Genomic DNA, 55,735 nt, shown 5'->3' with positions numbered 1-55,735 from the left:
CTGCACACCGCGCTCCGGCGGCGTACCCCCGAGATCCTCAGCCAGGTGGCACCGGCCTGGAGCCGGCGCGCCGGGCTGCGCGGCGCGCTGGTCCACGTGCTGGGCATCGCCGCGCTCAGCCCGGAGATCGGTGCCGCGGTCCGCCAGCAGCTCTACCGCTGGGCGCAGGGCAGCAGCAACCCGGCCGTGCTGATCGCGGTGGCCGAGGTCTGCGGTGGCGAGTTCGCCGACTTCTACGTCGAGCAGGCGATGGTCCGGCTGGGCCACCTGGCCCGGCACGACGTCGCCGAGGTCGACGAGGCGGTGCTCACCGCGCTGGCGGCGCTGTGGCGGCGACCGGCGCTGCGCCAGCCGGTGCTGCTGCGGTTGGCGTACTGGCTGGCCGACGACCAGCCCCGGCGGGCCGCGCTCGCCGCCGTCGCGCTGAATCTACTCGGCCGGCCGGAGCAGCCTCGGGCCGGCGACGGCCCGGCGCACGGCCCAGTCGACCCGGCCGACGCCCCGGCTCACCGCCCGGCCGACCAGCTCGCCGGGCCGCAGACGCTGGTCCGGCAGCCCGACCGGGTGCTCGCCGAGCTCGTCGCGGCCACCCCGGTGGTCCAGGACGCGATCGGGGTGGCGCTGGGCCGCGCGCTGGACGTCCGGCAGCTGCCGGGCAGCGTCGACACCCTGCTGCACCGGTGGTTCGACGACGCGGCGGCCGACCCCGGGCTGGTCGACGCGCTCACCCACGTCCTCGGCCGCACCGTCACCGCCGGTCCCGCCGCCGCCCGGCGGGTGGCCCGGCTGCGCGCGCTGCTGACCGCCTGGCCGGCCACCGACGACCCGGCACGTCAGGCGGAACTCCGCCGGCACCTCGTCGACCAGCTGCGCCGCGCGGACCCGATCGCGGCCCGCCCACGGTCCGCGCCGCTGCTGTCGTCTCTGCTTCCCAGTGCCGCCGAGGAGTTGTGATGCCCGGTTTCTTCGACGTGTTCCGTAGCAACCCCGTGCCGGTGCTGCCCGGTCCGGACCAGGACGTGTTCACCGACCGGCTGCCGGCAGCGCTGCCCGGCACCGAGTTCGTCGCCACGTTCGCCACGGCGTGGCAGCCGCTGCGCCAGCATGACCGGGCCGCCGCCACGGTCCGCTGGTGCATGCTGGACGCGGCCCGCCGGATCGCCGCCCCGCGCAAGGTCACCGAGCGGACCATGCTGGAGGCCGAGCTGAACACCCGGCTGCCGCAGATGGATCTGACCGCCTCGCACCTGCGGCTGCTGGGCTGCACGGTCAGCTTGGTAGTGGACGCCCAGGCCGAGCAGGACACGAAGACGGTCGACAAGCTGACCCGGGAGCTGCGGATGCAGCGGCTGCGGCAGCAGTTGGAGCAGGAGCAGATGGGCTACCTGCGGGACAAGGTGCTCACCGACCCGGCGACCGCCCGGTCCTACTGGTTCATGCACCACCCGGACGCGTTGACGTCACTGCTCGACGACACCTTCGAGCAGGTCGCCGCGAAGCTGACCGGTGGCGGCGACGACCGGCAGACCGCAGTGGTCGCCGAGACGGTGCAGGACTTCGTCGGTGGTCTCACCGCCGACGAACGACGGTACCTGCTGGACCGGCTCGGCGACGTGTTCGTCTCCTTCGACCGGGGTGACCTCGCCGGCCGGGTCCTCGACGCATGACCGCCGACCCCGTACTCAGGTCAGGTCGGCGTCGTGCACCAGAACGGCGATCTGCACCCGGTTGTTCAGCTCCAGCCGGGACAGCAGCCGCGACACGTACGCCTTGACGGTGGCGACGCCCATGAACAGCTCGGCGGCGATCTCCGCGTTCGACCATCCCTGGCCGACCGCGACGGCCACGTCGCGTTCCCGTGGGCTCAGCCCATCGAGGACCCGGCGGGCGCGGTCCCGGCGGCTGACCTGGTCGGCGCCCGGTCCCGGCCGCACGTCGGCCGGGGCCGGCGGCTGGCCCGCCACGTGGGTGATCAACCGTCGGATGACCGCCGGGGAGAGGATCGGCTCACCGGCATGCACCCGACGGACCGCGGTGACGATCTCCATCGGCGGGGTGTCCTTGAGCAGGAAACCGCTGGCCCCCGCCCGCAGCGCGCGCAGCACGTACTCGTCGGCGTCGAACGTGGTCAGCACGACCACGTGCGGCGGGTCGGGCCGGGCGCGCAGCGCCTCGGTGGCGGTCAGTCCGTCGACCCGCGGCATCCGGATGTCCATCAGCACCACGTGCGGCGTGCACGCGGCGACCGCCGCCGGCACCTCACCGCCGTCGCCGGCCTCGCCGACCACCAGCAGGTCGGCCGCACCGCCGAGGATCATCGACAGGCCGGCCCGGACCAGCGGGTCGTCGTCCACGATCAGGACCCGCACCTGGGCCCGATCGGACCCGCCGGCCGGGTCGGTGACGCCGGGCTCTGCGGTCATGTCGGCCACGGCAGCCAGGCAGCGAGCCGGTAGTCGCCGGACTCGGTCGGGCCGTGGCTCAACCGTCCACCGGCCAGGCTGGCGCGTTCGGCCAGTCCGACCAGGCCGGTCCCCGCTCCCGGGATCGCCGCCGCAGGGGCCACCGGGCGGCGGTTGACGACCTCGACGGTCAGCCCGTCACCCGGCCGGCCGGTGACCGCGACGCTCGCCGCCGCGCCCGGCGCATGCTTGCGGGCGTTCGTCAGACCCTCCTGCACGATCCGGTACGCGGCCCGGCCGAGCCCGGCCGGCAGGGCCTGCGCGTGGTCGATCCGACTGACCAGGCTCACCCGGGCACCGGCCTGGCGGGATTCGTCGACCAGGGCCGGCAGGTCGGCCAGGGTCGGCTGGGGTGGTTCGGCCGGTCGGTCGCCCGGCCCCGGGTCGGTGTCGACGACGCCGGTGGTCGGCGGCTCGGCCCGCAGCACGCCGATCACCTCACGCAGCTCCTGCAACGCCTGATGTGCGGTCACCCGGATCACTCCGGCGGCCCGGGCGATCTCCTCGCGGGGAGCGTCCGGGCGGAACTCCAGCGCCCCGGCGTGCAGGCTGAGCAACGACATCCGGTGGGCCAGCACGTCGTGCATCTCCCGGGCGATCCGGGTGCGTTCCAGCTGCCGGGCCTGGCCGACCCGCAGTTGCTGCTCCGCCTCCGCCCGGTGGGCCCGGTCCCGCAGCGACACGATCAGCTGCCGGCGGGCGCGGACGAACATCCCCCAGGCCAGCACCGTGCCGAGGATGATCCCGGTGAACAGCACCGCGCCCGGCAGATTCAGGTCCGGGTCCGGGTAGAGCAGGTAGTACCCGGGCGCGACAGCGACGTGCCCGGCGTTCACCGCCGCCGCGACCGGGAACGGGCGGTGCACCGCGACGCTGAACAGCAGGATCACGATGGCGATCCCGGCGCTCACCGACAGCACCCCGGCGGGCAGCGCGACCAGGGCGACGGCGACCGGCCATCGGCGACGCAGCCAGACCAGCGCGCAGCAGACCAGCCCGAGCAGCAGATCCAGCCGGAGCAGCCAGGGCTGGCTCGTACCGGTCGCCGTCAGGTTGGGCTGCGGCTGGCGCAGATCCCAGGCCGCGAAGAGCAGATAGCTGACCGCCAGCCCGAACGCGACACCATCGACGATCCAGTCCCGGGTGCTGCGCCGACCGGTCCCCGGCGACTCGGCGACCAGCGCGCCGGGCAGCAGCCAGGGATTGTCGGGAGCCGGCACCGCACTCATCCGGCCAGCGTACGGAAGGGGTGGCGGTCGCGGACAGCTACCAAAGTCGGTACTGACGATCGACCAAGGATCATCCGACGATCGACCGGAGTCCGGCCGGCACCGACCGACGGCCGCTGCGCCGCCGGTCGCCGGGGCACGACGCTGAAGCGGTGATCGAGGTACGCAATCTCACCAAACGGTACGGACGGCAGCTCGCCGTCGACGACGTGTCGTTCAGCTGCGCCGCCGGCACCGTCACCGGTTTCCTCGGGCCCAACGGGGCCGGCAAGTCGACCACGCTGCGGATGATCTGTGGCCTGGCCACCGCCTCGGCCGGCACCGCGACCGTCGACGGGCTGCCGTACCGGCGGCTACGTGACCCGGGGCGGGTGGTCGGCGTACTGCTGGACGCGGCCGCGATGCACCCGGGCCGCACCGGCCGGGAGACGCTGACCGTCGCGGCGCTCGCCATGGGGGCGCCCCGGGACCGGGTCGGCGAACTGCTCGACCTGGTCGGGCTGAACCGGGCGGCGGCCGGCCGGCGGGTGCGGGCCTACTCGCTCGGCATGCGCCAGCGGCTGGGGTTGGCGCACGCGCTGCTCGGCGAGCCGCAGGTGCTGATCCTCGACGAGCCGGCGAACGGGCTGGACCCGGAGGGCATCTTCTGGATGCGCGGGCTGCTGCGTGACTTCGCCGACCGGGGCGGCACGGTGCTGCTCTCGTCGCATCTGCTGCGCGAGGTGGAGGCGGTGGCGGACCGGCTGGTGGTGATCGGGGGTGGCCGGGTCGTCGCCGCCGGCGAAAAGGACGAACTGCTGGCCGGCGACGGCGGCACCCTGGTGCGGGCCCGGGACCAGCAGGCACTGCGGGCGGCGCTGGACCGGGCCGGCCATCAGGTCGGCACGGTCGACGGCCGGCTGTTGGTGTCGGCCCCGCCCGAGGCGGTCGGCGAGGTCGCGGCGGCCGCGGGCGCGGTCCTGCTGGAGCTGCGGCCGGCCGACACCGGCGGCCTGGAGCAGATGTTCCTCGCCCTGACGGCGGGCGAGTCGGTACGGGAGGCGGTCAAGTGAACATCCGATGGTGGCGGCTGATCCTCGTCGAGCTGCGCAAGATGCTGGACACCCGGGCCGGCGCCTGGCTGCTGGGGGCGATCGGGTTGTCGACGGCGGCGATCGTCGCCGTGCTGGTGCTGTTCGCCGACCCGGCCGAGCAGACCTTCGGGACGTTCTTCGTGCTGGCGTCGCTGCCGGTCGCGTTCCTGCTGCCGGTGCTGGGGGTGATGCTGGTGACCACCGAGTGGTCGCAGCGGACCGCGCTGACCACCTTCGCGCTGGAACCGGTGCGACGTCGGGTGCTGGCGGCGAAGCTGGTCGCGGCGCTGGTCGCGGCGGTCGCCTCGGTGCCGGCCAGCCTGGCGGCGGCCGCGGCCGGCACGGCCGTCGCGGCGGCCACCGGCGGGACCGGCGGCTGGCGGATCGAAGCGACGCTGATCGGCTACGCGGCGCTCTTCCAGGTGATCAACGTGGTGATGGGGTTGGCCTTCGGCATGCTGCTGCTGAACACGCCGGTCGCGATCGTGCTGCTCCTGCTGTTGCCGACGGCCTGGACGGTCCTCGGCGGCGTCGTCGAGCGGCTGCGACCGGTGGCGCAGTGGCTGGACCTGTCGTTGACCACCGAGCCACTGCTCTCCCCCGACGTCACCGCCGGGCAGTGGGCGCGGCTGGCCACGTCGGTGGCGGTCTGGGTGCTGCTGCCGCTGGTCGCCGGGATGCTGCGGATCGAACGCCGTGACATCGCCTGATCCGATCGGCGGTGGCCGGGTGGTCGTCGGTCCGGGCGCGATCGAGCGGTACGGGGTGCCGGCACTGTTGGTCGCGGCCGGTGCCGGGCTCGGCGCGGCGCTGAAGCCGTTCGCCGGCTGGGCGTTGGGTCTGGCCTGGGTGCCGCTGGCCGGCCCGCTGCGGCTGATCGACGCGCTGCCGTGGCTACCGGCCCTGATCGGCGGTACGGCGGTCGGCCTGCTCGCCGGGCTGGTGCTGGCCGGGATGGCCGCTGACGAGCAACTGTTCGTCACGGTCGACCGCGACGAGTTGACCGTACGGCAGGGGCAGCGCCGGGTGGCCATCGCGCGTACCGCCGTCGGCGCGGTCTTCCTGGACGGCGCCCGCCTGGTGGTGCTTGGTCACCGCGGCGAGGAGCTCTGCTCCCGGTCCGGCGATCTGCCGGCTGAGCGGCTCGGCACGGCGCTGCGTCGGCACGGCTACCCGTGGCGACCCGAGGGCGACCCGTACCGGGCGGCGTACCGGCTGTGGGTGCCGGGCCTGCCCGACCTGCCGGACGGCGCGGATCCGCTGTTGTCGGCCCGGCAGCGGGCGGTCGAGCGCGGTGACCGGGCCGAGGCCGAACTGCTCCGCGCCGAACTGGGCAGACTCGACGTCGTGGTCCGCGACGAGCGGGTGCCGCAGGCCGGGCGGCGGCAGTTCTGGCGCCGGGCCGGGCCGTGAGGACGGTTACCCCGGCGACGTCACTGGGTACCAGGTTGCCCATCCGCCGACCGGATCCCGCCGCCAGCAGGTGCGGCGGGGCCAGTACGGCGTCGACGAGTTGAGGAGGCAGTGATGCGTGGCGGTTCGATATCCGGCGTGATCGTGCTCATCTGGCTGGTGATCGGGGTGGTCGCGGCGGTGCAACGCGGCTACTTCGAACGCGACGACACCAACTGTGCCCACGCCGGCACCACGATCGTGACGGTGATCGCCGGACCGTTGAACTACATCGGCGTCAACCCGAAGATCGACTGCGACCTCCCCGAGCCGTCCGAGTGACCGGGGCCGTCCGGGCTGTCCGAGTGACCGGCCCGGAGCCCTGTCAGTCGTCGGCGAGGCGCGGCGGGAAACCGCCGGTGGCGATCGGCCCCCAGCGGTCCACGACCATCCGGATCAACGACTTGTCCTGCCGGCGCATCGCCGCGCGGTACTCGTCCCAGTCCGGGTGCTCGCCGGCGACGCAGCGGTAGTAGTCGACCAGACCGTCCAGCGCGTCCGGCATGTCGATCACCGCCGCCACCCCGTCCAACTGCACCCACGGACCGTTCCACTCGTCGGAGACGACGCAGGCGGACACCGTCGGGTCACGGCGGATGTTGACCGCTTTCGCCCGGTCCGGGTAGGTGGCGACCAGCAGCCGACCGTCGGCGTCGACCCCGCAGGTGACCGGCGACGCCTGCGGGCGGCCGTCGGCGCGGGTGGTGATCAGGACCGCCCGGTGCCGGGTCCGCAGGAAGTCGGTCAGGCCGGCCCGGTCGACGCGGGTGTTCGTCGCGATGGCACGTGCCACGGTACGGCTCCTCGGGTTCGCCGCAGTCGGCTGCGGACGCGGGTGTGCGGGGCTGCCAGGATGATCATATGAGCCGTACCCAGATGCCGCCGCCGGAGCCGGTCACCGTCACCGCGCCGCGCCCGGTCCGCCGGCCGGTCCTGGTGCAGGGCTGGCACGATCTGACGTTCCTGCACTGGCCGGTGGACCCGGCGGTGGTCGCTCCGCTGCTGCCGCCGGGCACCCGGCCGGACACCTTCGACGGCACCAGCTACGTCGGGCTGATCGGGTTCCGGATGGTCGGCGTCGGTCTGGGTCCCGGTCCGGGCATCCCGTACCTGGGCACCTTCTGCGAAACGAACGTGCGGCTCTACTCGGTCGACGACGCCGGTCGGCGCGGGGTGGTGTTCCGGTCCCTGGACGCGGCCCGGCTGCTGCCGGTGCTGGTGGCGATGGCCAGCCTGCGGCTGCCGTACCTGTGGTCGCGGATGCGGCTGGACCGCGACGGTGACACGGTGACGTACCACAGCCGGCGGCGCTGGCCGGGGCCGCGTGGCGCGCACAACCGGATGGTGGTCCGGGTCGGCGCGCCGATCGCCGAGCCGACCCCGTTGGAGCATTTCCTCACCGCCCGGTGGGGGCTGCACGAACGGGTCTACGGCGCGACCCGCTATCTGCCCAACGAACATCCGCGCTGGCCTTTGCACCGGGCCGAGCTGGTCGACCTGGCCGACGACCTGGTCGCCGCCGGCGGGCTACCGGCACCGGACGGCCCACCGGTGAGTGTCCTCTACTCCCCGGGTGTGCCGGTCCGGTTCGGGCGGCCGGTCACCGTCACAGGTCACGCAACGCGCGGTGCAGCACGTCCCGGGTCCGGTCCGGCGGGTCGGCCTCGATGAACAGCCGCCCGACGGCGGCCGCGTACCGGTCGACCTCTTCCCGTTTGTCCAGGTAGAGCGCACTGGTCAGATGCTCCAGGTAGACCACGTCGGGCAGTTCCTGCTCCGGGAAGCGCAGGATGCTGAAGGCCCCACCTGCGGCGGCGTGCCCGCCGCTGCGGAACCGGACCACCTGCAGCCGTACGCCCGGCTGCTCGCTCGCCTCGGCGAGCGCCTCGATCTGCCCGCGCAGCACCCGCGTCCCGCCGATCGGCCGGCACAGCACCGCCTCGTCGATCACCGCCCAGACGCGGGGTGCGCCGGCCCGGTCCAGCACCCGCTTGCGGGCCATCCGCAGCTCGACCCGCCGGTCCACCTCGCGGACACCGGACTCACTGAACCCGATGTCGATGACCGCGCGGGCGTACTCCTCGGTCTGCAGCAGCCCCGGCACGAACTGGATCTCGTAGGTGCGGATCAGGCTGGCCGCCGACTCCAGGTCCAGATAGTACTGGAACCAGGTGGGCAGCAGGTCGCCGTACGGATGCCACCAGCCCGGCTGGTTGGTCTCCCGGGCGAGGGTGATCAGCTCGCTGCGTTCCACGTGGTCGGCGACGCCGTAGAGGGTGAGCAGGTCGTCCACGTCGCGTTCCTTGAACCCGACCCGGCCCAGCTCCATCCGGCTGATCTTCGACTCGGAGGCCCGGATGGTCCAGCCGGCGTCCTCCCGGCTGATCCCCTTGGCCTCGCGTAGTCGGCGCAGCCGAGCACCGAGCTGCATCCGGCGGACCGTCGGTCCGCCGGCGGCGTACTCCTGGTGCCCGACGACGCTCATCGGCTCACGGCTTACGGCCGACGCCGCAGTACTGGTCGATGACGGGCACGTGCGCCTGCTCCGGCTCCGGCCGCCACCGGGTCACCGACACCACCCCCGGCTCCACCAGAGTGAGCCCGTCGAAGAACCGTCCGATCCGGTCCGGGCTGCGCAGATGGTACTGCGGGTTCGCGGACTGGTTCCAGATCCGGGCGGCCTCGACCACCCCGGGGCTGGTGTCGCCACCGTCGTAGAGCGCGAGGTGGCTGCCGGACGGCAGGACATCGAGCAGGCTGCGCACGATGTCGCGGGCCTCGTCGTCGGCGGCGATGTGCCCGAGGATGCCCATCAGCATCAGACCGATCGGCTGGCTGAAATCGAGGGTACGGCCGGCTTCGCGCACGATCGACGCGGGGTCGCGCAGGTCGGCGTCGACGTAGTCGGTTGCGCCTTCCGGCGTGCTGGTCAGCAACGCCCGGGCGTGCACCAGGACCAGCGGGTCGTTGTCGACGTAGACGATCCGGGTCTCCGGAGCCACCGCCTGGGCCACCTCGTGGGTGTTGTCGGCGGTCGGCAGGCCGGTGCCGATGTCCAGGAACTGCCGGATCCCGACCTGCCCGGTCAGGTAGCGCACCGACCGGACCAGGAAGCCTCGGGAGAGCCGGGCATTTTCCACGATCTGCGGGAACGCCGCCTTGATCTGGTCACCGACCGCACGGTCGACGGCGTAGTTGTCCTTGCCGCCCAGCCAATGATTCCAGATCCGGGCCGTCTGCGGCACCGAGGTGTCCAACTTGGGCACCGGGCGCGAGCCACCAGCGGATTCATCGACCATCTGTAGTATCCCTCACGGATCGGGCGTATTCGACGGCTTGCCAGCATAACCACGGCAGATCAACATGACCATGCTCGCATGTGGAAGTTGCGGTCACCGTGCGATGATCAGCTCGCGGAGCTGGGCCACCGGCTGCGGCCGGCCGTACCGGTAGCCCTGTGCCCGCGGGCAGCCGATCGCCGCGACCGCGCCGTGCTGCACCTCGGTCTCCACCCCCTCGGCGACCACCACCAGCCCGAACGCGTCGGCCAGCCGGGTGACCATCTCAACCGTGGCGTAGGCCTTCGGGTCGGGCGAGTCGAGCCGGTCCACGAACGAACGGTCGATCTTCAGGTCGGTGGCCGGCAACCGGTGCAGGTAACTCAGCGACGAGTAGCCGGTGCCGAAGTCGTCGATCGAGATCCGTACGTCGAGTTCACGCAGCTGGGCGAGTCGGGACAGCACCTCGTCGGTGCTGTCGATCAGCGCCGTCTCGGTCAGCTCCAGGGTCAGCCGGGGGGCGGCCAGCCCGGCCGCCGACACCGCGCCGTCCACCATGGCGATCAGATCTGCACGGCGCAGCTGGGCCGGCGCCAGGTTGACCGCCACCGTGGTGCCGGGCGCCAGCTGCTGCCAGGCGGCCGCGTCGTGGCAGGCGGTGGCCAGCACCCAGCAGTCCAGCGGCAGCACCAGGCCGGTCTCCTCGGCCAGCGGCAGAAACCGGGCCGGACTGAGCAGCCCGAGCCGGGGGTGCCGCCACCGCACCAGCGCTTCCGCGCCTCGGATCCGGCCGGTGCCGACGTCGACGATCGGCTGGTACGCCAGCTCGAACTGGCCGCCGTCGTCGACCGCCCGGCGCAGGTCGGCGATCAGTTCGGCCCGGTCCACCGCCGCCTCCCGCAGCCGCGGCGTGCAGAACCGGTACGCGGACTTGCCGGCCGCCTTCGCCGCGTACATCGCGATGTCGGCGTCGCGCAGCAGATCGGCATCGCCGCAGTGGTGCGGACCGTACTCGGCGATGCCGATGCTCGCCGAGGTGACCGTGCCGTCGGCGAGCACCGCCAGCAGCCGGTCGGCCAGCCGGGCCGGGTCGTGGGCCGGGTCGAGCAGGACGGCGAACTCGTCGCCGCCGAGTCGGGCGATCAGCCCCGCATCCCCGACGGCGGACCGCATCCGGGCCGCCACCTCGCTGAGCATCGCGTCCCCGGTGGCGTGACCGAACCGGTCGTTGACCTGTTTGAACCCGTCGAGATCGAGCAGCAGGACGGCGACGCGGCTCGGCTCGGTCAACGCCGCAATCGACTGACGCAGCCGGCGGGTGAACAGCAGCCGGTTCGGTAGCCCGGTCAACTGGTCGGTGTAGGCGAGCCGGCGCAGCCGGGCGGCCAGCCGGCGGTTCTCGTTCGCGGCCAGGGCCTGCCGGACGGCCAGCGCGGCGAGCAGCGCGACACCGCTGGCGTAGATCACCGACGACGGTTCGCCGGCGGTGAGGACCGCTCCGATCGCCGCGCCGACAGTCAGGTACGGCAGCGCGACCCGCCACCACGGCAGCGGCGGCGGCTCGGCGGTCTCGTCGACCTGATCGAGGTCGGCCGGGGGCGGGTGCCGGCTGGCCATCGCTACCAGCAGGTAGCTGAGCGGCCAGCAGACGTCCACCGGGTGACCGGGCTGGTAGGTGCCCTGGGCGATCATCGAAACGTAGACGGCGTCGGCCCCGGCCCGCACCGCGAGGCTGGCCCCGAGCAGGGTCAGCGCCGGCCACAGTGGTCGGGCCGGTCCGGCGACCGAGATCAGTACGGCAAGCTGGATCAGGTCCAGCATCGGGTAGAGCATGCCGAGCGCAGTCGCCGTACCGTCCAGTTCGGCGCTGGCCATCTCTCGGTACACCACCACCCAGGCGACCGGGAGCAGCGCCAGCCCGACGATCACCCCGTCCAGCAGCACCCGGGCCCGGCCGACCGCGCTACGCGGTGCGGAGACCGCGCTGAGCAGCGCGGCGGTTCCGGTGACGAGGCCGGCGAAGAAGATCAGGCCGATCAGTGGGGTGTGTGGCAGTGCGTCGGCGGTGAGCCGGCCGACGGTCCAGACGACCCGGCCGACGGCGGCGAGGGCCATGGTCGTCGCCAGCAGCACCCAGAATCGGCGCAGCTGCGGCGGATGGCGGCGGGCAGCGATCCCGCAGGCGGTGGCGGCGCAACTGGCGACGGTGATCGCGCCGAGGTCGCTGACCAGTGCGGCGGCCGGGCCGGTCGCCAGCAGCCACCCCGCCTCGACGGTGGTTGTCAGGACCCCGGCGACGACGGCCCATCGACGCGCCCCGCCAGGTCTGTCTGCTGCCACCGGCGGAATCTATCGTCCGTGACGGATACCGCAAGGCAGGCTGTCGGCGAGTTTACAAGGGACCTGACCGGGTGGACCTTCCATCACGGCCGGTCAGCCGCTGGCGGACACCCGTCGGTGCGGTGCCCGCCAACGGCTCTGCGACGTCCTGGTCGCTCAGCCGGCCGGCTGCTCGGCGATCCCGAAGCGCACGCCGCCGTCGTCGTCCACTGCGGCGTCGAGCGACTTGTCCTGCAGCAGGTTGGCTGCTTCGGCGTCGAGGAAGACGCGGGCGCCGGACGAATCCACCACCTGGTCGCCCGCGATCGGCTGCTCGGCGACGGTCAGGGTGAGCGACCCGGCGGTCGGGTCGGCCGAGATCCGCAGGCCGGCGCTCTCCGGTGCCTGCTGCTGAGTGGTGATCTCGCGAATCACGAAGACCGCGTTGTCGGTCATGGTCAGCATGACAACTCCTTGATCGGATTTTGGAACTACCGGAAACAGGTGATGGCTGACGCGGCGAGGCGGCTCAGCGGCAATGTCGGGTTTGGGGCTGACGGCGCGGCGGACAGTGCGCGGCGGGCGGTCAGGGCGGGCGGCGGAAGCTCCAGGGACTGGGTCGGTCAGCGGCCGTCTACCGCCCACCGTGCCGGAGATCCACCAATCAGTCAAATCCCCACGTTACCCGACTGTCGCCGATGTCACTCCCGATCGGGTCGTCGGCGCCGGCCAGCCGGGCGACGGTGACCGGACAGCCACCGTCCAGGCGGTATCCCACTCCGTGGACGGTCCGTACCACGGGAAGGTCGTCGCCGAGCTTGGCCCGCAGCCGGCGGATGTGTACGTCGACGCAGCGCGGCCCGGACCGCCGGTGCCCCCCCCCAATCCGGTCGGCACCTGCTCGCCGGCCAGCTGCTCCAGCAGGTCCATGAGGTGGGCTCGGAAGGCGGCATCCATTCGGCTACAATGACAACCGTTTTCATTTCAATCGAGGGGGCGTGCATGCCGTCACCGTCAGCTCCGGCCGGCCGTACCACCCACCGGTCCGCCACCACCAGACCGGCGGTCACCGTACTGTCCGGTTTCTGGCCCGCCGCCACGATGGCCGTCGCCCGGACCCTGCTCGCCGCCGACCCGTCCCTGCTCGTCGTCCGCTACGACGTCGGCCCGGCGCACGACGGCGCTCCGCACCGGGTGCTCCGCGACGGCACCGGCCCGGTCGAGGACGTGCGCCTCGACCTTGTCGACGGCTGTGTCTGCTGCACGCTGCGGGCGGACGCGCCGGCCACGTTGGCCCGGCTCACCGCCGCCCGACCCGACCGGGACATCGTGCTGGTCCTGCCCGAAGTGGTGGAACCGGAGACACTCGCCACCGCCTGCGCGCACGGTCGGGTGGCCGGGCGGCCGGTCGGCGACCTGGTCCGGTTCGACTCCTACGTCACGGTCGTCGCCGCCGACCACCTGCTCGACGGCCTGGCCAGCACCGACGACCTGAGCCGGCTGGGCATCGCCGCCGCCCCCGGCGACCGCCGTCGGCTCGCCGACGTGATCGCCCGGCAGATCGAGTACGCCGACACGGTCGTGCTGTGGGGTGGGTCGACCGACCAGGCCTTCGAGACGCACCGGCTCGGTGTGCTGCTGTCCCGGATGGCCCCGTGGGCGGTGCACCTGCGGGCCGGCGACCAGCCGACGATCGACGCCACCCGGCTCGCCGGCCAGCTACGGCACACCGACCGGCACCGGCCGGAGACGCCGGCGGTCCTGGACCGCGGCGTCGAGGGTCACCTGATCGGGGTGCACGAACCGGTCGCCGACTGCGGCGTCGTCTCCGCGGTGTTCCGGGCCCGCCGCCCGCTGCACCCCGCCCGGCTGTACGCCGCGTTGGCCGACGTCACCGCGGGTCCGCTGCGGTCCCGCGGGCATCTCTGGCTGGCCAACCGGCCGGAGACGGTGGTCGGCTGGGAGGCCGCCGGCGGCGGCCTCACCCTGCACACCCTCGGCCGGTGGCTGGTCGACCTGCCGGACGAACAGTGGGAGCAGGCCAGCCCGCAGCGCCGGCTGGCCGCCGCGCTGGACTGGGACCCGTACTACGGCGACCGGCACAGCAACCTGGTCTTCGTAGGCGTCGACTTCGATCCGGTCGACCTGTACCGGCGGCTGGCAGGCTGCCTGCTCACCGACGCCGAGCTCGCTGACGGCGAGGCCGGCTGGCGGAACCTGCCGGACCCGTTCACCGGTGGCGAGGTCGGCCCTGGCTGACGCGGCCGGGCATGCGTCGAAGGGCCGGACCCCGGGGTACGGGGTCCGGCCCTCGCGCTGAGCTTGGGGTGTTTCGGGTCAGCTGTTCCAGTGCTGGGCGACCAGTTCGGCGGCCTGGGTCTCCCACTGGGCGTAGTGGTCCGGGTACGCCGACACCTGGACGGTCTGGGCGGCCTGGGTCAGCGGCATGTCCTGCCAGCCGTCGACGGCCTTGAGCCCGTTCAGGAACGCGGTGGTGGAGTACTCGACGTCGGTGATCTGCTCGACGGTGCCCCAGCCCGACGACGGGCGCTGCTGGAACAGGCCCTGCGAGTCGTGGTCGTTGCGGTCACCGAGGTGGCCGAGGTTCTCCAGCTTGGACTCCTGCAGGGCGGTGGCGATCGCGACCACGGCGGCCCGCTCGTCCATGCCGGCCTTCTTGGTGGCGGCGATGATGCCCTTGACGTTGTCGGTCTGCTCGCCGGACAGGGTGATGCGGGACTGCTCGCCCTGCACGCCGTGCGGGGTGAGCGTGCCGGCGTCGACGCCGCTGCTGGCGGCGGCGGACACCGGTGCGGCCAGGGCGGTGGGGGCGTGGTCGGCGGCCAGGGCGGGGGCGGCGATCGCGCCGCCGGCCAGGGTCAGCCCGGCGATGCCGAGGGCGGTGTTACGCAGGCTGGTACGCAGGGTACGGGTGATGATCGTGGTCATGGGGGGTCCACCTTCCGTTTGCCGAGGGGGCGCACCCGTCACGGGCGGGCGGGTGGGCGGTAAACGGTCATCCGGGTGGTACGGGGGTCAGACGCGGTGGCGCGGGTGCGCTGCTGCGCGCCGTGACCATGTACAACCACGCCGGCCCGCCGACGATTCCCGACCGGGCCCACCGACCCGACCCACTGACCGGGCCGACCAAGTCCACCGACCCGGGCTGCCCGGCCGGGCCCGGAGCCTGACTGCCGTCCGGCGGCTGCGGGCCGGAGTGCGTGGCGCGACCATGCACAACGACGGTGCCCGCCGGATCATTCCGCGCCCACCGGATCACTCCGCGCCGGCCTGAGCCTCAGCCGGGCTGTGAGCCTCAGGAACCGCACACGCTCAGCGCGCAGCGTCACCTTTGGCACCCAAGGGCAGCCTGAACCCACTGGCGACGTGGCGGGAGACCCGGGCCGCACCAGAGCCGTCGTACAGCCCGCTGAGGGGTCGGTCGATCTGGGCGAGGCTTATGCCACAGGTGCATCTTGATGCACCTGTGGCATCAAGCTCACCGCACACATCCATCGGGTCACGTGGCATGCTGCTGACCATGTGTGTGCGGAGCGGCCGATGACCGTGGTGTCCGTCATCAACTACAAAGGTGGCGTCGGGAAGACCACCGTCACCGCCAACATCGGGGCTGAACTCGCGTACCGCGGGCACCGGGTGCTACTCATCGACCTCGACCCACAGGCCAGCCTGACCTTCTCCTTCGTCGAGCCGACCATGTGGGAGCGGGAACTGGCCGACGAGCGGACCATCCTGCAGTGGTTCGGTGACGTGCTGGACCGTGGCGGTGCCGCACCACTGGACCGTTATGTGCTCACCCCGCCCACCGTCAACGAAGTGATCGGTCAGCACAGCGAAGGTCGGCTCGACCTGGTGCCGTCCCATCTGATGCTCACCGACGCCGACCTCGACTTCGCCGCCAGCCTGGGCGGATCGCGGTTCCAGCACGGCAGCCCGCGTTTCCTGTCCCTGCACCGCGCGCTCGCCGAGGCGCTCGCCGCACCCGCGTTCACCGACTACCAGGTCGTCCTGGTCGACTGCCCACCGAACTTCACCATGGTCACCCGCACCGGGGTGGTCGCCAGCGACCACATCCTGATCCCGGCCCGGCCGGACTACCTGTCTACGCTCGGCATCGACTACCTGCGGAAGAAGGTCTCCGAGCTGGTGACCGACTACAACCGGGTCGCGGCGGGCCGGACCGACCAGATCAGCCCGGAGATCCTCGGCATCGTCTTCACGATGGTCCAGTACACCGGGCACGGGCCACTGCTGGCGCTGCGCAACTTCATCGGCCATCCTGCGACCATCGAGATTCCGCGCTTCCAGCAGATGATCCGCGACAACAAGACGGTGTTCGCCTCCGCCGGTGAGCACGGCCTGCCCGCAGTCCTGATGCCGGACGCGAACGTCAACGTCCAGTACGAGTTGCAACAGCTCGCCAGCGAGTTCCTCGCCAAGATCCGCCCGTAGGAGAGTCACGTGACCAGCGCCGCCGACCTGTCCCACGCCGTCCTGATCCGGGTCGCGGACTTCCTTCGCACCCTGCCGCCGGAGCAGTTGGCCGCACTCGCCGACGGCACCGCGCAGCTGACGGTCGCCACCGCCACCGCCGGGCCGCAACAGTCTGCGGCACCGGCACCGGCCCGCCGGAGCCGGGCAGTCAAGGCGGCGAAGCCGGCGGTCGACATCGACACCGACCGGATCCGCGCCGACCTGGCGGCGATCGACGACCGGGTGGCCGCCGGACGCTACCTCGACGATCTCGGGCTGAAGGTCGCCGAGCTACGGACCCTGGCCGCCGAACTCGGGGTGGCGCTGCCGAGCCGGGCCACCAAGGCCGTCATCCAGAAGAACATCGTCCAGGCGACCGTCGGCCGGCGGCTCACCTCGGCGGTGCTCAGCCGCCCCGCCAGCAGCTCCTGACAGCAGCTCCTGACAGCAGCCCCCGACAGCGGTCACCACCACCGGTCGTGATGGAACTCCTTCGATACCTTGCAGGAGAGCACGACAGTTCGCCCGCGCGCCTCGCGGGGTGGCGTGACGGAAGACGCTGGGGAGACGATGTCCAGGAGACGGCCGGCACCCGACGACGACTTGTTCGATCGCATCTTCATGCCCACGATGCCTATCTGGGCGATGGTCCTGATGGGTCTCAACGGGAGCCTCTGCATGTTTGCCTGGAGCATCCTGTTCCGACTCCCCGATGACGACTCGGCGTACCTCACAGCGGCAACGTGGGTGGCGGTGGCCGTACCCGTGCTCACGTTGCTGGCGATGGTGTTCCTCACCATCGTCGCCAGGATCATCGGCGAAGACCTCACGGGAGCGTTCGACGTGGTGGTCGCACGCCTGCCGGGATCACTGTTCGTCCTGAGTCCTGTGGGCCTGGTGTTCGGTTGGTTGGTGGCCGTTCCCCTGGGCCGGGCAGCGATGGGGCTGGGTGTGGCGGAGAGCATCGCCTGGCGGTGGATCATCTTTCCGGTGGCCGGGCTGGCCTGCCTCTGGATTGCGTCCCTGCCCTACCTCCGGTTCAACGGACGCAGCCTGATCCCGCCCTGGACGCGGGCACCGGGTGGCCCTGTCGGAGCCCTCCTGGTGGGCGATACGGGTCAGGACGTCGGGGAAGGCTCCAGCGTGGGCTTTGACGGAGACTCCGGCGACTGATCCCCTACCGTGGATCGGTCGCCGAGCTGGCGACGTACCTCGTCGAGGACTTCCGCCCAGTGCGCGGCCGGCGCACCGGCGCGCAGCTGACCGGCGAGGTGCTCGGCGAGCAGGCGGGCGGACCGTTCGGTGAAGTCGGGCTGGTCGTCGGCCGAACCCGGATCCGGGCGGTACGGCGTGGTCAGCGGCAGCGGGTCGCCGACACAGACCACGTCCAGGTGGCCGGTGGTGCGGGTCAACGCGACGTACAGCATCCGGTGGCCGCGCTCGTCGTCGGCGACAATCTGCTCCGGCTCGACGACCACCACGGCGTCGAACTCCAGGCCTTTCGCCTCGGCCGGGCTGACCAGGTTGATCGCCGCGCCGAGGTCGCCCTGCTGGGCGCTGCTCCAGGCGAGCCCGTTGTCGGCAAGCGCCGCCTCGACCTCGCGGCGGCAGCGGGGCGGGCAGACGACGCCGACGAACGCGCCCCGCGCGGCGTGCTCACCGGCCACCGCGGCGACCCGACCGGCCCGCTCGGTGAGCCCGACCCGGTGCACGCCGGGTTCGGCCGGACCGTCCCGGACCACCTCCGGCGGTGTCACGCCGGGCGCGGCGACCGGCAGCAGCCGGGCGGCGAACTGGTACGCCTGGCGGGGCACCCGGTAGCCGTACCGCAGCGGCGCGACCCGCACCGGGCAGGTCGGCGGCAGATGTCGGGTCACCTCGTCCCAGCTGTCCCGGGCCCAGCCGCCGGTCGACTGGGCCAGGTCGCCGATGACCGTGCACGAGCCGGTGCGGCTGCGCCGGGCCACCGCCCGCAGCTGCATCGGTGACAGGTCCTGCGCCTCGTCGACAACCACGTGTCCGTACCGGCGCGACGGCCCGCCGTCGATCAGCTGGTCCAGTTCGTCGAGCAGCGGCAGGTCGGCGGCGGACCAGATCTCCTCGGAGATCCGGTCGGCGCCACGCCGGTGCAGCAGCGCCAACTCGTCGGCGGTCAGCCCCTCGGCGGCCGAGCCAGTGGCGGCAGCAACAGCCGGGTCGGCGGCGGCGCGCAGCCGGGGCCGGGACGCCAGCAGGCCGCGCAGGAACGCCGCCGGGCTCTGCTGCGGCCAGAGCCGCTCGACCAGGTTGGCCAGCGCCGGTTCGCCGCGCGGGTCGACGCCGGACCGGTCGTGGACCAGGTCGGCGAGCCGGTCACGGAACAGCTGACGGCGACCGTTGTACGGCAGGTCGGCCGCGGCGGCGGCGTCGAGTGCCTGCTGCACCTGCTCGCCGGGCAGGGTGACGAACCGGCTGCCGAGCAGCAGTCGCTCCGCCGGGTCCGGGGTGCCGATCCGATTGCGTAGCGCCCGGTCGAGCAGGCCGGCCATCCGGGCGTCGCCCTTGAGCCGGGCCACCGCCGCCGGCTCGGCCCGGCCACGCCGTACCGTCGGGGCGAGCCGGCTGATGTCGCGTAGCTCGACCTCGGCGTCGCCGAGCCCGGGCAGCACCTGGCCGATGTAGCGCATGAACGTCGGGTGCGGGCCGACCACGAGTACGTCGTCGGCGGTCAACTCGGAGTGCTGGAACAACAGCCAGGAGACCCGGTGCAGGGCGATGGCGGTCTTGCCGGTGCCCGGGCCGCCCTCGATCACCAGGACCTGCTGCAGCGGGGCACGGATCAGTTCGTACTGGGCGGCCTGGATGGTGGCGACGATGTCGCGCAGGGTGCCGGTCCGGCCCCGGGCCAGCTCGGTGAGCAGCTGCGCGTCGACGCCGGCCGGGCCCGACCCGCCGGCCGCCGCACCGGCCACCCCGGCGGCGATCTCGGCGAACAGGACGTCGTCGAGGTGGTCGATGACGTTGCCGGTGCACCGGAATCCGCGTCTGCGCACCAGGCCCTGGGGGTCGTCGGGGCTGGCGGTGAAGTAGCGGGCCGCGGCCGGCGACTGCCAGTTGATCACCAGCGGGTCGCCGCCGTCGGGCGAGCCGATCAGGTGCCGCCCGAGGTAGTACGCCTCGCCGGACTCGTCGTCGATGCGGCCGAACGCGACCGCGTCGGCGGCGCCGCCGAGGGCCCGGGTGACGGCTTCGGCGTGGTGGCGCAGCCGGGCGGCGGTGGCCCGGTCGGCCCCGCTGCGGGCCAGCGAGCCGAGTGCGGCGACCCGCCGGTCGCGTTCCCGGGCGGCGGCGTCGAAGTACGCCTGTTCGGCGGCGATCTCCGCTGACATGTCGGCCATGTGCACGCTCCCCGGGTCGGCAGACCCGGCACACCGTACCGGTGCGGGCGGGGGCCGGACAGCCCCCGAGTGTGCAGGACCGCCGGCCCGGGACGTGGATGTCCCGGGCCGGCGGGCGTGCCGTGCCGTCGTTCGTCGGCCCTGTCGATCAGACGAAGTTCACGTCACTGCACCACATGTAGGCCTGGTCGAGGTGGGACGCCTGCCAGATCACGAAGACGATGTGGTGTCCGGTGTAGCCGGAGGTCGAGACGTTGAAGCTGATGTTCTGTGCCGGCGCGTACCGGCCGGTCTGGGTGATGAAGTCGAGGTTTCCCCACCCGAGCCGCTGGGTAGCGGGGTTGAACCCGTTCTTGCTCACGTAGACCCGGAAGAAGTCGGCGCCATGGCTGGCCTGGTCGTACAACTGGATCGTGAAGTTGCGGCTGACGTTTGTCTTCTTCCACTGTCCGGGCTGGTTCAGACTGTTGTTTCGGGACAGCGCGTTGCTGCACAGCTGCCCGTCGGGGGTGCGGCCCTGGAAGTTGCCACCGAGTCCGTCGCGCAGCGCGCTCATCCAGTTCCACATGGTGTCCGGGTTGGCCTGGAAGGCCTGCCAGCACATCGGGTCCTGCTGCTGCATGGCCGGGTTCATGTGCTGGTGTCCCCAGTCCTGCCAGCACTGGTAGGCGCGGCTCGCCGGGTTGACGATGGTGCCGTGAGCCTGCGCCGCGCCGGTGAACGGCAGCATGCCTGCCACCAGGGCGAGCAGCAGAACAAGCGCTCGAACAGGCTGGCGGGCGGCCGGTCGGGATCGCCGACCGGGTTGATCGAGGTTGCGTGAACGCACGGTACATCCTCCGTTCCTGGGCGCTCATACGGGTGCGGGAGCGCTTCCACCCGACTATCGCACCCATTGGTCCGGATATCAATGATCGTCTATAGATATCTGTTTTTGTCGGACTGCCCGGAGCCGCCCCCGCAACGACTCCGGGCAGTTCCCGATCCAGGAAAGCGTTGATCTGGCAATCAGCGATCAACAGTCGCCGACCTAGTCGGCCGCCAGCGACTCGACGACCGGCTGGCGCAGCGCCCGGCGGGCCGGCAGCACCGAGGCGACCAGCGCGGCGACCGCCGCCACCGCGACGACGACCCCGAGCTGCGTCCACGGCAGGTCCAGCCGGAAGATGTCGTCCTCGGCACTGTTGAGCACGGCGAGCGCGCTCGCCGCCCCGGCCACCCCGATCGCGATGCCACACGCCGTACCGCTGACCGCCGTCAGCACCGCCTCGGTGGCGAGCATCCGGCGCAGCTGGCCCCGGGTCACGCCGACAGCCCGCAGCAGGGCGTTCTCCCGGGTCCGTTCGACCACCGACAGGGTCAGGGTGTTGGCCAGCCCGAGCAGCGAGATGAGGATCGCCAGGGCCAGCAGCGCCAGCACGAACCGCAGCACCGTGTCGACGGTGCCGGTACGCGCCTCGGCGTACGCCGCCCGGTCGACGAACGTCACGAACGGGTAGCTGACGACCACCGACTCCACCGCCTCGCGGGCGGCCTCGGCGTCGACGCCCGCTGCCGGGTCGAGCTGCACCAGCCAGGTGTCGATGTCGGGGTAGACGGCGGTGACATCCTCCTCGACGGCCAGCACCCTGCTGGTGGCCGACTGGTCGCCGCCGCTCGGGTCGGCGAGGACCGCGACAACGACGACGTCGCGCGCCTGCCCGACCGGGCCGACGGGCTCGGCCGGGTCAGCCGAGTCAGCCGACTCGGCGGGATCGGCGGGATCGACCGGAACGGGTTCCAGCCGGAACCGGTCGCCGACGGCGAACCCGGTCGCCTCGTTGACGAGCACCCGGCCCGGCCCGAAGTCCCGCACGTCCCCGTCGGCCACTGCCAGCTTCGCCTTGGCCAGCAGGTCGGGGTGGCCGGCGGCCACGTCGAACCCGCCCGGAGCGCCGTACACCTCGGCGCCGCCGAGCACCACGCCGAGTTCCGGCAGGTCACGAAGCCGCGTGATCAGCTCGGGCGGCACCGGGTCCAGATCGGACTCAATCAGGAAGGCGGCTCCGATCCGGGCGTCGACCTCCCGCTCCACGGCACGTTTGACGCTGTGCGCGCCGACCGAGAACGCCGTCACCAGCCCGATGCCGATCACCAGCGCCATCGCGGTGGCAGCGGCGCGACGCGGATTGCGTACCGCGTTGGCGACGGCGAGCCGGGCGGTCGGACCGGCCGCCCACCCGGTCAGTCGGCCGAGCAGCCGGGTGACCGCTGGCACGATCAACGGGCTGGCCAGCACCAAACCGACAAAGGTCAGGATCCCACCAACGACCACCACCAGCAGGTCCTCGAGCCGGCCGGCGGCGACCAGCCCGAGCACGCCGACGACGATCAGCAGCAGGCCGGCGCCGAGCCGCACCCGGCCGACCGGTCGGGCGACGGTCAGCGCCGCGTCGGTCAGCGCCGCGACCGGCGGTACGGCGGTGCCGCGCCAGGCCGGCAGCAGCGCCGCGCCGACGGTGACCCCGACGCCGCAGACCAAGGCGACGACGACGGTACGCGGGCTGACCACCGTACCGCTCGGCATACCGCTGCCCAGTTCGGCGTAGAGCTGGCGCAGCCCGGCGGCGGCCACCACCCCGAGCAGCAGTCCCCAGACCGCGCCGATCAACCCGACGGCGGCGGCCTCGACGACGCCGGCCCGGAACAGCTGCACCCGGGTGGCCCCGACGAGGCGCAGCAGCGCCGTCTCCCGGGTGCGTTGGGCGAGCAGGATCGTGAACGTGTTGGCGATGACGAAGGCGGCGACGAAGACCGCGATCGCGGCGAACGCGAGCAGCAGCCGGGTGAACTGCTCGCCGTTGCCGACCGTGAAGTCCAGCGCCGCCGCCCGCAGTTGCTCGCCGGTGCGGGTGGCGACGTACCCGCCGACGGCCGAACGCAGCCGTTCGGCCAGCTCGGCCTGGCCGACGCCCGGCTCGGCGACGACCAGCACCCGGTCCAGGTCGGTGCGGCCGGTGAGTTGCCGGGCGTCGGCGTCGACCAGGCCGAGCAGCGCGCCACCGGAGTCGACGCCGGTGCCGGCGACGTCGACCAGACCGACCACCTGGTACGGCCGCGGCTGCCGGTCGGTGACGGCAGCCTGCACCTGGTCGCCGATGGTGATGTCCCGCCGGGCGGCGGTCCGGGCGTCGAGCACCGCCTCCCCGGGCCGCTGCGGCAGCCGGCCAGCGGCCAGCGGCAGACCGGCCAGCTGGGGGTCCGCCGGTACGGTGACCAGGTTGTTCAGGCCGGGGATGGACTGGTTGTCCGGGCCGAGCAGCCCGACGCCGTACCAGCTGAAGGTGCCTTCGGCGGCGGCGACCCCGTCGACCTGACGGACAGCGTCGACGAGCGTGGCCGGCAGCACCTCGCCGTCGACGTCCGGCGCGCCGGCCTCGCCGGCCGGTACGTCGAAGTCGCGGGTCAGTTCGACGTCGACGAAGCGGTCGAGCAGCCCGGCGCGTTGCTCGGTCGCGGCGGTCAGCCCGTCGGAGAAGATCAGGGTGCCGGTGACGAAGCCGACGCCGAGGACGATCGCCAGCGAGGAGAGCAGCAGCCGGCTGGCGTGGGCACGCAGCGAACGCAGGGTGAGCCGCAGCACTTGACCTCACCCACCCACGCGGGTGCCGTCGAGCCGGGACATACCGGTACCGGTGCCGTCGAGCCGGGACATCACGTCGAGGATGGCGTCGGCGTCGGGCCGGTCCAGGTCGGTGACCCGACGTCCGTCGGCGAGGAAGGTGACCCGGTCGGCGCGGGTCGCGGCGAGCGGGTCGTGGGTCACCATCACCACGGTCTGCCCGAGCTGGTCGACGGCGTCGCGCAGCAGGCGCAGCACCTCGGCGCCGGTGCGGGAGTCCAGGTTGCCGGTCGGCTCGTCGGCGAAGATCACCGACGGTCGGGTGATCAACGCGCGGGCGACGGCCACCCGCTGCTGCTGCCCGCCGGAGAGTTCGGCCGGGCGGTGCCCGAGCCGGTCGGTGAGCCCGACGGCGGCGACCACCCGGTTCAGCCAGTCACCGTCGACCCGGCGGCCAGCGATCGACAACGGCAGGGTGACGTTCTCCACCGCGGTGAGCGTCGGCAGCAGGTTGTAGCGCTGGAAGACGAACCCGATCCGGTCGCGGCGCAGCATCGTCAGCCGCCGGTCGTCGAGCCGGGTGAGGTCTGCGTCGCCGACGCGTACCGAGCCGGCGGTGGGCCGGTCCAGGCCGGCGAGGCAGTGCATCAGGGTCGACTTGCCGGACCCGGAGGCGCCCATGATGGCGTGGAAACGGCCGGCGTCGAAGGCGACGTCGACACCGTCCAGCGCGGTGACGGCCGCCTCGCCGGTGCCGTACACCTTGGTCAGGCCGGTGGCGGTGACCGCCGCGGCCGTGGTCGTAGTGGTCGAAGACATGCCGGAAACGCTAGGGACGCGGGCGGCGCGCGGCGTCCGCCGTGGCGCGTCACTTGCGGGTCCGTCGCTGGTCGCAGCCGCGCGCCGGCGTACGCCTCAAGTCGTAGTGCCGGGGCGGATCAGACCCGTCTCGTACGCCAGGACGACGGCCTGGACCCGGTCGCGCAGCCCCAGTTTGGCGAGGATCCGCCCGACGTGGGTCTTCACGGTGGCCTCGGCGACGGTGAGCCGGCCGGCGATCTCGGCGTTGGACAGCCCCTGGCCGACCAGCAGCAGCACCTCACGTTCCCGGTCGGTGAGCCCGTCCACGGCCGGGGCCGCCGGCCCGGCGGCGACGAGTTGGCCGGCGAACCGGTCCAGCAGGCGGCGGGTGATCCGCGGCGCGACCACCGAGTCGCCAGCGGCGATCACCCGGATCGCGGCGAGCAGCTCCTCCGGCGGGACGCTCTTGAGCAGGAATCCGCTGGCACCGGCCTGCAGCGCGGCGAACGCGTCGGCCTCGGTGTCGAAGGTGGTCAGCACCAGCACCCGGGGGGTGGGTCCGGCGGCGCAGATCCGGCGGGTCGCTTCGACGCCGTCGAGGACCGGCATCCGCACGTCCATCACCACGATGTCGGTTTCGACGGTACGCAGCAGCCGCAGCGCCTCCGCGCCGTCACCGGCCTCACCGACCACGGTCATGTCGCCGGAGTAGTCGAGCACCATCCGGAAGCCGGCCCGGACCAGGGCCTGATCATCGACGAGGACCACCCGGATGGCGGCGTCGCCGGTCCCGGCCGCGCCGGTCCCCGCGTCGCCGGCCACGGCCGCGCCGGCCCCCGGGGCGCTGGTCACGCCGCCGCCGCCAGGGTCAGCGGGATCGACGCCCGCACCTGCCAACCGCCGTCAAGCCGCGCTCCGGCGCTGAACTCGCCGCCGTACAGTCCGACCCGCTCGCGCATGCCGACCAGCCCGTGCCCGCCGGCGGGCAGCGCGCGGGCCGGCACCGGCAGCGGGGTGACGTTGCTCAGCGCCGGCACCGCCGCGACCGCGCTGCCGCCGCCGTCGTCGACGACCTCGATCGCGATGGCCTGCCGGGCGTACGTGATCGCCACCCGCGCCCGGGCCCGCTCCCCCGCGTGCCGCAGGGTGTTGGTCAGCGACTCCTGCACGATCCGGTAGACGGCGAGCGCCACCCCGTCGGGCACCTCGGGCACGGTGCCGGTCACGGTGAACTCGACAGCCAGCCCAGCGGCCCGCGCCTTGGCCACCGCCTCGCCCACCTGGTCGAGGCTGCCGCGCGGACGGTCCACCACCGCCTCGGCGGAGCGCTGCGGATGACGCAGTACGTCGATCAGCTGACGCATCTCGCCGAGCGCCTCCCGGCCGGTGGCCCCGATCGTGGTCAGCGCGCTGCGGGTGCGGTCCGGGTCGCGGTCCAGGGCGAACCGGCCGCCGTCGGCGTGCACGATCATGACCGACAGCGAGTGGGCGATGATGTCGTGCAGTTCGCGGGCGATCCGGGCGCGCTCCTCGACGACGGCGATCCGGGCCAGGTGGTCCCGTTCCCGTTCGGCGGTGGCGGCCCGCTCCTCCAGGCTGCGGACGTACAGGTGGCGGATCCGTACGGTCAGGCCGAGCAGCCACACCCCGATGGCGACCGAGCTGGCCAGCAGGAAGATGTACCGGTCGAACCACGCCCCGTTGCCGTCGTCCCACTGCACCGCCGGGCTGAGCAGGACGGCGGCAGTGAAGCCGCCGAAAAGGGTGGTGGCCAGGGCGGCGAACCCGATCCAGGCCTGCCGGGCGTACTTGACCACCGAGTAGAGCGCGATCAGGATCGCCACGTCGTGCGGCAGCAGGGTGAAGGTGTCCCCGGCGAGCAGTTGGGCGGCGGCGAGCAGGGCGACCACGGCGTAGGTGGCGGCCGGGAAGCGGCGGCGGGCGAGCAGCGGGGCCGCCATCAGCAGCCCGTGGCCGATGCCGGTCAGTCCGTACGGGCCGTTGGCGAGCACCGACGCGGAACCGACGACGGCGACGATGGCCAGGTCGAACAGCAGCTCGCGGCCGCGGATCATCCAGCTCGGCGGGGTCGGGGTCGGCACCGGCATGCTGCGAGCGTACCCAGGTCAGGTGCTCCGACCCGGCGGCCGTTGCCGCGGGTCAGGTGCTGGACTTGCCGACCATGGCTCCGGCGATCACCCGGTCCATGCCGGGCAGCCCGGCGGCGGCCAACGCGGCCCGCCGCACGTGCAGCCACCAGCGGTGCTCCGGCACGAACCAGCGGACCCCGCGCCGGGCCACCTGCTGTTTGTCGGTGACGACCGGCCGCATCGCGGTCTCGTAACGGCGCAGCGCTATCGCCAGCACGCCGGGGTCGGCGCCGGCGGTGGGGTCGAGTGCCCGGGTCAGCTCGGCGGCCAGGGTCTCCGCCCCGGCGACGGCCAGCGAAGCACCCTGCCCGGCGAGCAGGGAGACCGCCTGGCAGGCGTCGCCGACCAGGACCACCCGGCCCTGGCTCCAGGCCGGCATCTCGATCTGGGCGACCTGGTCGTAGTAGATGTCGTCGGCGGGTGGGCAGGCGGCGAGCGCCTGCGGAGCGATCCAGCCGAGGCCGGCGTACTCCTCGCGCAGGGCCGACCGGGGATCGGCCGGCAGCTGCGGGTCGGTGGTGCGGTGCACGGCGAAGACGGCGATCCGCCCGTCGCGCAGCACGTAGCAGCCGAGCTGGCGCCGGGTGCTGTCGGTGAGGGCGAACTCGTCGCCGACGGCGTCGCGGGCCGTCGGGTCGTCGAACACCCAGGCGGCGGTGTGGAAGCCGAGGTGGCGCAGGAAGTGCCGTTCGTCGCCGAAGGTCAGCCGGCGGACGGTGGAGTGGATGCCGTCGGCGCCGACCAGCAGGTCGGCCCGGTGGACGATGCCGTCGACGGTGGTGGCGTCGACCCGGTCGGCGCGGTGGTCGATGCGGGCCAGCCGGCTGCCGAAGCGCAGCGCAACCCGGCCGGGCAGCGCCTCGCGCAGGATCCGTTCCAGGTCGGGACGCATGATGCTGACCAGCCGACCATCGACGATGTCGGCGAACCGGGAGTAGCTGAGGCTGGCCCGCCGACGGCCCTGGTCGTCCCGGTAGGTCAGCGCGGTGACCTGGTAGCCGTACTCGTGCAGTTGCGGCAGCAGCCGCATCCGTTCGATGGCGTCGTAGCCCGGCCCGAAGAAGTCCATCATGTAGCCCTCGGTACGCGGTGCCGGCGCCTGTTCGAGGACGGTCACCGCCCATCCGGCGGCGTCCAGCCGGTGGGCCAGGGCCAGCCCGGCGATCCCGGCGCCGCAGATGACCGCCTTCACTGTCGGTCCCCTTCCGTCGTGGCGTTGTCGGTGGTGCTCATGCTGAGGTGTCGGTGATGTCGGTGTTGACCATCCGGATCAGCGGTCCGGCGACCGCGTCCGAGGTGAGGTCGGATGACAGTGGACGGTGCAGCATGAGGCCGTCGAGGGCGGCGGCCAGCACGGCGGCGCTGCCCGCCGGGTCGGCGACGCCGTGGCCGGCCAGCCAGTCGGCGGTCCGGCCACGCAGCCCGTCGAGGATGCCGGTCAGCACCTGGCGCAACTCGGCGTCGCGGGCGGCGGCCAGGTACACCTCGGCGAACAGCAGCGAGGCCGGGTCGGTGCCGGAATAGCCGTCGAGGGCGGCGAGCAGGGCCCGTACGCCGGCCTCGGGGCTGGCTGCCCCGGTCAGCAGCGTGTCCAGCTCGCCGACGAGGTCGGTCATCGTGCCGGTGGCCGCCTCGATCAGCAGCGCCCGCACCGAGGCGTAGTGGTAGTGGACCAGCCCGGGGGCGACCCCGGCCCGGTCTGCGACGAGCCGGGTGCTGACGGCGGCCCAGCCGCGCTCGGCGATCAACGCGACAGCGGCGGCGCGCAGCCGGGCCCGCACCTGCCGGCCGCGTTCGGCGGCGGTCTGCGTCATCTCCCACCTCCGGGGCAGCAGCCGCTGGGCGCTCGCCCTGAACGTTTGCATTGGGCGAATGCCCAACACGTTACCACGCCAACCCGGTCCGCGAAATCAGCTCTGGATTCGAGGGCTCACCCGTGCAACCCTGTTCGCAATGAGTAGTCGCCCAATCACCAATGGCTACCCCTCGGCCGGAGGCGTGCGTGAGCGAGCTGTACCGGACGCCACACTACGAACCACCACCGGGCAAGGACAGCGGTGCGACCCGGATGCAGGTACTGGTCACCGGCGTCACCCCGCCGGTGCCGTCCGCGACACACGGCGCGATGACCACCCTCGTCGGCCTCCGCCTCGACGGCCCCCAGCACTGGATCCGGTTCGACGAGATCCCAGCCCACCCGCTCAGCCAGGCTGCGCCCGTACGGCGATACGACATCGTCACGGCTGTCGCCCAGCCGGACCCGGACGACCCCCGCCCGGAGAGTTGGCGGGTCCACGACGCAACCCTGCGGGTCCGCCACGAAGCCCGGCGGTGGCGCGGACGCGCCGCGATCCTGCACCGACACGCCGAATGGTCCATGTGCGACCTGGAAGACTCGGCGGCGCGGCGTCCCGACGCCCAGTCACTGGCCCTGATCCGGGTCGCCGAGCTGCGCTACGTGCGGGTCAACCGGACCCCGGTGGCACCGCCCGCCGAACGCTGGTCCGCCGCCACCTGGCGCCGCACCGAGCCCGACCTGTTCCGCCCGGTGGTGCGCGACCTGCTGCGCCGGCCGCCGTTCACCGTCGCCTACCGCTACCACTGCCACCATCCGGTCTGCCGCAGCCACGTACAGGAATTGCGCGACCGGGACGTGGTGGCCTTTCAGCAGCGTCGCCGCAGATACTGCGGGCTGCCGCTGCGGCGCGCGCTGGCCGGCGAGTTCTGGGGGCCGCTGTGCCAGCCCGGCCGCGAGGTGGCGTTCCTGGTCGGCAGCCGTCGCGACGCCCCGACCCGCTTCGACGTACTCGACACCGTCGTCCTGCGCGGCTAGCCCGGTCGCTTGCGGCCGGTCAGGGACGCCGGGCGAGTTGCCGTCCGGTCTCGGCAGCCTCCGGCAGGCCGAGCACGGTGAACAGGTCGTGGGCCAGGATCAGCTGTTCGCGGGATTCCTGGTCGGCGCCGAGCGCGTGCAGCACCCGCGAGAGCACCGCGTAAGCGTAGGCCTGATCTCGCTGGTCACTGAGCCGCTCGCAGTGACCGGCCGCCTGCCGGGCATGCCGGAGAGCGAGCTCCAGCTCGCCGGTCTCCCGCAAGGCGTCCGCCAGCCGGTAGCGCGCCCTCGCCTCCCGCACGTGCAGACCCGCCGACACACACAGATTGAGGCACCGGCCGAACCATGACACGGCGTCCTCGTACCGCTGCTGGTCGAACACCGCGAGCCCGATGACATACCACGCGTACGCGGTCGCGTCGTCGTCCGACTGATCATCAAACGAGTCCAGGGCTTCCCGGCAGGTGGCCTCCGCCTCGACAGACCGTCCATGATAGATCTCGGCCAGTGCCGCGTTGACGATCGACATGAACTCGCCGGTGCGGTGGCGAAGCCAGCGGGCCAGACCGATCGCCTCCTCGAAATTGGTGACGGCACCGTCGTAGTCACCGAGACGCAGCGCCAGCAGACCCAGGGTGTCCAACGCCTGCCGCAGGATCGCGATGTCGTCGTACTTGGCGCACAGGCGGGCGGCGATCCTGAGCTCGCGCTCGGCCTCCTGGCGGCGTACCGCCGCCATCGCCAGGTTGCCGCGCAGGAAGTGCGCGCGCCCGGCCACCTTCCCGTCGCCGGCGCGGTCCGCCGCCGCGCACAACACGGACAACAACTCGATCGTCGGTTCGGCGCGTGGATCCGGCCCGAACGGTGACATCGCGATCATCAGATCCACCGAACGACGAAGAAGGTCCGCCTCGCCGGCCGCCATCTGCCCGACCAGCGCGACGATGTTCGGCAATTCCACGGCAGCCCAGCGCCGGGCGCTGGCGAGGCTGTCCAACGGCTGCCCGGCGGCCCCGTCCGAAGCCAGGGTCACGGCGACCGGGTCGCCTGGAGCAGCCCACCGGAACGCGTTGACCGCAGTGCCGAGAAGAGCGTCGAGCAGCCGCCCCCGGGAGGCGGCGATCTCCCCGACCGATCCGGCCGATGCAGCCGCTTCGGCCGATCCGGCCGGTGCGGCGATGTCCTGGGCCAGGGCGAACGACCGCACGAGGGGATGCAGGTGGTATCGCCCGGCGGTGTCCGACTCGAGCAACGCCAGATCGACCAACTCCTCCAGCAGGTCCTCGCTGTCCGACTCGGGCCGGTCCAGCATCCGCGCCGCGATGGGCAGCGCGAAGTCCGGCATGTCGGTGACGGCCAACAGGACCAGCGCACGCTGCTGCTCCGGAGTGAGCTGCCGCCAACTGGCCAGGAAAGTCGCGCTCACGTCAAGGTCGCCGGCCCGCAACGTGCCCAGCCGGCGCTCCCCGGTGAACCGGTCGCGAAGCATGCCGATCGACCAGCCCGGCCGGGCGGCCAGCCGGGCCGCCACGATGCGGACCGCCAGCGGCAGCAATCCGCAGGCGACCACGAGCTCCCGTGCCGTCTCGCGCTCGGCGGCAACCCGGTCGTGGCCGATCACCCGGCTCAGCAGCTCCATCGCCTCGGCCTCGTCGAACACCTCGAGATCGGCGTACACGGCGCCGTTGAGGCCGGCCAGCCGGGACCGGGAGGTGACCAGGACGCCGCAGGTCGCGGCGCCCGGCAGCAGCGGGGTGAGCTGGGCGAGGCTGTGCGCGTCATCCAGCACCACGAGCAGCCGGCGGTCGTGCGTCACCGAGCGGAACAGCGCCGACCTGCTGTCCTGGCAGTCCGGGACGGACTCCACCCCGAGTGCCGCGAGGAAACCGTCCAGGATGTCCTGCGGCGATGCCGGCCTGGCGTCACCGCCCCTGAGCTCCGCGTACAACTGACCGTCCGGGTAGTGCGCACCGAGTCGGTGAGCGACGTGTCGCGCCAGGGTGGTCTTGCCGAGGCCGCCCATGCCGACAACGGCGACGATCGGCAACGAGTCGCGGTCGGGCCGGCTCAGGGCGTTGATCATCAGGCGGGCCACCGCCTCACGACCGGTAAAGTCCGCGGTGCTGGCCGGAACCTGGGCCGGCTGAGGCACCGGCACCGGCACGTCGCTGCCCGCCGACGCCTCACCGCCCGGCGACGCCTCGGTGCGCGCCGGCTCTCCACTGCGCATCGGCGGGGCGGCGGGCCCTTCGCTGGCCAGGAGCCGCCGGTGGGCGTCGGCAAGCTCGGCGCCGGGTTCCAGCCCCAGCCGGTCCACGATTCTGCGGCGAGCCGCCGGGAATACCGCAGCGGCCTCCCCCGTCCGGCCGCTGGCGTGCAGCGCCCGGATCAACAACACGATAAGGCTTTCCCGCAGCGGGTTCTCGTCGGTGAGCGCACGCAACTCGGGCACGCACCAGGAGGCGCGGCCGAGGTCGATGTCCAACGCCAGACGCGCCTCCAGCAGGTCCAGGTGCAGCTCACTCAGCCGGCGACGATGCCGTTGCGCAAACGGTCCGGGCACCCCGGCCAGCGGCTCGCCGTTGAACAGGGCAAGCGCCTCGGCCAGCATCGTGCGGGCGCTCCTCGCGTCGCCGGCCCGGCGGGCGCGGCGGGCGCGACGGGCCAGCGCCTCGGCGTACCGCACATCGACCGCGTCCTCGGGCACCTCCAGGCGGTAGCCGTCGCCGACGGTCGTCAGGAGCCGGGGCTCGGCAACGTCGTTCTCCAGCACCTTGCGCCAGCGCCAGGCGTACGTACGGAGGCTTTTCGTCGCCGTGACCGGCGGGTCGTCGCCCCACAGTGCTTCCATCAGAACAGCCGCGCTCACCGCCTGACCCGGCCGCAGGAGAAGGACGACGAGCAGGGCCTGTTGCTGCGGACTTCCCATGTCGAGGTCGACGGAGCCCCGGCGGCCGCGCACCACGCCGAGCAGGTTGAAACGAAGGGATTCCATGTCAACCGCAGACGATCGCGTCGGCGGCGTACCGCAAATCCACCCTCATCTCGCCATCCTGGCAAACCAGAGCGGCCGGCGGACCCGGCTGTAGGTGAACCCATAGACGGGGGGTGTGGATGACGGCGGCATCGATCGACAGCGGTGCCTGCCTGAGTGCGGATATATCAAATCGCGTATCCGGTGTCTATCGGCGTACCCGAAGATCGATCCAAGGCACCTCTCGATGAAGGAGGAAGCACATGGGACTGCACGACGCGATCTACCGGGCCCAGCAGGACAAGCCGGAACTCGCCGAGACCGAGCAGCTGGTCCTCGACGAGCTGGCCGAGCGTGACCAGGACTCCGAGGTGGCGGCGGCCGAGTCCGCCGGCTGAGTCGACGTCACAGGGGCCGGGCGGCTCGCCCGCCCGGCCCACCCGGTCCTGCAGTGCGTCAAGTCTCAGGTGGAGTGACTCGGAGGTGCAGTGATGTCGGGAACGGATCTTGCGGCCGGCTCGGTGGTCCAGGACGGTGAGCGGACGCTGAGCTTGTCCGAGGCACACCTGCGGGGTTTGGCGGCGGCGGCCGAGCTCGATCTCCGGGTGGACTGCACGGCGGTGCTCGACGGCGATCCGGCAGTCTGGACCGCGACGTTGTGGCGTGGCGACGACCCAGTGCCCAGCGGACTGGGACTCGGCAAGGGAAATTCGGCGGCGGCCCAGGTCGGCGCGATCTTCGAGGCGCTGGAGCACCACCTCAGTGGGCTGCGGGGCCTCGCTGGCGGCGGGACGACGCTGCGCCGCGCGGGGGAGATCTCCCGCGACGTGACGCTCAGCCAGGACGTTGCGCTCGGCCTGCTCGGGGAGCTGCCCGACGGGCCGATGGGGTGCCTACCCTTCCGAGTGGTGACCAGCGGCGCCGAGATTGACGTGCCGCTGTTCCTTTCCGTGCCGGACTACCTCGACGAGGAAGCCGACCCGCTGCGGGACAGTCTGGGTGACCACTTCGACTACACCGGGGTGAGCCGTTACTCCTGCAACAACGGCTGGGCAGCGGGCACCGACCCGGTCGAGGCGGCGGTCCACGCACTCAACGAGACCATCGAGCGGGATGCGCTCTCCCTCCTGCTGATCGACCAGTTCCTGGGACGGCGGAGGTCACCGCTGGTCCTCATTGAGGCGAGCACGTTGCCGGACGACCTCGCAGCCCTGGTGTCGGCGGCGGAGACCATCACCGGCCAGCGGCTGTACCTGATCGACATGACCACCGATCTGGGCGTGCCGGCGATCTTCGCCTACCTTCCCACGCCCGGCGGCGAACCGGCCCGGATCCGCGGCTGCGGCGCCTCGCTCTCCCGCCACTATGCGATCGCCCGTGCGGTGAGCGAGCTGGTCCAGGTCCAGCTGGCGTCCTCGCTCGGGACCATCCACTCCGCGTTCGCGGCCATGACGCCCGTCCGGCACGACTGGACGACGCCCTACCCCGCGCTCCAGGCCTGTTACCGAAGCGACTTCAGCAGCCGGCTCGCCGACGCCACCCTGGTGCCGTACGCGGAGACGGAAGCGCCGGACACTGCCGCCGGCCATTTCGACGAGCTCGTCGATACCCTCGCCAGACGCGGCTTCACGCCGCTGCAGCGTGACCACTACGTCACCGGCAACCTGGCCGTGGTCAACATCTTCGTCCCCGGCCTAGAGCGGTTCATGCTCGTCACCGACGGACAGGTGGTGGTGCCGGGAAAGCGCGGCATGGCGGTCAAGAACAACGGAGTACGGCCTGAATCCGTGCACGATGTCAGATAGCTGACGTTGATCATTGCGCTGGGCCGGCTGCCCTGGCGCGGCGGGCCCGGCCGCGCGGACAATCGGCAGCATGGCGATGCTGTGGCTCGGCGCAGCGGTACTGCTGACTCTGCTCAGCGGCTTCCTGTTGAGCCAGGAACCGGGACTCACCTTCGTCACGGCCGTCCTGGTGCTGTGGGCAGCTGCAGCTGCCTACGTGGTCGCCGCCATCTGGCCCGCTCGCGCAGCTTCCGGTAACCGGGCCAGCCGGCTGACGACGGTCGTCATCACCGGACGCACACTGCTGGGGATCACGGTCGGAGCGCTCAGTCTCGCCTTCGCCGGCGCCTACGGCGAAGGCAACCTTTCGCCGTACGGCGAACAGGTCACCGCCGAGGTCACCGATGTCCGTGACGGGTGCGTGCCGGGCACCGAACTGTGCCGCCCCAGCTACCAACTGTCCGTCGGCAGCGACGATCTCGGCTGGGTCCCGTTCTGTGGGCCGGCCGAGCCGGTCGGCACGAAGGTCGAGGTCGACATCGACCCGCTCGGTCAGCGAGAGCCGCTGACCACCTCCTGTATCCCCGGGCGGGACGCGGCACGAACGATCACCACAGCGTGGCTCGGTGGCGTCGGCGCCATCGGCCTGGTGGCTGTCGTCGGCCCAGGGTGGCGCGCCGCCCGCTCCCGGAGCCTTCGTCGACCCGACGTCACCGAGCCGGGCTGACCCCGGCGAGAGGTTAAAACCGGGGAGTCCGTCGGTGGGGCATGACACCCTGACCGGGTGAACGTCGAGGAAGCCGTCCGACTGCGCCGCGCCCGGGACCTGCTCGACCGAGAGTACGCCCGCCCCTTGGACGTGCCGGCGATGGCGCGGGCCGCGTACATGTCGCCGTCGCACTTCACCCGGCTGTTCCGGGCCGCCTACGGAGAAAGTCCGTACGGCTACCTGTCCACCCGGCGGGTCGAGCGGGCCAAGGCGCTGCTGCGCCGTGGCGACCTGAGCGTCACCGACGTCTGCATGGCGGTCGGGTTCACCTCGCTCGGCTCGTTCAGCTCCCGCTTCACCGAGCTGGTCGGTGAGACGCCCAGCGCGTACCGGGCCAGGTCACATGCGGCCGGCGCGGCCATCCCGGCCTGCTACGTCAAAGCCGTCACCCGCCCAACCCGCCCGGCCGGGGTATCAAGTCGGTTTGGAGAAGCCCAGGTCAGCCGGCCGGCGTAGCGTCGCTGGCATGACAATCAAGCTTTCCCACACGTTCCTGCTCGTCCGCGACCAGGACGAGGCGCTGAAGTTCTACCGCGACGTGCTCGGCCTGGAGGTCCGTACCGACATGCCGTTCGAGGGCTTCCGCTGGCTGACCGTCGGCCCGCCCGGACAGCCGGACGTCGAGATCGTGCTCGAAGTCGCCGCGATGGGTCGCGCCGCCGACCAGGAGACCCTGGAGCTGCTGTTCGCCAAGGGCTCGCTCAGCGGGCTGATCTTCCTGGTCGACGACGTGGACGCGACGTTCGAGCGGGTCCGGGCCGCCGGGGCGGAGGTCATACAGGAGCCCATCGACCAGCCGTACGGGGTACGCGACTGCGGTGTCCGCGACCCGTCCGGCAACAACATCCGCTTCTCGCAGGGACTGTCCGCGTAGTCGCACCGCCGCTGCGCCACCGGCACGTCGAGTGGAGGGCTGGGGTACCTAACTTGTCGAGAATTACGTACCCCAGCCCTCCACTCGACGAGTTCACGGGCGGCGACGGGCCGGACGGGTCACCGCGCCGGGGCGGCGCAGCGCGTCCGCCCGTACGACGATCGAGCGGAAGCGTTGGTCCTCGCCGCCGACGACCTCGACCCCGACCAGATGGACCCATTCGATCCCCGGATGCTGCGCCCCGTCGTCGACCCGGGTGACCCGCAGCACGAGCCGACCGAGGCCGTAGCAGTAGTCGCCGGTATTCAGCGAAACCGTGTCGCCGACTTTGACCAGCGGGTCATTTCTCATTGTTGATCATTTCCACCGGCTGGCCAGCGCGCAGCAACAGTTCGGCGAACCGCTCGTACGCCCTGAAGTCTTCCACGCGTAGAAATTGCAGCGCGGTGTCCATCGGGCGGCATCCGTCGGTCAGGCAGACCGGGCAGCCGGCCCACTCCACCGAGGGCCAGTGGTCGGTGACGACGCTCGTCGCGTACCGGATGGCGACGTCACGGGTCTGCTCCTCGCTCAACTCGGGGATGGCCGGCGATTGGGAACCTGGTACCAGGACACTCATTTCTGCCCTCCGCTGATCCTCGGAAACTTCTCTTGCGAACACTCTGGACTCCACCGGCACTCTCCCGTAAGGATGGAGCGGCATACCCGTGAAATCACTCACGTACGGAGGGGTAAGCGGTGGACATGATCATGTGGATACGCGCGCTCAAAGCAGCGCGGGTCGCCGCCGGAGTAAGCCAGGACGGGCTCGCCGAGAAGATCAATTGGAGCGCGTCGACGATTGCCGCGATCGAGACGGGCCGACGCAAGCCGACCTTCAAGTTTGCTGAAGAGGTTGACGAGGTGCTGGCCACTGGCGGCCTGCTGACCGAACTGCTGGACCGCGCCGAACGCCAACGCACCCCCGCCTGGTTCCTTGCCTGGCGCAAGATCGAGTCCGAGGCCACCCGCCTCCGCTCATACCAGCTCGCGCTCATCCCAGGTCTGCTACAAACCGAGGAGTACGCCCGAGCCGTCATCTCCGCTGGCGGGCTACACACGCCGGCCAAGGTGGAGGAACTGGTCCGGGTCCGGATGGAGCGGCAGGAGTTGCTAACCCGCGACAACCCGCCCGAGTGCATCTTCATCCTCGACGAGTCGATCCTGAGCAGACCGATCGGCGACCACGCCATCCTCGACCGGCAACTCCAGCACATCCAGGAAGTCGCCAAGCTGCCAAACGTGCGGATCCATATCCTTCCGACCGAGGTCGGCGCACACGTCGGACTACTCGGTGGATTCATAATGGCCGCGCTGCCAGACGTGGATCCGGCTGCATACCTGGAGGACGTCGCCAAGGGCCATGTCGCCGACGACGAGGAGACGGTCACCCTGCTCAACCGCAAATGGGACTGCCTGCTCGGCGATGCCGCCTCCACGAGCGCATCGCTGCGCATCATCGCCAAATATAGGCTGACGCCATGACGACTCCTGACGGTCTGCAGTGGCGCAAGTCCAGCCGTTCTGGCGACACCGGCGGCAACTGTGTCGAGGTCGCCGCCGCGTGGCGCAAGTCCAGCCGTTCCGGTGACACAGGGGGCGACTGCGTCGAGGTGGCCGGCAACCTGCCCGGCCGGGTCCTGGTCCGCGACTCGAAGGACCGGGACGGCGGCACCCTCACCTTCTCCCCCACCGCCTGGACCACCTTCCTCACCCACACCCCCGCCCGCTGACTGACCCCCTGCTGCTATTCCCGCAGCCGGTCGCCTCGCCAGCCCACCGCTGGCGAGGCGACCGGCGCTCACGGTTGAGCCACTATGACTTGATTGGATCTGGGGCCGGATATCGCTGTCCATAGGTGCGCGTCGTCCGGCACTAACAGCAGCCGCCCGCCCCCAATGGAGACCGACTTCTCGCGTCGGTGAAGGGCGAGGTCGTACACGGAGAGCTCCACGCCATGCTGGCGCTCGCAGCTGAGACACGGCTCGTGGGCCGGTGGCGTACGGGGTCAGCTGACCGACGGACCACCCCGGCCCGCCCGAAACTTGTACGCAGCGTTACCGACCGGCGGGCTGGTGTGCCCCTTCGGTCTTGATGCCACAGGTGCATCTTGATGCACCTGTGGCATCAAGCCTGTGGTGACACTCTGCCCCGGGAGCCATGACGAGCGGCACGCCGCCCACCCGCACCTGCGACCGGCGGCGAGCAGCCGGCCGCGCTGCGGTCGGCATCGACGGTTGCCAGGCTGTACCGTGGCAGAGCCGCCTTCAGTCCGCATTGGAAAGTGGGAGTACGCTTCATGGCCACACCGACCGTGGATGCCCCTGATCCCAGCCGACTAAGGCGAAAGATCCTCATGCCTCTGTCCGTAGTGGTATTCGCCGCGGTGGTGACCGCCGGCGCGGCGGTCGCCCTGCAGATGCGGGGTCAGCCGGACGCGACCGCGACCCCCACCGCGCCGTGCGTCGGACCGCCGGATCGAGCGACACCATCGGCGGCAGAGGAAGCGACAGCGACTGTCCCGCCGGACGGCAACGGGCTCGACGTGGTCGAGTCCGGCTTCACCCAGCTCGGCAGCAGCTCGGCACCGATCACCCGCAACTCCATGGTCAGCATCGGCGCCGTCGTCGCCAACACGAGCACGTATACCGCGCATCGTGCCCTGGTGACCTTCAACGTCCTCGACAGTGCGGGTGAGTCCGCAGTCCTCACCACGATCCTCGACCAGCCCCGGGAGATCCCGGTCATCCTCCCCGGCGAACGTGTCGGCGTGGGCGGCCAGTTCTGGATCCGGTCCGAGGACGGCCAGCGGGTCGAGGTCGCCCGGGTGAACGCCACCGTCTCCGGCGCGACCTGGACCGCGACGGCGACGGCGACGGCGACGGCGACGGCAAACACGCCAGATGCGACCCGGGACGCGGCCGTAGACGCTGCGGCAACCACTGCCGGCGGAATCACCACCCGGCATCTGGAGACCCGGCGGCACGGTACGGACCAGATTGACGCTACGGTCACCTACGAGGTCCACTCACCGTACTGCCAAAAGTGGACCTCAGTCGGCACCAGCGCGGTGTTCCGCGACGAGGCCGGCACGGTGGTCGGCGGGGGCTTCGACCCCACCGTCTCGCCGTCCGCCTGCCTGCCCGGCCGGCACCCCGGGTCGACGCTGCTGCCGAGCAGTCTGCCGCCGGCCGCGGCCGACACTCGGACCGAGGTTTACCAGCACTGCGCGCCCCCTGACGACCCGCAACAATGATCAACGGAGACGGTCTGAACATGCTGCACCACGAACGCCTCGACAAGCTGCTGCCCACCGCCGCGATGGTCGGCGTACTGGCGATGCTGGCGGCCTGCTCACCGGAACCGTCGACATCCGACGAGGCAGCCGAGCCGCCGGCCGGTTCGGGCGGGCAGCCCGCCGGATCCGATCCGGTGTCGGGCCAGCATCCGCTGCTCGCCGCCACGCTGGCGATGGACCCGCAGGTACGTGCCGTCGTCGGCCGGCTCACCGAAGCGTGTCTGCGCGATGCCGGCATCGACCGGTTTCCCGCGCAGCTCCCGGCCGGGCTTCCCGGGCCGGCGGTCGTACCACCGCAGCAGTCACCGATGCTGGATGAGGCAACAGCGAACGGGTACGGCATCCGCGCAGCCGAAACCGCCAACCAGGCCGACGCCGAAGCCGATGCCGGCGCCACCACTGAACGGTTCACCTGGCCGTCACCGGCCGAGGAGCGCCGCTACCTGGAGGCGCTGACCGGTGCAGCGGACGGCGAGACCCTCACCGACGACGCCGGCAACTCGACGCTCGGTGGCTGCGTCGGCGAGGCCAGATCCGCTGTGTACGGCGAGGTCGCCGCGCCGCCGAGCCCGGTGACCGCGATCGACGAGGCGGCCCGCGCCGGGTACGCCGCCGATCCGACGGTGGCCTCGGCGACGGCCGCCTGGTCGGACTGCCTCCAGCAGGCCGGCCAGCCGCAGCTGCTCGACCCGGCGGACGCCCGGCGCTTCGCCCAGTACTTCCACCACCCGGTCGGTGAGCGGCCCGGCGGCCGGGTGCCGGAGGACGGCCCGTGGCCGGCCGAGGTGGCCCAGGAGAAGGAGATCGCGCTGGCCGTCGCGGACGCCGGGTGTGCCGACCGGACCGGCCTGCGTGAGGCGCAGCGGCTGGCGTGGGAGAAGGCGCTGGACGCCGCGGTCGACCGGCACGGTGCCGAACTGTCCGGCTACCGGGACGCGATGGCCGCCGCGCTGCGGCAAGGCCAGCAGGTGCTCGCCGACTGAGCCGTACCGGAAAGTGACGGATTGGCGACAGGAGCTCAGCAGACTGATCATCCTCACCTAGAGTCACCGCAACCTCCCTGCACCACGTACGGAATGTGTCCATGTAGTACGTTGGAGTAACCGCGGCAGTCCATCGGCTCAAGAGTGGGGAACAGGCGCGCCATGCCCGCATCGATCCGGCTTCGGCCAACCGTGCCGGCGGCGCTCGCCGTCGTCCTGGTCGCGGCTGCCGCTGTCACCGCCGCCTGCTCGCCCGACTTGGAGCCCGACCCGGCAGCCTCCTGTATCGAGGCACCCGACCGCCCGCTCACCGGCACCGCCGGCCCGTCCGCCGAGGCACCAGACGGCGGCGGGCTGCGGGTCGTCGAATCCGGCGTGACGATCGTCCCGCCGGTGCGTCGACCCGGCTCGGCGACCGCGAGCATCGGGGTGATCGTCGAGAACACCAGCGGGTACGTCGCCTACCGCACCCGGGTCTCTTTCGACGTGCGCGACGGCGCCGGCGACACCGTCGTGGTCGGAGACGGCGGCGGGACGGTGCTGCTGGAGGTGCCGTTGCTGCTGCCCGGTGCCCGGTCCGGCGTCGGCACCGCCGTGTACGTCGACGAGGCGGCCGACGCCGCCGACCGGGTCGAGGTGGACACCACGCTCGGTGCCACCACCTGGGTCGAGCACCGGCCGGACGAGGTCGCCGGGGTCACCACCACACACGACCGCACCACCATCGTCGACGCGGAGTCGCACAGTGGGATCGTGTACTACCGGATGGCGTCGCCGTACTGCACCGGCCTGTTCACCCGGGGCGTCGGCACCATCTTCCGGGACGCCACCGGCCAGATCGTCGGCGGCAGCATCGACGGCGACAAGGGCTCCCGCCGATGCGACCCGGACCAGGCAGAGCAGCTGACCGACGTCATCCGCAGCATACCGGCGCAATTCGACGACTCCCGGACCGAGAGCTACCCCTACTGCGACTTCGGCCCCGCGCCCAGTTCGCCGGGGTGGGCGACGACAGCTCCCTTCAACTAACCGGCTGGCAGGGTCGGCCACTCGACGGGCGGATGGAGGATCACGTGACGAACAGTGAGCCCAACTGCGGCACCAGGTTGGGCGCGGACCTGTACGGGCTCTGGCGTGCCGGCCGGGACAATCTCCCCACCGTGGCGGCGGTCTACTCGACGGCTGGTGACGCCCTCGATGCTGCCGCCGTCGGCGTCGCCGGGGCGTTCGTCCGCTCAGGCAATCTGCCCGGGGTGCCGTACGGTCCGGCGTACCAACCGTGGGTCGAACTGCACGACATCCTGGCGAAGATCTGCCACGACACGGCCGACAACATCGAGGCGACGGCGGACGCGCTCTGCGTCGCCACCGTCGAGTACGCCCGTGCCGACTACGAGGCGGCCAGTGAGTTCGCCCGGTTGCTGGAGGTCAACGGCGAGCCGAGGGCCGACATCGGATGAGCTTCGACAACCTGATGCAGCACGCGTACGAGATCCAGCAACAGGCGACGTTGAAGGCGCTGACCGAGTCCGGGGCACGCCCGGCGGCCCCGGCCGGTGAACCGCAACCGGCACCGCGGCACGGCGAGCAGGAGACCCGCCATCGGATCGAGCAGATGTTCGGCGACGTTCCGGAGCTGTTTCAGGCGTTCGCCGAGATGCCTGACCCGGCAGCGTTCGACGGTCGGCTCAACGAGCTCAGACGCTCCATCGAGGAACTGTCATCGGGATCGGTGTCGGAGGATCCGATCAGTGGCAACATCTATCCGGCGAACCCCCGGCTCGACGAGATGCTTGACGCGGAGAGCCACATCGAGAGCTGGACGGGTCGGGCCGCGATGGAGTTCAAGAGCAACTTCATCTCCCCGTTCCCGTCGATCGTCTACAACCAGTTCATGGGGATCGCGGTCCTCAGGGCGGCGCTGGACGCGGAGCGGGAGATCTGGGTCCGGGCGCGCGACGACATCGACAAGATCGCCCACGACACGATCACCGCGCTGGACCGGATGGACGACTGCGGCAAGAACGAGTGGGTGATGACCTTCACCGTGGTGTCGTCAGTGGCGGCGGTGGCCGGTGTGGCGCTCGCCCCGGTCAGCTTCGGGCTCTCGCTGGGGTTGACCGCTGTCGGGGCCTCGTCGCAGGTGGCGGCTGCCGGGGTGCCCGACGACCCGCCGGCGGTCCGGTTCCAGGGTGAGACGGCGCCGGCGGTCGTCGACTCGATGCGCGACGCCATCCGCCTGCTGCACGGCTACATCGCCGAGCAGGAGCAGAAGATCGCCGACGCGCTCACCAGCTGCTGCCAGGCCGTGGCGCAGCAGCGGGACAGCTTCGTAGCGAAACGGCCGGCGCTGGCCGACGCGACCCAGTCTGACGTGACCGGGCCACTGTTCATGGGCTACTCGACCTGACGGCGACCGCCCACCTCGGCCGTTCAGATCGACCATCCGCAACGACTCTCCACACACCCACTTCGACGACGACAATGACTGGGGAACGGATCGTGGGACTGCTGGCAGACCGGCTCGACAACATGCACGTGACGGCGGTCGCGCCGGGTGGCGCAATCTCCGGTGAGCTGCGCGGCCGCGACTGCGTACGGGTCACCTTCGCCGCCGGCCGCTACCAGTGGCTGGACGAACGCTATGTCGAGCAGCAACTTGCCGGGCTGGGCCGGCTGTTGTGGGCGGGCAGGATGAGGGCGTACTGGGCGGCGGTCAGCGAGGCGCTCGACACGCCGGTGTCCGGGGAGGAGCCGCCGGTCGGGCCGCGCGACGTCGACTACCAGGCGGCCCGGGGCGGGATCGTCGCCGAGGGCCGGTCCGACGACGGTTCGGTGCAGATCGAGGTCCGCGGTATGCGGGACTGGACGGTGCGGATCGTGCCGGGCAGCCTGCGCCGGTTCCGGGAGGACGAATTCTCCGTACGCGTGCAGCAGGCCGCCACCGCGCTGATCCGCGACCAGTTTGCCCAGGTCCGTTCCTTGAAGGACACCATCTACGGTACGGCCGGATAGTCCGGCCGGCAGGGGTGTGACCGCCGTCAAGTTGCCGACATGGTTTCCGCTGGCCCCGCACGGGAACGCCAAGGATCGATACCGTGGTCAGGGGAGGCGGTCATGCCGGTTGCAGCGGACACCAGTTCGGTCACGGAGTCGACGGTCGGCGCGTGGGTCGCCCGGTGGATCGTCGGGGCGGCGCTCGGGCAGATCGTCTTCGGCGGCACGGTGCGGCTGGTGCTGGCGGTCCTGATGGGAGCCTTGCTGGGCGGTCTCGGCGTCTGGTTGCTGATGCGGCACCGGGCCGCCCGCCACCCGAGCCAGACCCAAGCGAGGCAGCCGTCGGGGCCGCGGATCCGCTATTCGCCGCTGGCACCGCCGGGCCGCCGCTGAGCCGGGCCCGACCGTCGGCGCTGCCGGCCTACGCGTGCTGGGCGGCGGCTGAGGTCCGGGCGCGCGGCCGGACCTGCTCCCGGGCCTCGGGTGCCAGCCGGGGTGGCCAACTGCCGGGCACCAGGACCCCGCAGTGGTACGCCCAGGCGACCAACGCGGTCCGGTTGGTCACCCGCGCCTGGCGCAGCAGCGCGGTCACGTGGTACTCGACGCCCTTGCGGCTCAGGTGCAGGCTGGCCGCCAGCTCGGCGGTCGAGGCGCCGCCGGCCAGCCCTTCCAGCACCCGGGCACCGACCTCGGTCAGCTGCGGGCGGCGTACCCGGTTCTCCGGGGTGAGCAGCACCAGCACCGAGTCGGCCGGCGGCTCCGTCCCGCGTACCGCCACGGCGGTGATGTGGCTGGAGGCGAGGCGACCGTCGGTGGTGGTCACCTCGGCCAGTCCGACGAAGTGCGGGTACGCGTCGGTCAGCAGGATGCTGAACCGGTGGCGGAACCAGGCCCGCCGGTCCGGGTGCAGCACCAGCTCGAACGGGCGTCCGGCGAGCTGCGCGCCCGACCAGCCGATCCACCGGGTCAGGCCGGCCGAGACGCGCACCACCCGGCCGTACCGGTCGAGCTGCAGGGCCCGGGCGTCGGGCCGGAGCCGGAGCCCGCCGATCAGGTCGGGGTCGGCGCCGGCTGCCAGGCCGGGTTCCGTACGGGCAACGCTGGTGATGCTGGCAGTCTCCACAAAAGGTACGTTGCCTGGCTCGACTGCTCATTCGGCAGTCCATTTTCTGCTTGCTTCGACCCGGTTGTTGCTTGCTTGGGCCCGGTTGTTCCCACTTCAGGCCCGGTTATCGCGCACCGCAGTCGAGAAACTACTCGCTGCACATGGCTCAGTCGGTCAACGCGCACCCACCTGACGCGCCGTCATCGTGTCAGCCGAGCGCCGGCCGCTCCACCTGTTACTGGGCAGTACCCCGGAAATGTGTCCCGAAGGGTGTCACCGACGAGGGTGTCTCGCACGTTGCCCCCGGCGGCGACGCAGCACCCGGTTAGCCTCGGCGGGACCAACCCGGGCCTGGAAGGTGACGATGACGACCACAACGACCGGCGGCCGGGCCGACGCCGCCGCCACCCCCCTGGTCCGGGTCGACGTGTGGTCCGACGTGATCTGCCCGTGGTGCTACATCGGCAAGCGACGGCTGCACACCGCGTTGGAGCAGTTCCCGCACGCCGACCGGGTGCAGGTGCGCTGGCGCAGCTTCCAGCTGGACCCCACGCACGGGGAGCCGCTGCCGGTGCCCGAGATGCTGGCCCGCCGGACCGGCGGGTCACCGGCCCAGGTCCGGGCGATGACCCAGCGGGTCAGCGAGTTGGCCGCCGCCGAGGGCCTGACCTACGCACTGGACCGCGCGGTCTCGGTGAACACCTTCGACGCGCACCGGTTGAACCAGTTCGCCTCGGCGAACGGGCTCGGCGGGCCGCTGCACGAGCGGCTGATGCGGGCGCACCTGGCCGAAGCCGCCGTGCTGGACGACCCGCAGACCCTGGTCCGGCTCGCCGTCGAGGTCGGCCTGGACCGGGCCGCCGCCGAGCAGGTGGTCCACGGCGACGGGTACGCCGCCGAGGTCGCCGCCGACGCCCGGGCCGCCCGCCGGCTGGGCGCCACCGGGGTGCCGTTCTTCGTGCTGAACGACCGGTGGGGAATCTCCGGGGCGCAGCCGGTCGAGACGTTCGCGTCCGCACTGCGCACCGCTTACCGCGCGGCGGTGTAGTGCACGGGCGGTCAGCTCGCCTGTTGGCGGTCGCGGCCGTCCTCCCCGGCGGATCGTCGGCCGCCGCCGTCGCGTTCCGCCGACGGCCGGTGTGACCGGTAGGTCAGCCACAGTGCGGCGATACCGGCGATCGCGGCGGCGACGCTGGCCAGCTGGTCGGCCAGCGACGGGCCGATGCTGACCACGACAACGACCAGCAGCACCAGGGCGAGCGTGCCGAGGCCGGCGGTGCGTAGGAACTGCCGTACCGCCGGTCCGGCGTCGCGGAGCACCAGGACGGCGAGTAGTTCGAGCACGATGATGCCCGCCATCACCAGCAGCGGGACGTGCCATGGTTCTATCTGCACGACGTACCTCTCCGGACCGTGCCGCCGGCACCGGCACCGGGGTCAGGCCAGCGCACCGGCCATCTCCGTGGTGAACTGTGGCGACAGGTCCTGGTCCTCGTAGAGAAACCGTTCGACATGCTCCTTGACCACGTCGGAGAACCGCCGGTAACCGGGGTGCACCGGCCGGGGCAGCGAGTTCTCCACCGCCTCGCGCACTCTGACCAGGTGCGGGATCGAGGCCCGCAGGTTCGGGTCGTTGTACGCGCCGATCGCGGTCGGCGCGATGCCGTGCGAGGCGAGGATCTTCTGGGCCCCTTCGCTGGTGACGAACGAGATGAACGCCAGGGCGCGGTCGACGTAGCGCGAACCGGCGACGACGGCCAGGCTCTGCCCGCCGAGGATGCCCTGGCTGAGCGGGTCGACCCGGATCCGTCCGGTCGCCACGTCCCGGTTGCCGGCCAGTTGCAGCTTGCGGTACTCGACCGGCCAGCTGCGCAGGTACCGGATCGTGGAGTCGGCGGCGGCGAACGCCTCGAGTGACTCGGGCTCGCCGCCGGACGTCAGCACCTTCCCGGCGTCGATCGCGTCCTTCAGCGGCTGCAGCGCGGTTCTCCACAGCTCGACGTCGGTGGAGATCCGGTCGGCGGGCCGTTCGGCACCGGGCGTGCCCAGTGGTTTCAGCACGGCCGGCCGTTCGGCGACGGCGTGTTCCAGGACGTTGACCACGAACGCCTCGTAGAACGCCGATACGCTGGGGCGCAGCTGTCCGACGAACTGCTGCGACCCGTCCGGGATCGTGGCGAGCAGGTCGGGCAGCCGCCGCGGCGGCGCCTCGGTGGACTCACCGTCGAGCCGGGTGAACAGCATGCCGACGTCGGTGTTGAACGGTGCGGCCCAGTACGCGCCGGGTTCGTCGGGCACCCGGCTGACCTGATCGAGGGGGGCGATGAGCTGCCGCCCGCCGGTCGGCGGGATCTTCTCGATCAGGCCCTTGGTGGCGAACTCGGGCACGTCGACGATGTCGAGATTGAGCAGGTCGGCCTCGCCGGCGGCGGCCTTCTCCAGCATGATCCGGCGTTCGTCGCCGGAGCCGCTGCCGATCGGGTCGACCCGCACGATGGTATGTGGGTTCGTCTCGTTCCACATGCTCACCAGCAGGTCCCGGGCTCCGGTCGGATCCGCGCCGGTGGACAGCCGCAGCTCGACCCGGGACTGCAGTCGGCCACCGGGGGCCGCGTAGGTGGCGACCGCCGCCAGGGTCCCGGTGGCGATCACTCCACTGAGAAATGAGCGCCGGCTGTACGGCGCCTGGTCCGACATGGGCGTACACTCCCTCCGCCGCCGATCACGGTGACTCCCACCATGATCGACAAACAGCGATGGTTGTGTACGTCACACTACGCGTCTGCGTCAAGCCCGTTACGTGGCGCAGTCAGGACGACTGCGACGGATCCGCGTCAGGACTGATTGACGTCAGGACGGCAGTCGCATCGTCGACATGAACGTGGGCAGCAGCCACGGCCGCCGACCGCCGACCGCCACCTTGCGGCCGAGCGCCGCCCGCAGCCGACCCACCCGGCCGAACAGCATCAGGTTGAACGTCGCCGGGTCGTAGCGCAGCCGCACGTCCGGCCTCGGGTCGACCGGCTCCAGCAGTACCCGGCCGTCGACCAGGGCCAGGGTGGTCGGGCCACCGGTACGCGGGTGGAAGGTCACCGAGATCCGCCCGGCGCGGACCGGCCGGTCGTGGTCGAGTAGCCGGCCGTAGCCGCAGCGGGTGACTCCGGCCAGGAAAACGTCGACGAACAGCGCCGCCTGGTGCGGGTCGGTGTGCCAGCGTCCGCCGACCGACCGGGCGATGTCCCAGGCGTGGATGTTCATCTCGTTGAGCAGATGGGAGTAAAGGCCGGCGACCGGCAGCTGCGCGGCGCCGAGCCAGCTCACCTCGTGATCCGGGTCGGCCGTGTCGGCCAGCCGGGTCAGCTCCGCGACGTCGGCGCGCAACCGGGCCGACAACGCCGGCACGTCGCGCTCGGTGAACTGTGCCAGCACCCGCCGGTTCATCTCGGCGACGGTGTCGACCGTCGTCGTCGCCCGCAGCTCGTTGATCTCGGGCACCGGCAGGTTCGGGACGCCGCCGGTGATCAGCGCGATGTCCATCGCGGTGATGGTGGCCAGATGCGCCATCGTGTCGGCGAGGCTCCAGTCGGCGGTCACCGGATGGTCGGCCGGCAGTCCGTCCACCAGGGTGAGCAGCCGTCGCGACACGTCCGGGGCGGAGGTGGCGGCGCACCGCCACTGATCCGAGGTGACCGACATGACTTCATTCTGGGTTTCCCCGCTGTCGCGAAGTTGTCGTGGATTGCCGTCTTGGGCGTCATCCGCATCGACCGGCACGGCAGTGGGGCAAGATCTGAGAGGACACCACCTCCCGCCGCACAAATGATCAACGCATGACTATATCCAGGAGTGGATCTCCACAGCCCCAGACCATCCAACCGGCGTCCGGCTATCCGGCCGCGGCCTCCCGGACCCGGATCGCGCTGATCGGCGCCGCTGCCGGGGTGCTGCTCGCGGTGCTCTGGTCGTACGAGTTCGTCGACCACGTGATCGGTGACAACGTCGCGAACGCGCTGCTCGGCCACGACGCCAAGGCGACCGCGATCGGCGGCACCGTCGCCGGTCTGGTGTTCGCGTTCGTCACCGGGCTGGCCGGCACCTTCACCGCCTGCAACGTCGCGATGGCCGCGTCGATCGGGCCGATGAGCCAGGCCAGCGGCAGCGCGGCCACCCGGGCCGGCCTGCGCAGCCTGCTGCGGCCGATCGGCTGGCTCACCCTCGGCATGGTCGCTGTCGCCGGGGCGTACGGCTTCGTCGGCGTGCTGATCGGCGACCGGCTGCCGCAGCTGTCCACCGGCTCGGTCGGCGGGCTGCCGGTACGCCTGGTCCAGTCGATGGTGGTCTTCGGGCTGATCGGGCTCGCCTTCGCCTACCTCGGGCTGGCGGCGCTCGGCGTACTGCCGGACCCGTTCGCCCGCCGCCCGGTGGCCCGGGTGGTCACCCTGGGCGCGCTCGTCGGCGGGTTCCTGATCGGCCGGCCGTACCCGCTGTTCAACAAGCTGTTCATCTGGGCGGTCGACAGCGGCAACCCGCTGTACGGAGCCGGTGCGTTCGTTCTGCAGTCGCTGGGCAACATCGTCATCGTGTCGGCGGTGTTCGCGCTGCTGGTCGTGGTCACCCGGGGCGGGCTGATCCGTTGGCTGGCCACCGATCCGGCCCGCACCGCCGCGGTCACCGGCGGGCTGCTGATCGCGCTCGGTGTCTTCATGGTCGTCTACTGGGACGTGCGGCTGCCGGCGATGTTCGACTACGGCTGGTTCCCCACCATGCCGTACAACAGCCGCTGACCTGCCTGCGGCCGCGGTGACCGGTTGACGTGTGCGCAGGGTCAACCGCCGTATCCGTTGGCGACCACCTGCTTTGCCCGCTCGGCGTAGACCCCCGGGTCGGCCGGCAGCACCGTACCGAGTCCGTCCACGTAGCGGTTGAACATGCAGAACGCCGCCGCGATCAGCACCGTGTCGTGGACCTCCAGGTCGGTGGCGCCGGCCGCCCGGGCGGCGTCGACCAGCGCGGCGTCGACCTGCCGGCCGCCACGCGCGACGGCTCCGGCGATCTTCAGCAGCGCGCGCAGCTTCGGCGTGACGGCGGCGCCGTCGACGTCCGCCTGCACCGCCTGCACCACGGGCATCCCACCGTCGAGTTGCGCGGCGGCGAACGCCGAATGCGAGGCGGAGCAGAACGAGCATTCGTTGCGCTGCGACACGTACGCGGCGATCAGCTCACGCTCGCCCGGGCTCAGTGTCGGGTGCGGCGCGTGCAGCAGCACCTCGGCGAGCGCGCCGAGCGGGGCGGCGGTCTCCGGCCGGTACCGGAACAGGCCGGTGATCCCCGGGTGTTCCGTCTCGTCCAGACCAAGATCGATATGTGCCATCCGGCGGCCTCCTGAGGCGGTCGTCCGCCGTCGGTCGGCGGCACGGTCCCAACGGGATGATGCCGCAACTTCGACCGACGAGGTTCTTCCAAAGTGCCCCGACTGTCGCCCGGCGGCCACACCATCCAACTTGGGCACGGACAGCGACGAGGTGGGCACGCTGGCGGATGACGCCGGCCATCAGCCGGTGCCACGATCGCCGCATGGCTGACTTGGACAAGCTCCGACGCGCTGCGGGGGACCAGGCGACGGAAATGGTACGGCGACTCGGCACACTGGTGGCCGCCGAGTCCCCGCCCGGCGCGGTACGGCTGCTGCGTGACTGCGCCGACCTGCTCGACACCTGGGGCAGCGAGGTGCTCGGCCGACCGGCCCGCCGGATCGTCCGCGACGGACTGCCGCATCTGCTCTGGCCGGCGGTCGATCAGCGGATCCTGCTGCTCGGCCACTACGACACGGTCTGGCCGGCGGGCACCGTCACCGACTGGCCGTTCACCGTGTCCGGCCCGATCGCCACCGGGCCGGGCGTGTGCGACATGAAGGGCGGGATCGTGCAGCTGCTCGGCGCGCTCGCGCTGCTGCCCGATCCGTCCCGGGTCGGGCTGCTGCTGACCTGCGACGAGGAGAGCGGGTCGCCGACCTCCCGGCAGCTGATCGAGCAGCAGGCCGGCCGGTCCGGAGCGGTGCTCGTCGGCGAGCCGAGCAGCGAGGACGGTGGGCTCAAGGTCGCCCGCAAGGGCGGCTCCGTCTACCGGATCACCGTCCGTGGCCGGGCCGCGCACGCGGGCGTGGAGCCGCACCGCGGGGTCAACGCGGCGGTCGAGCTGGCCCACCAGGTGCTCGCGGTACGGTCGTTGGCCGCCGACGGCACCACGGTCACACCCACCGTGCTGCACGGCGGCGCGATGACCAACCAGGTGCCGGAGTCCGCCGAGTTCAGTGTCGACGTACGGGCCTGGACCCGCGACGAACTGCACCGGGTGGACCGGATGATCCGGGCGTTGCCGGCGCGGCTGGCCGAGGCCACGCTCGACGTCGACGGCGGGGTGAACCGGTACCCGCTGCCCGAGTCGGTGGCGGTGCCGCTGCTGGAGGTGGCCCAGCGGGTCGGCCGGCGGATGGGGCTGCCGCCATTGGTCGGGGTACGCGCGCCGGGCGCGTCCGACGCGAACTTCACCGGCTCGATGGGCATACCTACGCTGGACGGACTGGGGGTGGTCGGCGGCGGGTCGCACGCCCGTAGCGAATGGGCGGACCTGTCACAGATGTCGGACAGGACGGCATTGCTGGCTGCCATGATGATCGACATTCTGGACGATCATCGGCTTAGTGCACTCTCGACGGCGCGGGACCACGCGCCGACCGGTTAGGCTCCGGACGGCCCGGGATCGCGGCCGACGTCGAGCCAGCCGTGGAGGTCTCCGCCGCCATGAGTCCGACCAACCGCCAGCCGGACATCGCCCCGCGGTTCGGGGTGGAAGAGGAGTTCCTCGTCGTCGACCCGGTCACCCGGGCTCCGGTGCCGCGCGCCGCCGAGGTCGTCGCCGGCGCCGCGTCCCGGTTGCCCGGACGGGTGGCCGGCGAGATCACCCCGCTGCAGGTGGAGACCCGTACCGAGCCGTGCGTCGGGCACACCGAGCTGGCGGCGCAGCTGGCCGAGGCCCGCAAGGTCGCTGGCGGGTGCGCCCGGGAGCGCGGACTGCGGCTGGTGGCCACCGGCTCGGCCGCCGTCGCCGGGCCGGTGCCGCCGCCGATCACCACCGGGCCACGGCAGGACCGGGGCATCGAGACGTTCCGCGGCCTGCACGACGAACTGGCTATCTGCGCGCTGCATGTGCACGTGGAGATGCCCGACCGGGAACGGGCGGTGCAGGTCGGCAACCATCTGCGGCCGTACCTGCCGGTGCTGCTGACCCTCACGGCGAACTCGCCGTTCTGGGACAACCGGGACTCCGGCTACGCCAGCTGGCGGACGATGACCTGGCCGCGTTGGCCGGTGGCCGGTCCGCCGCCCCGGTTCGACTCGGCCGCGCACTACGACCGGGTGGTCGACTCGCTGCTGGCCGCCGGTGCGTTGGTCGACCGGGGCACGATCTTCTGGGACGTCCGCCCGTCCGAGCACAGCCCGACCGTGGAGGTCCGGGTCGCCGACGCCGCGCTCACCGTCGAGGAGACCGCGCTGTACGCGGCCGTGGTCCGCGCCCTGGTGACCCGGCTGTCGGCGCTGGTCGAGCAGGGTGTGCCCGCGCCCGACGTACCGGACGAGCTGCTGCGGGTGGCGTACTGGCGGGCGGCGCGCGACGGGTTGGACGGCGCCGGCCTGGATCCGGCCACCGGCCGGCTCCGGCCGGCCGCCGACCTGGTCGGTGACCTGGTCGCGGCGGTGGAGGGCCAGCTACGGGCCCAACGCGCCCACCGGATGGTGGTCGACGGGGTGGACCGGCTGCTGGCCGACGGCACCGGCGCGCGACGGCAGCGGCTGGCCGCGCAACGACCGGGCGGGCTGGCCGCCGTGGTCGACTACCTCGCCGAGCGCACGTCCAGCTGACGCACGCACGCGCGACCGGGCCGGCGACAGCGACGGCGGCAGCGACGGCGGCAGCGACAACGGCAATCGGTGGCAACTATCGGGGCCCACGGTGGGTGATCCTTGAAGGACAGCCCGACCGGCCCTGGAGGTCCCCGTGCAGAACGTCGCGACGGTCCCGTTCCATCTCGACCGGCTCGACCCGGCCGCGATGGGTTCCACCGCCCGCCGGTTCGCCGACCAGATGGCCAGCCGCCGTTCGGTGCGGCACTTCGCGCCCGACCCGGTGCCGCTTGAGGTCATCGAGGAGGCGGTACGCGCGGCGGCCTGCTCGCCCAGCGGGGCGAACCTGCAGCCGTGGCGGTTCGTCGTGGTCACCGACCCGCAGCGCAAACGCCGGCTACGTCAGGCCGCCGAGGCGGAGGAGCTGGAGTTCTATACCCGGCGGGCGTCCGCCGAGTGGCTGCGGGCGGTGGCCCCGATGGGCACCGACTGGCAGAAGCCGTTCCTGGAGACCGCCCCGGTGGTCATCGTGGTGTTCGAGGTGCACCGGGGCCCCAACTCACCCAAGCCGTACTACGTCAAGGAGTCGGTCGGCATCGCCACCGGGGTGCTGATCACCGCGCTGCACCTGGCCGGGTTGGCCACCCTCACCCACACGCCCAGCCCGATGAAGTTCCTCAACGAGATCTGCGACCGCCCCGCCGAGGAACGGGCCTGCGTGGTGATGCCGGTCGGCTACCCGGCGGCCGGGGTGACCGTGCCGCAGCTGACCCGCAAGCCGCTGTCCGAGGTCCTGGTCCACCGGTAGCCGGCAGCGACGCCGGCTCCCTGGTGGCGGGATGGCAGCTTCCCTGGTGTCAGCGGTGCAGGTCGGCGGCGAAGAACCGGAGAAGCGGCTGGACGTGCCGGTCCGGTCGACGCCACTCGGCCAGCAGGTCCTCCAGCAGGTGCAGCTCCTCGACGAGTTCACCGCCCCGGTAGCGGCGCACCACCGGGTGGATGAAGGCGCTCTCCGACGCCCGGTCGGGCTGCGGATGGCGTTCGATCGAGAAGACGTCCGGGTAGTCGTCCCGCCCCCACCGCAGCCCGAACGTGTAGTAGTGGCTCTCGCTGCCGAATCGGCGTACCGCGTAGTCCTCCGGCAGGTCGTGGTAGTGCCGGACGTGACCGGTGGCCTGGTCGACGACCAGGGCGTCGACCAGGAACTCGAACTGGGTCCACAGCGCCGAGCTCCAGTTGACCCGGTCGAGCACCGCCCGGGTCAACGAGTCGGCGTCGGCGGAGACCTTGTCGAAGTCAAGCGGCGCCGCCTCGTACCGCTCGCGCAGCAACGCGGTCAGGGTCCGCAGGTTGTACCGGAACCCGTCGATGAACGCCGAGGAGGCCTTCTTGAAGTCGCGGTCCTGGGCCAGGGTGCCTGCGAAGTAGAGCCCGTCGACGTCGACCGACTGCCAGTCCGGGTCGGTGGCCGGCATCCGGCCACTGGGGACCAGCTTCGGCCGCGCGCTGTCACCGAAGATCGAGGTGTCCATGGCGAAGCCGGTGCAGCGCAGCACCGATTCGTACTCCATCACCGCGGTCTCGCCGTCGGCGTGGGTGTAGGTGAGGTGCACCTCGTACCGGTCGCCGACCGGGCGGATCTCGTCGATGACGCAGTCCAGCACCGAGTGCAGGGTCTTGAACTGGTAACTGTCCAGCACCGCGCCGTGGTGGCCGCGTACGTCCCCGGGGTGTTTGGTGTTCCAGGCCAGCCGCATCGGCCGCGGGCTGGCCAGGTGCACCATGGCGGCGTGGCCGAGGATCGCCGAGGCGGTCTCGAACGCGGAGTTGCCCTTGCCGAGGATCAGCACCCGGTGGCCGGCGTAGTCCGCCGCGTCGGTGCTCATCGCCTCGTAGCCGACCGCGTGTTCGATGCCGGGCACGTCGGGGATGTTCGGTCGGCCCCAGCCGGTGGCCACGACCAGGCACTCGCAGCTGTACGTCTGGTCGCCGGCAAACACCAGGAAGCCCTTGTCGGTCTTCTCGACCCGGTCGACGCCGACCCCGTACCGGATGGCCAGCCGGTGGTGCCGGGCGAAGTCGGCCAGGTAGCGGACCAGGTCGTCGGCGCTCGGGTAGTACTCCCGGCTGTAGTCGGAGAAGGGCAGCTCGAACGGCTCGTGCAGCAGCGAGTTCCAGTCCCAGCGGAGTCGGATCTCCGGGTCGGTGCTGACGGTGTGCACCTTGTTCAGCGAGATCAGGCCGCGGTGTCTGGGGAACCGCCGGAAGAACTCCCCGGGAGCGTCGGACCGCTCCAGCGTGAGGTAGTCGCTGCCGGCCTGCTGCAGGTAGTAGCTGAGCTGCAAGCCGGCCGGGCCGGCGCCGACGATCAGATACCGATGGTGGATGGTCGCGGGCGACGCGTCGGTCATGGATCTCTCCCCGGTCGGAATATCCATGACTTTTAATGATAAATGAGAATAAGTCAATCGGTCGTACGGATCATCGACGACCGTCCGAGGGGCGGTTGCGCGGCCCCGCCGGGGATCCCGGTCGCCGGGCCACGGTGGACGACCCGGGGCACCCGGATACCCAGCCGTGGTGGACGGGCCGGGCGCCCGGGATCGCCGCTGCGGCCGAGGTCAGGCCGCCTGGGTCGCCGGTTCGCGCCGGCCACTGACCTTCGCCGGCGGCATCGGGCCGCCCTTCGCGGTGCCGGACATCTCGTCACCGTCGACGACCACGTCGAACACCAGGTTCATCCGGATCGGCTTGGTGATCGACTGGAACCAGGACAACCGGTCGCCGGCCAGCTGCAGGTCCTGCAGTACCAACTCCTCCTTCTCCCCACGGGAGATCCCCTGCAGCGCACCGTCCTTGGTGAACAATTCGAGCACGGTGTGCCGGGTACCCAGCGGGGTGGCCACGGCGACCTTCCAGAATCCCTCGACAGACACGACGGCTCCTTCTCTGCGCGGTGAGCCGGACAGCCGACCGCAATACGACGTGCGCGGTGTCCGGATGACGCGTCATGCGACACCTCACTCAGGCTAGCCAGCTCCCGCCGCCGAGGGTTTCGCAATATTGCCGTCTTTCCGTCCGATCGGATCGGCGACGGATTGTGACAGATCCCGGGAATGCAGCGAATCATCGGAGGCAATGTGAAAGAAGCGCTCCGCCGTACGGCCGTCGGACGATGATCCCGGTGGCCGACCGTGCCGTGCGGCCTCCCCATCTCCACCCACCCTCGGCTTCAGGAGGATCCCCGGCGAGCCGGGAGCCACAAGGGCTCCCGTTCACCGCACGCCATTTCCGGAAATTCATCGGATCGGCGTTGCGGCAACGACGTCCGCCCTGTCAACTCCGTCGGCCTGGACAACAGCCGATGGTTCCCGCAGTAAGGAGACCAGACCGTGCTGGGTCAACGCCTGCGCTCGATCAGCCCCGGAATAGCGGCGATTTTACTCCTCGCCGTGATGTTCTTCGTCATCGACGCTCGCGTGTCGGTGGCCGGCGCTGACGAGGTTGCCCAAAAGTACCGGTTCACCGAGCTTGAGATCGACTATCCGGAGGGTTACGACCAACTACCTAAACGGAACATCCGTGAGGTCAACGAGTCGTACCACAAGATCCGGTCCTGGATCTCCTCGGTGGGCGCGAGCATCGCCGTCAACGACCTGACCGGCCACGGGGTGGCCAACAGCCTGTGCTTCGTCGACGTGCGGACCAACGAGGTGGTGGTCACCTACGCGCCGACCGCACCGGCCGCCGACCGGTTCGAGCCGTTCCTGCTCGACCCGGCCCCGCTGCCGATCGACCACACGATGGCACCGATGGGCTGCGTACCGGGTGACTACAACCTGGACGGCCGGATGGACATCATGGTGACCTACTGGGGTCGGGTGCCGATCCTGTTCCTGCGCAAGGCCGGCACCGAGCTGCCCGCCAACGAGGCGTACCACC

59 protein-coding genes (2 of these 59 only partly in view) are annotated in these 55,735 nt (G+C 71.7%); 32 read left to right on the top strand and 27 right to left on the bottom strand.

The features are described from left to right. Positions 1-954: the 3' portion of a hypothetical protein gene (locus tag ACN27J_RS26830; protein WP_421370430.1), read on the top strand. It extends 1,401 nt beyond the left edge of the window; only the last 954 of its 2,355 coding nucleotides appear in the window; the start codon falls outside the window, past its left edge; it ends in the stop codon at positions 952-954. Further along, entirely contained in the window at positions 954-1,667 is a 714-nt protein-coding gene (locus tag ACN27J_RS26825) for a hypothetical protein (RefSeq protein ID WP_421370428.1), read from the top strand. Before ACN27J_RS26830 ends, ACN27J_RS26825 begins: the two co-directional genes overlap by 1 nt. A 15-nt stretch (positions 1,668-1,682) precedes the next feature. On the opposite strand, the gene ACN27J_RS26820 is transcribed toward ACN27J_RS26825, so the two are convergent. Together ACN27J_RS26820 and ACN27J_RS26815 are read right to left on the bottom strand one after the other, a co-directional pair. After that, entirely contained in the window at positions 1,683-2,441 is a 759-nt protein-coding gene (locus ACN27J_RS26820; RefSeq protein WP_421372508.1) for a response regulator transcription factor, read from the bottom strand. Further along, positions 2,420-3,691 (bottom strand): sensor histidine kinase, encoded by a 1,272-nt coding sequence (locus ACN27J_RS26815; protein WP_421370427.1) that lies wholly within the window; start codon positions 3,689-3,691, stop codon positions 2,420-2,422. The genes ACN27J_RS26820 and ACN27J_RS26815 overlap by 22 nt, the downstream gene beginning before the upstream one ends. Positions 3,692-3,843: 152 nt before the next feature. Here ACN27J_RS26815 and ACN27J_RS26810 point away from each other — a divergent pair, with 152 nt between their 5' ends. From ACN27J_RS26810 to ACN27J_RS26795, 4 genes are all read left to right on the top strand, one after another. Then, positions 3,844-4,743 carry an ABC transporter ATP-binding protein gene (locus ACN27J_RS26810; RefSeq protein WP_421370426.1) on the top strand — a complete coding sequence of 300 codons (900 nt, stop codon included), beginning with the start codon at positions 3,844-3,846 and terminating at the stop codon, positions 4,741-4,743. Then, positions 4,740-5,474 carry an ABC transporter permease gene (locus ACN27J_RS26805; RefSeq protein ID WP_421370425.1) on the top strand — a complete coding sequence of 245 codons (735 nt, stop codon included), beginning with the start codon at positions 4,740-4,742 and terminating at the stop codon, positions 5,472-5,474. Before ACN27J_RS26810 ends, ACN27J_RS26805 begins: the two co-directional genes overlap by 4 nt. Beyond that, positions 5,461-6,177, top strand: coding sequence for a YqeB family protein (locus ACN27J_RS26800; protein ID WP_421370424.1), 717 nt, complete (start codon positions 5,461-5,463; stop codon positions 6,175-6,177). The genes ACN27J_RS26805 and ACN27J_RS26800 overlap by 14 nt, the downstream gene beginning before the upstream one ends. Positions 6,178-6,291: 114 nt before the next feature. After that, positions 6,292-6,498: a hypothetical protein gene (locus ACN27J_RS26795; protein ID WP_278174162.1), complete on the top strand. Its 207-nt coding sequence runs from the start codon at positions 6,292-6,294 to the stop codon at positions 6,496-6,498. A gap of 43 nt (positions 6,499-6,541) precedes the next feature. On the opposite strand, the gene ACN27J_RS26790 is transcribed toward ACN27J_RS26795, so the two are convergent. After that, entirely contained in the window at positions 6,542-7,009 is a 468-nt protein-coding gene (locus tag ACN27J_RS26790) for a PPOX class F420-dependent oxidoreductase (protein WP_421370423.1), read from the bottom strand. A 68-nt stretch (positions 7,010-7,077) separates the two neighbouring features. Here ACN27J_RS26790 and ACN27J_RS26785 point away from each other — a divergent pair, with 68 nt between their 5' ends. Beyond that, positions 7,078-7,887, top strand: a complete 810-nt coding sequence (locus ACN27J_RS26785; protein WP_421370422.1) for a YqjF family protein — start codon at positions 7,078-7,080, stop codon at positions 7,885-7,887. Here the strand turns inward: ACN27J_RS26785 and ACN27J_RS26780 are convergent. The 5 genes from ACN27J_RS26780 to ACN27J_RS26760 all read right to left on the bottom strand — a co-directional run bounded on the left by ACN27J_RS26780 (position 7,823) and on the right by ACN27J_RS26760 (position 12,699). Then, entirely contained in the window at positions 7,823-8,701 is an 879-nt protein-coding gene (locus tag ACN27J_RS26780; protein WP_421370421.1) for a helix-turn-helix domain-containing protein, read from the bottom strand. The genes ACN27J_RS26785 and ACN27J_RS26780 overlap by 65 nt on opposite strands. A gap of 4 nt (positions 8,702-8,705) precedes the next feature. After that, a complete protein-coding gene (locus ACN27J_RS26775; RefSeq protein ID WP_421370420.1) occupies positions 8,706-9,515 on the bottom strand; it encodes an SAM-dependent methyltransferase in 810 nt (269 codons plus the stop codon). 93 nt (positions 9,516-9,608) lie between these two features. After that, the gene (locus ACN27J_RS26770; protein WP_421370419.1) at positions 9,609-11,834 is read right to left on the bottom strand and encodes a putative bifunctional diguanylate cyclase/phosphodiesterase; all 2,226 of its coding nucleotides are present in this window, start codon (positions 11,832-11,834) and stop codon (positions 9,609-9,611) included. A 156-nt stretch (positions 11,835-11,990) separates the two neighbouring features. Then, positions 11,991-12,278, bottom strand: coding sequence for a HesB/IscA family protein (locus tag ACN27J_RS26765; protein WP_123603598.1), 288 nt, complete (start codon positions 12,276-12,278; stop codon positions 11,991-11,993). Between the two features lie 199 nt (positions 12,279-12,477). Then, positions 12,478-12,699: a helix-turn-helix domain-containing protein gene (locus tag ACN27J_RS26760; protein WP_421372505.1), complete on the bottom strand. Its 222-nt coding sequence runs from the start codon at positions 12,697-12,699 to the stop codon at positions 12,478-12,480. A gap of 116 nt (positions 12,700-12,815) precedes the next feature. Between ACN27J_RS26760 and ACN27J_RS26755 the strand changes: the two genes are divergently transcribed. Further along, positions 12,816-14,072: a CobW family GTP-binding protein gene (locus ACN27J_RS26755; protein ID WP_421370418.1), complete on the top strand. Its 1,257-nt coding sequence runs from the start codon at positions 12,816-12,818 to the stop codon at positions 14,070-14,072. Between the two features lie 78 nt (positions 14,073-14,150). Here ACN27J_RS26755 and ACN27J_RS26750 read toward each other — a convergent pair whose 3' ends face one another. Then, positions 14,151-14,738: a hypothetical protein gene (locus ACN27J_RS26750; protein WP_421372502.1), complete on the bottom strand. Its 588-nt coding sequence runs from the start codon at positions 14,736-14,738 to the stop codon at positions 14,151-14,153. Positions 14,739-15,374: 636 nt separating this feature from the next. Between ACN27J_RS26750 and ACN27J_RS26745 the strand changes: the two genes are divergently transcribed. The 3 genes from ACN27J_RS26745 to ACN27J_RS26735 all read left to right on the top strand — a co-directional run bounded on the left by ACN27J_RS26745 (position 15,375) and on the right by ACN27J_RS26735 (position 17,480). Beyond that, positions 15,375-16,286 (top strand): ParA family protein, encoded by a 912-nt coding sequence (locus ACN27J_RS26745; protein ID WP_421370417.1) that lies wholly within the window; start codon positions 15,375-15,377, stop codon positions 16,284-16,286. Between the two features lie 9 nt (positions 16,287-16,295). After that, complete coding sequence (locus ACN27J_RS26740; RefSeq protein ID WP_421370416.1) at positions 16,296-16,739, top strand: hypothetical protein; 444 nt, start codon at positions 16,296-16,298, stop codon at positions 16,737-16,739. 138 nt (positions 16,740-16,877) lie between these two features. Beyond that, on the top strand, positions 16,878-17,480 hold the full coding sequence (locus ACN27J_RS26735; RefSeq protein WP_421370415.1) for a hypothetical protein: 603 nt from the start codon (positions 16,878-16,880) through the stop codon (positions 17,478-17,480). On the opposite strand, the gene ACN27J_RS26730 is transcribed toward ACN27J_RS26735, so the two are convergent. The 8 genes from ACN27J_RS26730 to ACN27J_RS26695 form a co-directional block, all read right to left on the bottom strand. Continuing rightward, entirely contained in the window at positions 17,426-19,684 is a 2,259-nt protein-coding gene (locus tag ACN27J_RS26730) for a HelD family protein (protein ID WP_421370414.1), read from the bottom strand. The two genes, ACN27J_RS26735 and ACN27J_RS26730, sit on opposite strands and share 55 nt — an antisense overlap. A 148-nt stretch (positions 19,685-19,832) precedes the next feature. Next, the gene (locus ACN27J_RS26725; protein ID WP_421370413.1) at positions 19,833-20,513 is read right to left on the bottom strand and encodes a lytic polysaccharide monooxygenase auxiliary activity family 9 protein; all 681 of its coding nucleotides are present in this window, start codon (positions 20,511-20,513) and stop codon (positions 19,833-19,835) included. 201 nt (positions 20,514-20,714) lie between these two features. Continuing rightward, positions 20,715-23,306: an ABC transporter permease gene (locus tag ACN27J_RS26720; protein WP_421370412.1), complete on the bottom strand. Its 2,592-nt coding sequence runs from the start codon at positions 23,304-23,306 to the stop codon at positions 20,715-20,717. A gap of 6 nt (positions 23,307-23,312) precedes the next feature. Beyond that, positions 23,313-24,104 carry an ABC transporter ATP-binding protein gene (locus tag ACN27J_RS26715; protein ID WP_421370410.1) on the bottom strand — a complete coding sequence of 264 codons (792 nt, stop codon included), beginning with the start codon at positions 24,102-24,104 and terminating at the stop codon, positions 23,313-23,315. A gap of 96 nt (positions 24,105-24,200) precedes the next feature. Next, positions 24,201-24,860 (bottom strand): response regulator, encoded by a 660-nt coding sequence (locus ACN27J_RS26710; RefSeq protein WP_421372500.1) that lies wholly within the window; start codon positions 24,858-24,860, stop codon positions 24,201-24,203. Between the two features lie 74 nt (positions 24,861-24,934). After that, on the bottom strand, positions 24,935-26,194 hold the full coding sequence (locus ACN27J_RS26705; protein ID WP_421370409.1) for a sensor histidine kinase: 1,260 nt from the start codon (positions 26,192-26,194) through the stop codon (positions 24,935-24,937). A gap of 52 nt (positions 26,195-26,246) precedes the next feature. After that, positions 26,247-27,428 (bottom strand): FAD-dependent oxidoreductase, encoded by a 1,182-nt coding sequence (locus ACN27J_RS26700; protein WP_421370408.1) that lies wholly within the window; start codon positions 27,426-27,428, stop codon positions 26,247-26,249. Positions 27,429-27,465: 37 nt separating this feature from the next. Further along, positions 27,466-28,050 (bottom strand): TetR/AcrR family transcriptional regulator, encoded by a 585-nt coding sequence (locus ACN27J_RS26695; RefSeq protein WP_421370407.1) that lies wholly within the window; start codon positions 28,048-28,050, stop codon positions 27,466-27,468. A 188-nt stretch (positions 28,051-28,238) separates the two neighbouring features. Here ACN27J_RS26695 and ACN27J_RS26690 point away from each other — a divergent pair, with 188 nt between their 5' ends. Next, positions 28,239-29,069 carry a hypothetical protein gene (locus tag ACN27J_RS26690; RefSeq protein WP_421370406.1) on the top strand — a complete coding sequence of 277 codons (831 nt, stop codon included), beginning with the start codon at positions 28,239-28,241 and terminating at the stop codon, positions 29,067-29,069. Between the two features lie 19 nt (positions 29,070-29,088). Here the strand turns inward: ACN27J_RS26690 and ACN27J_RS26685 are convergent, their stop codons facing one another. Then, positions 29,089-32,064: an AfsR/SARP family transcriptional regulator gene (locus ACN27J_RS26685; protein WP_421370405.1), complete on the bottom strand. Its 2,976-nt coding sequence runs from the start codon at positions 32,062-32,064 to the stop codon at positions 29,089-29,091. 242 nt (positions 32,065-32,306) lie between these two features. On the opposite strand from ACN27J_RS26685, the gene ACN27J_RS26680 reads away from it, so the two are divergent. The 5 genes from ACN27J_RS26680 (at position 32,307) to ACN27J_RS26660 (ending at position 35,470) form a co-directional block, all read left to right on the top strand. Then, positions 32,307-32,441, top strand: coding sequence for a hypothetical protein (locus ACN27J_RS26680; RefSeq protein ID WP_255500488.1), 135 nt, complete (start codon positions 32,307-32,309; stop codon positions 32,439-32,441). Positions 32,442-32,534: 93 nt separating this feature from the next. Beyond that, positions 32,535-33,848 (top strand): YcaO-like family protein, encoded by a 1,314-nt coding sequence (locus ACN27J_RS26675; protein ID WP_421370404.1) that lies wholly within the window; start codon positions 32,535-32,537, stop codon positions 33,846-33,848. Between the two features lie 70 nt (positions 33,849-33,918). Continuing rightward, entirely contained in the window at positions 33,919-34,554 is a 636-nt protein-coding gene (locus tag ACN27J_RS26670) for a hypothetical protein (protein ID WP_421370403.1), read from the top strand. Positions 34,555-34,611: 57 nt separating this feature from the next. After that, the gene (locus tag ACN27J_RS26665; RefSeq protein WP_416615749.1) at positions 34,612-35,052 is read left to right on the top strand and encodes a helix-turn-helix transcriptional regulator; all 441 of its coding nucleotides are present in this window, start codon (positions 34,612-34,614) and stop codon (positions 35,050-35,052) included. Between the two features lie 10 nt (positions 35,053-35,062). After that, the gene (locus ACN27J_RS26660; protein ID WP_421370402.1) at positions 35,063-35,470 is read left to right on the top strand and encodes a VOC family protein; all 408 of its coding nucleotides are present in this window, start codon (positions 35,063-35,065) and stop codon (positions 35,468-35,470) included. Between the two features lie 93 nt (positions 35,471-35,563). On the opposite strand, the gene ACN27J_RS26655 is transcribed toward ACN27J_RS26660, so the two are convergent. Next, positions 35,564-35,821, bottom strand: a complete 258-nt coding sequence (locus tag ACN27J_RS26655; RefSeq protein ID WP_148083556.1) for a hypothetical protein — start codon at positions 35,819-35,821, stop codon at positions 35,564-35,566. Continuing rightward, positions 35,811-36,089 (bottom strand): hypothetical protein, encoded by a 279-nt coding sequence (locus tag ACN27J_RS26650; protein WP_421370401.1) that lies wholly within the window; start codon positions 36,087-36,089, stop codon positions 35,811-35,813. Before ACN27J_RS26650 ends, ACN27J_RS26655 begins: the two co-directional genes overlap by 11 nt. 125 nt (positions 36,090-36,214) lie before the next feature. On the opposite strand from ACN27J_RS26650, the gene ACN27J_RS26645 reads away from it, so the two are divergent. The 9 genes from ACN27J_RS26645 to ACN27J_RS26605 all read left to right on the top strand — a co-directional run bounded on the left by ACN27J_RS26645 (position 36,215) and on the right by ACN27J_RS26605 (position 43,180). Next, positions 36,215-36,994 (top strand): helix-turn-helix domain-containing protein, encoded by a 780-nt coding sequence (locus tag ACN27J_RS26645; protein ID WP_421372497.1) that lies wholly within the window; start codon positions 36,215-36,217, stop codon positions 36,992-36,994. Continuing rightward, entirely contained in the window at positions 36,991-37,242 is a 252-nt protein-coding gene (locus tag ACN27J_RS26640; protein WP_421370399.1) for a DUF397 domain-containing protein, read from the top strand. The genes ACN27J_RS26645 and ACN27J_RS26640 overlap by 4 nt, the downstream gene beginning before the upstream one ends. A 623-nt stretch (positions 37,243-37,865) precedes the next feature. Next, a complete protein-coding gene (locus tag ACN27J_RS26635; protein WP_421370397.1) occupies positions 37,866-38,765 on the top strand; it encodes a hypothetical protein in 900 nt (299 codons plus the stop codon). Beyond that, positions 38,762-39,790: a hypothetical protein gene (locus ACN27J_RS26630; RefSeq protein ID WP_421370395.1), complete on the top strand. Its 1,029-nt coding sequence runs from the start codon at positions 38,762-38,764 to the stop codon at positions 39,788-39,790. Before ACN27J_RS26635 ends, ACN27J_RS26630 begins: the two co-directional genes overlap by 4 nt. 162 nt (positions 39,791-39,952) lie before the next feature. Next, a complete protein-coding gene (locus tag ACN27J_RS26625) occupies positions 39,953-40,819 on the top strand; it encodes a hypothetical protein (protein WP_421370394.1) in 867 nt (288 codons plus the stop codon). Between the two features lie 44 nt (positions 40,820-40,863). Continuing rightward, on the top strand, positions 40,864-41,250 hold the full coding sequence (locus tag ACN27J_RS26620; protein WP_421370392.1) for a hypothetical protein: 387 nt from the start codon (positions 40,864-40,866) through the stop codon (positions 41,248-41,250). After that, positions 41,247-42,200 carry a hypothetical protein gene (locus ACN27J_RS26615; protein ID WP_421370390.1) on the top strand — a complete coding sequence of 318 codons (954 nt, stop codon included), beginning with the start codon at positions 41,247-41,249 and terminating at the stop codon, positions 42,198-42,200. The genes ACN27J_RS26620 and ACN27J_RS26615 overlap by 4 nt, the downstream gene beginning before the upstream one ends. Positions 42,201-42,292: 92 nt before the next feature. Next, positions 42,293-42,805, top strand: a complete 513-nt coding sequence (locus tag ACN27J_RS26610; protein ID WP_421370389.1) for a hypothetical protein — start codon at positions 42,293-42,295, stop codon at positions 42,803-42,805. A 102-nt stretch (positions 42,806-42,907) separates the two neighbouring features. Next, positions 42,908-43,180, top strand: coding sequence for a hypothetical protein (locus ACN27J_RS26605; RefSeq protein ID WP_421370387.1), 273 nt, complete (start codon positions 42,908-42,910; stop codon positions 43,178-43,180). Between the two features lie 28 nt (positions 43,181-43,208). Here ACN27J_RS26605 and ACN27J_RS26600 read toward each other — a convergent pair whose 3' ends face one another. Further along, positions 43,209-43,910, bottom strand: coding sequence for a helix-turn-helix transcriptional regulator (locus ACN27J_RS26600; RefSeq protein WP_123603638.1), 702 nt, complete (start codon positions 43,908-43,910; stop codon positions 43,209-43,211). A gap of 346 nt (positions 43,911-44,256) precedes the next feature. Between ACN27J_RS26600 and ACN27J_RS26595 the strand changes: the two genes are divergently transcribed. Continuing rightward, the gene (locus ACN27J_RS26595) at positions 44,257-44,940 is read left to right on the top strand and encodes a DsbA family oxidoreductase (RefSeq protein WP_421370385.1); all 684 of its coding nucleotides are present in this window, start codon (positions 44,257-44,259) and stop codon (positions 44,938-44,940) included. An 11-nt stretch (positions 44,941-44,951) separates the two neighbouring features. Here the strand turns inward: ACN27J_RS26595 and ACN27J_RS26590 are convergent, their stop codons facing one another. The 3 genes from ACN27J_RS26590 to ACN27J_RS26580 all read right to left on the bottom strand — a co-directional run bounded on the left by ACN27J_RS26590 (position 44,952) and on the right by ACN27J_RS26580 (position 47,588). Further along, positions 44,952-45,287 carry a hypothetical protein gene (locus ACN27J_RS26590; protein ID WP_421370383.1) on the bottom strand — a complete coding sequence of 112 codons (336 nt, stop codon included), beginning with the start codon at positions 45,285-45,287 and terminating at the stop codon, positions 44,952-44,954. 42 nt (positions 45,288-45,329) lie between these two features. Continuing rightward, complete coding sequence (locus ACN27J_RS26585) at positions 45,330-46,589, bottom strand: extracellular solute-binding protein (protein WP_421370381.1); 1,260 nt, start codon at positions 46,587-46,589, stop codon at positions 45,330-45,332. 153 nt (positions 46,590-46,742) lie between these two features. Further along, entirely contained in the window at positions 46,743-47,588 is an 846-nt protein-coding gene (locus tag ACN27J_RS26580) for a maleylpyruvate isomerase N-terminal domain-containing protein (RefSeq protein WP_421370380.1), read from the bottom strand. A 134-nt stretch (positions 47,589-47,722) separates the two neighbouring features. On the opposite strand from ACN27J_RS26580, the gene ACN27J_RS26575 reads away from it, so the two are divergent. After that, positions 47,723-48,676, top strand: coding sequence for a hypothetical protein (locus ACN27J_RS26575; RefSeq protein WP_421370378.1), 954 nt, complete (start codon positions 47,723-47,725; stop codon positions 48,674-48,676). Between the two features lie 41 nt (positions 48,677-48,717). Here ACN27J_RS26575 and ACN27J_RS26570 read toward each other — a convergent pair whose 3' ends face one another. Beyond that, complete coding sequence (locus ACN27J_RS26570) at positions 48,718-49,263, bottom strand: carboxymuconolactone decarboxylase family protein (protein WP_421370376.1); 546 nt, start codon at positions 49,261-49,263, stop codon at positions 48,718-48,720. Between the two features lie 203 nt (positions 49,264-49,466). On the opposite strand from ACN27J_RS26570, the gene ACN27J_RS26565 reads away from it, so the two are divergent. The 3 genes from ACN27J_RS26565 (at position 49,467) to ACN27J_RS26555 (ending at position 52,601) form a co-directional block, all read left to right on the top strand. Continuing rightward, complete coding sequence (locus tag ACN27J_RS26565) at positions 49,467-50,633, top strand: M20/M25/M40 family metallo-hydrolase (RefSeq protein WP_421370374.1); 1,167 nt, start codon at positions 49,467-49,469, stop codon at positions 50,631-50,633. A 59-nt stretch (positions 50,634-50,692) separates the two neighbouring features. After that, positions 50,693-51,811 carry a carboxylate-amine ligase gene (locus tag ACN27J_RS26560; protein ID WP_421370372.1) on the top strand — a complete coding sequence of 373 codons (1,119 nt, stop codon included), beginning with the start codon at positions 50,693-50,695 and terminating at the stop codon, positions 51,809-51,811. 190 nt (positions 51,812-52,001) lie between these two features. Next, positions 52,002-52,601, top strand: coding sequence for a nitroreductase family protein (locus tag ACN27J_RS26555; protein ID WP_278174795.1), 600 nt, complete (start codon positions 52,002-52,004; stop codon positions 52,599-52,601). Between the two features lie 49 nt (positions 52,602-52,650). Here ACN27J_RS26555 and ACN27J_RS26550 read toward each other — a convergent pair whose 3' ends face one another. Both ACN27J_RS26550 and ACN27J_RS26545 read right to left on the bottom strand, forming a co-directional pair. After that, complete coding sequence (locus ACN27J_RS26550; protein ID WP_421370370.1) at positions 52,651-54,204, bottom strand: NAD(P)-binding domain-containing protein; 1,554 nt, start codon at positions 54,202-54,204, stop codon at positions 52,651-52,653. Positions 54,205-54,414: 210 nt separating this feature from the next. Then, the gene (locus ACN27J_RS26545; RefSeq protein WP_278174094.1) at positions 54,415-54,729 is read right to left on the bottom strand and encodes a hypothetical protein; all 315 of its coding nucleotides are present in this window, start codon (positions 54,727-54,729) and stop codon (positions 54,415-54,417) included. Between the two features lie 519 nt (positions 54,730-55,248). On the opposite strand from ACN27J_RS26545, the gene ACN27J_RS26540 reads away from it, so the two are divergent. Continuing rightward, a protein-coding gene (locus ACN27J_RS26540) for a CRTAC1 family protein (RefSeq protein ID WP_421372494.1) crosses the window boundary here: on the top strand, positions 55,249-55,735 show its 5' portion. It continues 1,421 nt past the right edge of the window; 487 of the gene's 1,908 nt are visible here — the first part of the coding sequence; the start codon lies at positions 55,249-55,251; its stop codon lies beyond the right edge, outside the window.

Origin of the sequence: Solwaraspora sp. WMMB762, assembly GCF_049179115.1 — a bacterium.
Taxonomy (GTDB): Bacteria; Actinomycetota; Actinomycetes; order Mycobacteriales; family Micromonosporaceae; genus Micromonospora_E.
This window is presented reverse-complemented; position numbering and strand designations above follow the sequence as displayed.

Coding starts and splice junctions, on each gene's coding strand:
- ACN27J_RS26825 (WP_421370428.1), top strand. CDS start 954: ATGCCCGGTTTCTTCGACGTGTTCCGTAGCAACCCCGTGCCGGTGCTG.
- ACN27J_RS26815 (WP_421370427.1), bottom strand. CDS start 3,691: ATGAGTGCGGTGCCGGCTCCCGACAATCCCTGGCTGCTGCCCGGCGCG.
- ACN27J_RS26795 (WP_278174162.1), top strand. CDS start 6,292: ATGCGTGGCGGTTCGATATCCGGCGTGATCGTGCTCATCTGGCTGGTG.
- ACN27J_RS26785 (WP_421370422.1), top strand. CDS start 7,078: ATGAGCCGTACCCAGATGCCGCCGCCGGAGCCGGTCACCGTCACCGCG.
- ACN27J_RS26780 (WP_421370421.1), bottom strand. CDS start 8,701: ATGAGCGTCGTCGGGCACCAGGAGTACGCCGCCGGCGGACCGACGGTC.
- ACN27J_RS26775 (WP_421370420.1), bottom strand. CDS start 9,515: ATGGTCGATGAATCCGCTGGTGGCTCGCGCCCGGTGCCCAAGTTGGAC.
- ACN27J_RS26765 (WP_123603598.1), bottom strand. CDS start 12,278: ATGCTGACCATGACCGACAACGCGGTCTTCGTGATTCGCGAGATCACC.
- ACN27J_RS26755 (WP_421370418.1), top strand. CDS start 12,816: ATGCCGTCACCGTCAGCTCCGGCCGGCCGTACCACCCACCGGTCCGCC.
- ACN27J_RS26745 (WP_421370417.1), top strand. CDS start 15,375: ATGACCGTGGTGTCCGTCATCAACTACAAAGGTGGCGTCGGGAAGACC.
- ACN27J_RS26735 (WP_421370415.1), top strand. CDS start 16,878: ATGTCCAGGAGACGGCCGGCACCCGACGACGACTTGTTCGATCGCATC.
- ACN27J_RS26730 (WP_421370414.1), bottom strand. CDS start 19,684: ATGGCCGACATGTCAGCGGAGATCGCCGCCGAACAGGCGTACTTCGAC.
- ACN27J_RS26715 (WP_421370410.1), bottom strand. CDS start 24,104: ATGTCTTCGACCACTACGACCACGGCCGCGGCGGTCACCGCCACCGGC.
- ACN27J_RS26705 (WP_421370409.1), bottom strand. CDS start 26,194: ATGCCGGTGCCGACCCCGACCCCGCCGAGCTGGATGATCCGCGGCCGC.
- ACN27J_RS26695 (WP_421370407.1), bottom strand. CDS start 28,050: ATGACGCAGACCGCCGCCGAACGCGGCCGGCAGGTGCGGGCCCGGCTG.
- ACN27J_RS26685 (WP_421370405.1), bottom strand. CDS start 32,064: ATGGAATCCCTTCGTTTCAACCTGCTCGGCGTGGTGCGCGGCCGCCGG.
- ACN27J_RS26680 (WP_255500488.1), top strand. CDS start 32,307: ATGGGACTGCACGACGCGATCTACCGGGCCCAGCAGGACAAGCCGGAA.
- ACN27J_RS26675 (WP_421370404.1), top strand. CDS start 32,535: ATGTCGGGAACGGATCTTGCGGCCGGCTCGGTGGTCCAGGACGGTGAG.
- ACN27J_RS26670 (WP_421370403.1), top strand. CDS start 33,919: ATGGCGATGCTGTGGCTCGGCGCAGCGGTACTGCTGACTCTGCTCAGC.
- ACN27J_RS26660 (WP_421370402.1), top strand. CDS start 35,063: ATGACAATCAAGCTTTCCCACACGTTCCTGCTCGTCCGCGACCAGGAC.
- ACN27J_RS26655 (WP_148083556.1), bottom strand. CDS start 35,821: ATGAGAAATGACCCGCTGGTCAAAGTCGGCGACACGGTTTCGCTGAAT.
- ACN27J_RS26650 (WP_421370401.1), bottom strand. CDS start 36,089: ATGAGTGTCCTGGTACCAGGTTCCCAATCGCCGGCCATCCCCGAGTTG.
- ACN27J_RS26645 (WP_421372497.1), top strand. CDS start 36,215: ATGATCATGTGGATACGCGCGCTCAAAGCAGCGCGGGTCGCCGCCGGA.
- ACN27J_RS26640 (WP_421370399.1), top strand. CDS start 36,991: ATGACGACTCCTGACGGTCTGCAGTGGCGCAAGTCCAGCCGTTCTGGC.
- ACN27J_RS26635 (WP_421370397.1), top strand. CDS start 37,866: ATGCCTCTGTCCGTAGTGGTATTCGCCGCGGTGGTGACCGCCGGCGCG.
- ACN27J_RS26630 (WP_421370395.1), top strand. CDS start 38,762: ATGATCAACGGAGACGGTCTGAACATGCTGCACCACGAACGCCTCGAC.
- ACN27J_RS26625 (WP_421370394.1), top strand. CDS start 39,953: ATGCCCGCATCGATCCGGCTTCGGCCAACCGTGCCGGCGGCGCTCGCC.
- ACN27J_RS26615 (WP_421370390.1), top strand. CDS start 41,247: ATGAGCTTCGACAACCTGATGCAGCACGCGTACGAGATCCAGCAACAG.
- ACN27J_RS26605 (WP_421370387.1), top strand. CDS start 42,908: ATGCCGGTTGCAGCGGACACCAGTTCGGTCACGGAGTCGACGGTCGGC.
- ACN27J_RS26595 (WP_421370385.1), top strand. CDS start 44,257: ATGACGACCACAACGACCGGCGGCCGGGCCGACGCCGCCGCCACCCCC.
- ACN27J_RS26585 (WP_421370381.1), bottom strand. CDS start 46,589: ATGTCGGACCAGGCGCCGTACAGCCGGCGCTCATTTCTCAGTGGAGTG.
- ACN27J_RS26580 (WP_421370380.1), bottom strand. CDS start 47,588: ATGTCGGTCACCTCGGATCAGTGGCGGTGCGCCGCCACCTCCGCCCCG.
- ACN27J_RS26575 (WP_421370378.1), top strand. CDS start 47,723: ATGACTATATCCAGGAGTGGATCTCCACAGCCCCAGACCATCCAACCG.
- ACN27J_RS26570 (WP_421370376.1), bottom strand. CDS start 49,263: ATGGCACATATCGATCTTGGTCTGGACGAGACGGAACACCCGGGGATC.
- ACN27J_RS26565 (WP_421370374.1), top strand. CDS start 49,467: ATGGCTGACTTGGACAAGCTCCGACGCGCTGCGGGGGACCAGGCGACG.
- ACN27J_RS26560 (WP_421370372.1), top strand. CDS start 50,693: ATGAGTCCGACCAACCGCCAGCCGGACATCGCCCCGCGGTTCGGGGTG.
- ACN27J_RS26555 (WP_278174795.1), top strand. CDS start 52,002: ATGGGTTCCACCGCCCGCCGGTTCGCCGACCAGATGGCCAGCCGCCGT.
- ACN27J_RS26550 (WP_421370370.1), bottom strand. CDS start 54,204: ATGACCGACGCGTCGCCCGCGACCATCCACCATCGGTATCTGATCGTC.